Origin of the sequence: Kribbella sp. NPDC050124 (assembly GCF_044460355.1) — a bacterium.
Taxonomy (GTDB): Bacteria; Actinomycetota; Actinomycetes; order Propionibacteriales; family Kribbellaceae; genus Kribbella.
Genome location: NZ_JBITJU010000001.1, coordinates 1169363 through 1225424 on the forward strand (window position 1 = coordinate 1169363; position 56062 = coordinate 1225424).

Below are 56062 nucleotides of genomic sequence, written 5' to 3' on the forward strand. Positions count from 1 at the left end.
GCCTCGGCGTTCGGGCAGAGGCCGCGACGGTAGCCCTGCTGCGCGAAGACCGGGTGCCAGTAGACAGGAATGTAGTTCACCTGGACACCGATTCCGGCTGCGCGCATGCCCTCGAACACCTCGCGCCGGCGACCGTCGAGGACGCGGACCGGGTAGAGGTGCCACGCGGGGTCCACGCCCTCGCGCTGGACCGGCGTGCGCAACCCGTCCACGTCGCGCAGCGCCTCGTTGTACCGCGCGGTGATCTCGGCGCGTCGCCGTGTGAAATCCGCCAGGCGCCGGAGCTGCGACAGGCCGAGGGCGCTCGCGATGTCGGTGAGCCGGTAGTTCACGCCGTACTCGTGGACCTCCTGGTGCCAAGGTCCTTCGTCGGTGATCTGGAACCGGTCCGGATCACGGACCAGCCCGATGAAGTGGAACTCATGGGCCCGTTGGCCGACCGCCGCGTCTTTGCAGACCACCGCGCCGCCTTCGCCGGTGGTCAGGTTCTTGGTCGGGAAGAAGGACACCGTGGTCACGTCGGCCAGGTCGCCGATCGGACGGCCGTCGGCGGTGCCGCCGATCGAGTGGGCCGCGTCCGCCAGCGTGCGGGCGCCGACGCGATCGGCGATCGACTGCAGGGTCGGGTAGTCCGCGGCCTGACCGGCGTAGTCGACGGCGGCGATCACCTTCGTGCGCTCGGTCACCGCCGCCTCGGTCGCCACAGGGTCGATCAGCGCGGTGTCCGGGTCAACGTCGGCGAAGACGATCGTGGCCCCGAGCATCGCGGCGGTCGATGCTGTCGCCACGAACGTCATCGGCGTCGTGACCACCTCGTCGCCCGGCCCGACGCCCAAGGCGGCGTACGCGATGTGCAGAGCTGCGGTGCCCGACGTACAACTGACGACGCGGTGCCCGCCGGTCAGCTCGGAGACCGCGTTCTCGAACGCGGTGACCGTGGGCCCGGTGGTCAGCCAGTCACCGCGCAGTACGGCGGTGACCGCCGCGATGTCCTCCTCGGAGATGGACTGGCGTCCGTAGGGCAGCATCAGTCACTCTCGAGGATCTTCTGGATCTCGTCGATCGAGTACCACTGGTCGTTGGTGTCGGAGGCGTAGTGGAATCCGTCCGGCACCGGGATCCCGTCCGCCGGCGGCAGGTAGCCCCAGGTGGCCAGGTCGGGCTGCAGCACGAACCGGTTGCCGATCGCGAGCGCGCGCCGGCCCTCCTCCGGGCTGATCATCTCCTCGTGCAACTTCTCGCCCGGGCGCAGCCCGACGTCGTGCATCTTGGCGCCGGGGGCGATCGCCTCGGCCAGGTCGGTGACCTTCATCGACGGGATCCGCGGCACGTACAGCTCGCCGCCGGTCATCAGCTCGAACGAGTCGACCACGAACTCGACCGCCTGCGGCAGCGTGATCAGGAACCGGGTGCAGCGCAGGTCGGTGATCGGCAACGACTCGCCGTCCGCGTGCAGCGCCCTGAACTTCGGGATGATCGAGCCCCGGCTGCCCATCACGTTGCCGTACCGGACCACGCTGAACCGGGTGTCGTACGCCGCCGCGTAGTGGTTGCCGTTGATGAACAGCTTGTCCGCGGTCAGCTTGGTCGCGCCGTACAGGTTGATCGGGCTGGACGCCTTGTCGGTGGACAGCGCGACGACCCGCTTCACCCCGGAGTCGATGGCCGCCTCGATGACGTTCTGCGAGCCGATCACGTTGGTCTGGACGAACTCCCACGGGTTGTACTCACCGCTGTCGACCTGCTTCAGCGCGGCTGCGTGGACGACGTAGTCGACCCGGTGCATGGCCCGCAGCAGGCGGGACCGGTCCCGGACGTCACCGAGGAAGAACCGCAGCCGCGGGTCGTCGCCGAACAGCTGCCGGACCTCCCACTGCTTCAGCTCGTCGCGGCTGAACACGATGATCCGGCGCGGGTTCAGCCGGTCCAGCGCGTGCCCGACGAAGGCCCGGCCGAAGGACCCGGTGCCGCCGGTGACAAGAATGTCGGAGCCGGTGAGGATTGACACGTCGGCGGACCCTTCTGACGGACAGTTCTTACTGCAGCACGCGCAGTGCAGACACGAACAATAGCTGCCCGGTTCCAGCCCTCCTCAATCCCGCGTCTCACCGCGAGGTCAAGAGATCGCTTGATTCGGAGTGATCAAACCGACCCTCGGGAAGTACGTCGTGAACCGCCTGGTGTCGCGGGTGATCAGGCGGTACCGCTGCACTGCCGCGTGCGCGCCGATGTAGAAGTCGGGCAGCGGCGAGATCTTGGCGCCACCCCGCCGCCGGTACGTCACGAAGGCGTGCGCGGCGAGGAAACCGGCGTGGTACGGCAACGGCTCGCGGCGGAAGTCCAGCACCGGGAGCGCGGCGTCGACGTCCTCGATCCGGTCGAACCCGGCGCACACCTCGGCGTAGATGATCGGGTTGATCACCAGCTCGCCTTCGTCGCGCGCCCGGGCGACCGCGGTCGCGGACCAGTCACCCCACTCCCGGTCGTCGGTCAGGATGTCGAGCAGCACGCACGTGTCGACGAGCACGACTCGCTCGGGCTCACTCGCCACGCAGGAGCTCCATCAGCTCCTCGGTGCTCATCTCGGTCGTCGCCCGCCCGCGCATCTCCCGCACCAGCCGCTGACCGCGGGTCTCCGCGTCGGCCACCCGGACGATCCGCAGCCCGTCGTCCGCCTCGATCACTGCCACTTCGTCCCCCTCGTGGAGATGGTGCTTGCGCCGGAGCTCGGCCGGGATGGTCACCTGGCCCTTGCTGTTCAGTCGCATCGTAGCCTCCCACGTAATACGCATCCTACGTATCACAGGATATCCACAAGTGCGGATAGTCACCTGGGGCCGCGTCCGGAAACCGGGTATGCAGCCGATACGGTCGGGGCGTGGAGCGCGTCGGGGTTCGGTGTGATGTGGGGCCGGGGCGGGGGATCGGGCACGTGATGCGCTGCCTGGCGCTGGCGGAGGAGCTCCTGCGGCGCGGGCTCGAGGTGGTGTTCGTCTGCGACGCGCACACCGTGCCGTGGGCCGAGGCGCAGATCGCGGCCCGGGGGATCGCGGTGCAGCCGGCGGCCTGGACGCCGGCGGAGCACACCGAGCTGATCGCGCGACTTCGGCTGGACGCGGTCGTCTTCGACTCCTATGACCTGGACGCGGCCGTGTACTCGGCCGTCCGGGCGACCGGGGTTCCCACCCTCGCCATCGTCGACGGCGACTTCAGGGGCGCCGACGCGGACGTGCTGGTGGACCAGAACCTCGCCGCCGAGCTGGATCGCCCGCGGTTGCCCGCCAACAGCACCCGGCTGGCCGGACTGACCTACGTGATGATCCGCGACGAGATCCTTGCCCTCCGCCCGCTCGAACCACCCGCTCCGCGGCCGGTCGCCGTACCGAAGGTGTTCGCGTTCTTCGGTGGGACGGACGCGTTCGGCGCCGGTCCGTACGTCGTCCAGGCGCTGGCGGCGACCGGCGTACCGTTCGAGGCCACCGTGGTCGCACCGCGGCCGGAGCTGGCGGACCAGATCGGAGCCGTCGAGCTCGGTCCGCAGCAGGGCGTCGACGTCATCGGTCCGACGGATCAGCTGGCTGCGACCGTGCGCGAGGCCGACCTGACCATCAGTGCGTCGGGTACGTCGACCTGGGAGCTCCTGTGTCTCGGTGCGACGGCCGGGCTCGTGTGTGTTGTGGACAACCAGGTGATGGGCTACGAACGTGCCGTCGCCACCGGTACGGCGGCCGGCGTCGGCGTGCTGTCCAACCTGAAGACGGACCCGTCCGCCGCGGCCGCCGTACTCAAGCGTCTCCTCACCGATCCGGCCGAGCGGGCCCGGCTGGCGGCGGCCGGCTGGGAGCTTGTCGACGGCAACGGTCGCATCCGGGTCGCGGACGCGCTGCTGGCGATCACCTGATCTCGTAGATGGTCGCGTCCAAGGTGGCGTGCCGGAGCCGGACGTAGTTGCGCAAGGCCGGGGACACCTTCCCAGCCCGGTTGTCGGCGTACAGCCAGCGGACTCCGACCTTGCGGAGCCGCTCGATCGCCGCCGGGTTGGGGGCGGTGAAGGCGGCGTCGTTGGCGGCGAGCCGCCCGTAGCTGCCGACCAGCCGCCACAGCGCGAACCCGGGCAACGCGATCCCGAGCCCGGTGAACAGCACGAACCGCCCGACCTCGGTGACCGTCGAGTGCTGGAACAGCAGCACGATCGCCAGCCCCAGGACGGCCAGGCCCGCGAGGAGGCCGGAAAGGGAAGGCCCCGCTGTCCGCGGCCCCCGCCGCCTCGCTCTCGCGCGCATGGCGCCACACTAATGTGAAACCTGTCGCGTCACGAATGCGGAGCGTTACCGGGAGTAATGTCCGAGGCATGCGACCCGATGACCCGGTGCTCTCCGTCGTCGTACCGATGTACGACGAGGAGGAGGTGCTGCCGATCTTCTTCGAGCGGATGCGTCCGCTGCTGGACGGCCTCGGGATCTCCTACGAACTGCTCGTCGTCGACGACGGCAGCCGCGACGGGACGGCGACTCTGTTGATGGCAGCGGCGGAAGACTGGCTGCAGCTCCGGGTCGTGCGGCTGCTCCGCAACAGCGGTCACCAGGCCGCGCAGTCCGCGGGGTTCCGCCGGGCGCGCGGCGAGTACGTGGTGACGATCGATGCCGACCTGCAGGACCCGCCGGAGGTGATCGCGGACTTCTTGAAGGCGGCTCGCGACGAGGACGTGGATGTGGTGTACGGCGTCCGGTCGGACCGGTCGAGCGACTCGTGGCCGAAGCGGACCACCGCCCGGCTCTACTACCGGCTGATGTGCCGGCTGGTCGGCAAGCAGATCCCGTTCGACGCCGGCGACTTCCGGTTGGTGTCGCGCCGGGTCGTCGACGCCGTCAACGCGCTGCCTGAGGACGGCCGGGTCTTCCGTCTGGTGATCCCGTGGCTCGGCTTCCCCAGCGCCGAAGTCCCCTACGTCCGGGCTGAGCGGGCCGCAGGGACGACGAAGTACAACCTGTCGAAGATGCTCCGGCTGGCGTTCGACAGCGTGACCGCGTTCTCGGCGGCGCCGCTGCGGCTGGCGACCTGGTTGGGGCTGCTGGGTGGCGCGATGTCGGCGTTGTTCGTGGTCGGTGCGTTGATCATCAAGCTGACCGGCCGCAGCATCCCGGGCTGGACGTCGACCGTGCTAGCGGTGAGCGTGATCGGCGCGATCCAGCTGCTGTGTCTCGGACTGTTGGGTGAGTACGTCGCTCGGCTGTTCCAGTCGAGTCAGCGCCGTCCACAGTTCCTCGTCGGCTACGACAGCCTCGACGACTCGGGTCACCACACCTTCACGGAGGGAAACGACTAAAGGGCATGTCTGCCGACCCCGTGCGTGCTGCGCGGCACTCGTGGGCGCATCTCGCTGCACCGGTGCAAAGGACACGATGCTCCGCATCGAGCCCTTCGCCCCGGCACACCGAGCTACACCCCCGAGCACCTGCTCGCGACTGCACGGGATCGGCAGACATGCCCTAAGCTCCGTGGCCTATGAGTTGGTACGACGCGCTCGAGGCCGGTGAGCTGACCGTACGGCCGTCCGTGGACGCGGCGAAGCGGTTCGGGGTCTCGATCGACCGGATGTCCGTGTCCGCCTCGGCCGGTACGCCGCTCGCCGAGGTGCTGGCTGCCGTCGAGAAGTCGACGGCCGACGTGGTCGTGCTGCGGTACCCGGCCCGGGAGAACACCTGGTTCGCCGCGCTCGCGAACGGGCCACGGCAGGCGCTGCTGGCCGACACCGTCACCTATTGGTCTCTCCCGGTCGGCAAGGGCCGGCGGCCCGCGCCGCTGGCCGGGTTCACGGCGCGGGTGGAGCCGTCGGCCGACGTCGAGCTGCTGGACGACCTGGTCGCGGACATCTTCGGTGACTCGGGCAACCACTACTGCGCCAACCCGGTGTTCGACCGAGGGCTCGCGCTGGCCGGCCGTCAGGAGTGGGCCCGAAGGCGGATCGCCGCGGTGGGTGGCGTCGTACTGCGCGGTCCGGATCGGCGGGTGCTCGCGCTGGGCGCGATCGACCAGCAGCGCTCGTGGACCGAGATCCAGTTGGCGGGCGTCGTACCGGCTGAGCAGGGACGTGGCCGGTACGGTCATCTGCTTGCCGCGGTCGAGGATGCGTGCACGACCCGGCGGCTGGTCGTGTGGACTCAGTCACACCACACCGGCATCCAGCGCGTCTGGGCCCGCTACGGATTCGAGCCCGTGCATAACCTTCTGACCGTTCACCTCGTTGCGGCTACGTAGAGAGTGCCTTGGGGGCACCTACGTAAGCGACCGCCGAGGGGAGTACTACCGGAGTGACGCCGCGGCTGAGCGTGGTGGTGCCCTTCTACAACGTCGGTGAGTATCTCGGCGACTGCCTGGACTCGATCTCCCGGCAGGCCTGGACCGACTTCGAGGCGATCCTGGTGGACGACGGATCCCCGGACGACAGCGCGGTGATCGCGAAGGAATTCTGCGCCCGCGACGCCCGGTTCCGGCTGGTCCAGCAGGAGAACGCCGGCCCGGGTCCGGCCCGGGACACCGGGATCCGGGAGGCGACGGGCGAGTACCTCGCCTTCGTCGACGGTGACGACCTGGTCGCCCGGTACGGGTTCGCGGCGCTGGTCCGGACCCTGGACCGGACCGGCTCGGACTTCGCCGGCGGCAACGCCCGGCGGTTCAGCAACAGCTTCGGCGTCCGGCCGTCCTGGCTGCACCGGCAGCCCTTCGCGCGCGTCCGGCACGCCACCCACGTGTCGGAGTTCTCCGACCTCGTCTTGGACCGGATGCTGTGGAACAAGGTCTACCGCCGCTCGTTCTGGACCGAGTACCGCTACCACTTCCCGGCGATCCGCTACGAGGACTACCCGGTTGCGCTCAAGGCGCACCTGGACGCGGTGACCGTGGACACCATCACCCAGTCGGTCTACTACTGGCGCGAGCGGGAGTCGGGTGAGTCGATCACCCAGCAGAAGTTCCAGCTCGGCAACATCCGCGACCGGGTCGTCTCGGCGGGGATGGTGATGGATCTGGTCGAGGACAGCGTGCCGGTGGTCCGCCGACGGGTGCACGCGCACCTGGCCCAGATCGACCTGCTGACCCTCATGTCCGCGTTCGGGACCGTGCCGGTCGAGGAGGAGCAGCACCTGATCGACCTGTCCCGTGAACTGCTCGACCGTATCGACGACTCTGTCCTGGCCGCCACTCACCGGTACGACCGGATCCAGCACGCGGCGCTCCGGACCGGCGACGTCGACCTGCTCCGGCAGCTCGCGCGCTTCCGCAACGGCGGCGGTCTGCGCGGCGGCGCCCGGGCAGTGGCCCGACCGCGTCGGCCGCGGCAGCTCGACTACAACTACCCGGGCCTGCGCACGGCCGCCGTACCGCAGGACTTGTATCGGGTGTCGGATCGGGACCTGACGCTCGCGACGAGTGTGCGCCAGGTGGCCTGGGTCGACGGCAAGTTGTCGGTGCAGGGTACGGCGGAGATCCGGCACCTGGAGACCGAACGCTCGTCGAGTCTGCAGATCTCGCTGGTCATCGAGGACGTCCCGCATCCGCTCGAGGTACGGCGGTACGACGCTCTGGACCTGCACGGCGACACCACGCTGGTCGGGTTCGAGGTGCTGCTGGACCGTGAGCTGCTCGCGGCTTGCACGGGTACGCCGGCGCACTTCGACGTCCGGATGCAGTCCGGGCGACGGTATCGGCGGGGCGTGCTCGGCGGGCAAGGACCGGGGAGTCCCGGCTGGTCGCCTGGTGCGTGGATCGACGAGACCAGCTGGATTCAGGCCGGACCGGGGAAGGGCGGCTGCTTCGCCGTACGGCGGTTGACGGATCCCTGCCGACTGACCTCGGTCGAGCGGACGCCGGATGCGCTGATCCTGCGCGGGCGATCGTCGTTCGACCAGCCGTCGTTGTTCGTGACCCGGCCGGTGGTCGGCGGCGAGGAAGAGGCGCCGCTGGAGATCGACGGCCGCGACTTCACCGCCCGGCTGTCGATCCCAGATCTGCTGGCGCAGGCGAATCCGGACGACCCGTTCGGGCAGCGGACGACGCGCGTGCTGCGGCTCCGCGGTCCTGACGGGGAGCAGCGGGTGTTGCTGTGGACGGCAGGTGAGTCCGCGGTCTCCCAGGCCACGAACGGCCGGGTGGTGACGCTGACCCGGTCCACCGGCGGCTACGTGAACCTGCACGAGTCGCCGATCCGGACGACCGCGACCCTTGCGGTTGCTGAAGGCAACAGGCTGGTGGTGCGGGGCGTCGACGGTGGCGAGGTCGACTTCGGCTGGCGGCGCTACCTGCCCGACTCCGACGACCACGTGGACGTGGCATGCCGCCGTACCTTGTCCGCCGAGGGATGGTCGGTGGCTGTCGAAGTCGATGCGTTGATCCCGGCCACGGCGGTCAAGGTCTCCGTCGACCCGCTGGCCTCGCTGGCGGACTGGATCCTGTTCGCGACCAGGCCGGACGGCCGGTCGCATGCCGTGCAGTGCGAGCCGTTCCTGTGCAGCCGCTTGCCGCTGACGATCGCGGCCGGCCGGCACACGCTCGCCATACGACCGCATGCCGGCACGCTGCACGTGGAGGTCCGCTGATGCATCACCACAACTACTACTACGGCCAGTCGCACATCCTGTCGCGCTACGCGGGCTTCGACTTCGACCACCCGCCCCGGCTGCGCGGCTACCTGCAGCACGGCTGGAACATCGGCTGCGGCTGGAACCCGGTGCACGAGTTCTACGACGGCGCCTGGCGGTTCACCTGGAGCGACGCGCCACGACGACGTGGCCATGCCCTCGGTCGCCGGAACTACCACAGCATCGGCGCGCCCTTCCTCTACCTGCTCGAGCTGGAGCGGGAGGAGGCCGAGCCGGTCGAGCGCGAGGGCACGCTGTGGTTCCTCTTCCACGGGTGGGAGGGCGGCAAGATCCAGGGCGACCACCAGCGGCTGATCGATGAGATCCGCGAGACCGAGCCCGGCCCGGTCACGTTCTCCTTGTACTACACGGAGTACGAGCGTCCAGAGGTACGGCGGTACTACGAAGACGCCGGCTTCCGGGTGGTGTCGTTCGGGCGGCGCGGGTTCTCCTACGAGGGTACGGACCGGCGCTTCCTGTTCAAGCAGCTGGACGAGCTGCGGCGGCACAAGCGGGTCGCCGCGAACCGATTGTCGACGGCAATCTTCTACGGCGTCGCGGCCGGCTGTGAGCCCGCTGTGTACGGCGATCCGATGGAGATGGAAGGCGAGAACCCGCTGTTCGGCGGGCAGCGCCGGATCGAGCGACTGTGGCCGGAGCTGCTCGGCAAGTCGATCGACCTCGAGGCCGCCCGCGCGACCACCGACCTGGAACTCGGCAAGCCCTGGATGGTCCCGGCCGCCGAGCTGCGAATGCTGTTCGATTGGAGAGAGCGTGTTTGAGAGGGCATCTGGAAACCCTGCGCCTACTGCGCAGCACTCGGCGGGCACCTCGCTGCACTGGAGCGAAGGTCACGATGCTCCGCATCGAGCCCTCCCCTCCAGCACACCGAGGCACTCCGCCGAGCACTTGCTCGCGACGGCGCAGGGTTCCCAGATGCCCTCTGAGGTCCAGGTGGTCCGCGGTGAAATGCAGCCGTGGACCGATCACACGACTGTCCGGCCGGCCCTTGCGGCGCTGCTGGCCGGCGTTCTGCCCGCGAACCGGCGGACCCTGATCCTCGGCCCGCACTCGCCGCTGCTGATCGAGTCGGTCCTGGCGCACTCCGCGGACGTCACGATCGTGGTCCGTTCGGTCTCCGACGCCCAGGAGTTGAGTGAGAGCTTCGGCCCTTGCTTGCAGGTCGTCGCGGGCGCCCTTGACGGCCTGCGGGCCGAGCCCTTCGACGCGATCGTCGCCGCCGACGGCCTCGACCGGGTGCTCGGGTACGACAGCGACGAGCTCAGCTGGACCGACCGCCTGGCCGCCGTCGCCAGCATCGCTTCCCCCTACGCAGTCGTCGTCCTGGGCCTGGAGAACGAGTTCGCTCTGCTCAACTTGCTCGACGGTCGTCCGGCAGATCAGCGCCACGGCGACGACGAGTGGCGCCCGCTGCACGACGACCCGACCCGCCCGGTATCGGTCGAGCAGCTCCAGTCCGCCTTGCCCTGGGATGCGCAGATCTATGCCGACTTCGGTGCCCGGGCGTTCGTGACCGCTGAGGTCGCCGCGGCTGCGCGCCCCGGCGAGCTACCGACTCGGCTTGCAGTCGAGGCGCTGGAAGCGGTCGACATTCCGCTGCTCTCGCCGATCGCCGAAGGTGTCGACTCCGCCGCCCGGGCCGGCCTGCTGGCATCCATGCCGAGCGGGTGGCTCGCGATCTGCGGAACGCGTGCCGCCCACGACCTCTACGTTCAGACCGGCTCGGGAGTGCTCACGGTCGACAAGGCTGAGCGCGGCTGGCAGACCACGGTCACTGGTGACGACAGCGCCGGCTTCGATGCGAGCGTCGTACCGACTGAGGTGCCGGCCGGCGTGACCGTCGAGTCCGTGCTGATCCGGCTGGCTGCGGCTGAGGACGTGCCGGCGTTCCGCAAGCTGGCTGCCCGGCTCGGCGAATGGGCCGGCGAGTCCCGGGTCGTGCTCCGGTGGGACGACGTCGTGATCGACGAGGACACCTTCGCGTACGGCGTTTCGCCCTGGGTGACCGAGGAGCCGACGGACACGGCCGACCTGCTGGCGGCCGCATGGTCCCGCTTCCATGACCGCCTGATCGGTCAGCACCGGCGCCACCCGTGGCCACCGTGGATGGTTGGCGACGACCTGGTCGCCGCGTGGCTGGGCATGTCCGGGATCGAACCGCCGGAGCAGCTCGCCGCGTCCTCGTCGGACACCCCGTCCGAGTCCGTCGACCACGTTGCCCGCGGCAAGGAAATCGCCGCCGCGCTCTCCGAGTCGCTCGAAACCCGTGAGCAGCCGGTGGTCGACGTACGGACCGCGATGGCCGACGCGGAGCGGGCGCGGCACGAGCTGGTCGAGCTGAAGGGGCACGTCTTCGGGCTCGAGCGCACGCTCGGGTTCCGCAACAAAGCGATGAAGACCCGGGAGAACCGGATCCGGGAGTTGCGGACCCAGCTGCAGAAGCTGACCGTGGACCACGACCGCATCCGCGGATCGCGCACGTACGCGGTCTCCCGGGTGATCTTCCACGCGGCTCAGATCCGCCGGCCGCACGTGGTCGCGCGCAAGCTGTCCCGTCGCTGGCGCAGGCGATGACGACGCCGCGGCTGAGTGTGGTGGTGCCGTTCTACAACGTCGGCGCGTACCTCGGCGACTGTCTCGACTCGATCCAGCGCCAGACCTGGACCGACTTCGAGGCGATCCTGGTCGACGACGGCTCACTGGACGACAGCGCGGTGATCGCGAAGGAGTACTGCGCCCGGGACTCCCGGTTCCGGCTGGTCCAGCAGGACAACGCCGGACTCGGACCGGCTCGCAACACCGGCGTCGACCACGCCGTCGGTGAGTACGTCGCCTTCGTCGACAGCGACGACCTGGTCACCCGGCATGGCCTCGGGCTGCTGGTCCGGACGCTCGACCGGACCGGGTCGGACTTCGCCGGCGGCAATGCGCGGCGGTTCAACAACAGCTACGGCGTCCGGCCGTCGTACTTGCACGGGCAGTGCTTCACCCGGGACCGGTTCGCCACGCACGTCTCGGAGACGTCCGAGCTCGTGCTGGACCGGATGGTGTGGAACAAGGTCTACCGGCGATCCTTCTGGACCGAGTACGGGTACCGCTTCCCGGCGATCCGGTACGAGGACTACCCGGTCACGCTCAAGGCGCACCTCGACGCGGTCACCGTCGACACCCTCGCGGCTCCGGTGTACTACTGGCGCGAGCGGGAGTCGGGCGACTCGATCACCCAGCAGAAGTTCCAGCTCGGCAACCTCCGCGACCGGGTCGTCTCGGCTGGCCTGGTGCTGGACATGGTCGCGGATGCGCTCCCGTCGATCCGTCGTGGAGTGCACGCGCACTTCACTCAGATCGACCTGCACGCACTGCTGGCCGCCTTCGCCACTGCGCCCGCGGAGGAAGAGCCGCAGCTCGCCGACCTCGCCCTGCAGATGCTCGATCGGCTGGACGAATCGGTGCTCGACGAAGCGCCGCCGCTCCACCGGATGCAGCACGCGGCGCTCCGGTCCGGCGACCTCGAACTGCTCCATGAACTCACCACGTCGGGCGAGGCGCCCCGGTCGTGGCGTCCGTCGAAGGACGACCTGACCCTGGCGACGAGTGTGCGCGAGGTGCGCTGGGTCGACGGCAAGTTGTCGATCAAGGGCACTGCCGAGATCCGGCACCTGGAGGATCGCGGCTCGTCGAGTCTCCGGATCGCCCTCGTCATCACCGACCGGCACTATCCCTTGCGGGTACGGCGATCTGGCGAGGACTTCGAGGTGGTCCTGGATCAGTCGTTGCTGGCCAAGTGCACGGCCGGTCCGGCGCATTTCGACGTACGTCTTCGAGTCGGCCGGATCCGGCGGCACGGCGTGCTGCGCGGGCAACGGGCCGGCAGCCCGGGGTGGCCGCCCGGTGCGTGGATCGACGAGACCAGCTGGATTCAGCCGGGTCCCGGGAAGGACGGGTGCTTCGCCGTACGGCGGCTGACGGATCCGTGCCGCGTGACCTCGGTCGAGCAGACCCCGGACGCGTTGGTGCTGCACGGGCGGTCGTCGTTCGACGAGCCGTCGTTGTTCGTCACCCGGCCGGTCGCGGGTGGCGAGGCGGAGGTGCCGCTGGAGGTCGACGGGCGCGACTTCACGGCGCGGCTGCCGATCGGGCCGATTCTCGAGGAGACGAATCCGGACGACCCGTTCACCCAGCGGACGACGCGGGCGTTCCGGCTCCGCGGTCCCGCCGGGCAGGACCAGGCGCTGTTGTGGACGGCCGGTGACCGATTGGCTTCCCATGCCGAGGGTGGTCGGGTCGTGATGCTGACCCGCTCGACCGGTGGGTACGTGAACCTGCACGAGTCGCCGATCCGGACCACGGCGACCGCTGCGGTTGCTGCTGGCAACATGTTGGTGGTGCGCGGTCCGGACTGGGGTGACGTTTCGTTCGCCTGGCGACGGTATCTGGCCGGCTCGGATGACCACGTGGATGTGGCCTGCCGGCGAACCTTCTCGAACGACGGCTGGGCGGCGGTTGTGGACGTCGAGGCGTTGACTGCTGTCAATGACGCGGAGTGGATCCTGTTTGCGACGATGCCGGACGGTTCGTCACACGCCGTACAGTGCGAGCCGTTCCTGTCCAGCCGGCTGCCGTTGACGGTCTCGCGGGGTGCTTACGAGCTCGCCGTACGCCCGCAGGCCGGGACGTTGCACATCCTCGTCAGCGACGCGCGACCAGCAGTTGGTGGGTATCCGGCCAGTCCAGCGGTTCGCCGTCGGGCGTCGTGATCGACGCGACGGGCGCGATGCGGTTGTCCACCACCCAGTCGTTGCGCCACGCCTTCGAGGCCGGGTCGATGGTGAAGCCCGCCTGCTCGGCGACCGTGGACCAGCCGGCGAAGTTCAGCCCGCAGAACTGTTCGTGCGTCTCGCTCAGCCAGTTGTCGACGTAGTCCTTCCGGGTGAGGAAGTCCATCGCATCGGCCAACCGGAGCACGAGCCCGTTGTCGCGTACGGCGTACTCGAAGGGGACCTGCGCGTTGCGCCGGAAGTCGTGGGCGAACTGGAAGAACCTTGCGCGGGTGGAGAGCTTGCCGACGTACGCCGCCGGGTCGTCGAGGGCCTCGAGCTCGGTGACGTCGTCCGGGTTGATACCGTCGCTGTCGTCGAGCCGCAGTACGACGGGACGGTCGGGCTCATCCGGTCCGCAGACGTCGGAGTTGACCCAGACGCCGCCGGGCGCGGTGTGCGCGAAGAGTGCGTCGGCGAACCGCTGGACCGTGTCGGGGCGGGACCCGTCGGCGTACGACCAGATCTCGTGAGTGAGGGCGAGCGTGAGCGTGCTGTGGATCGAGCGGGCCGGGAAGACGGCTGAGCCGAGCATGTTGCGCTGGTAGAAGTAGACGTTCGGGTTGGTGAACAGGCCCTGGTCCTTCTTGTGCACGCACTCGGCGTACAGGTGGCGGGCGACCTCGACGCCGATCAGGTCCGACTCGTGGAACCGCGGATCCGCGTCGACCAGCTGCAGCGTCGCGCCGGTCGCGCAGCCGATGTCGAGGATCCGGCCGGGCTGCACGAAGTCCTTGATCTGCCGCCACTTCCGGTCGGCGGCGGTCTCGAAGGCGTCGGCGTACGTCTTGTAGTCCCGCGTCGTGGTCAGCCCGCCGTCGTCGCCGACCACGGGGTCGTTCACGCAGCGGGCGATGTGCGCGTCCAGGCCGTACCGCTCGAACACGTTCACCGTCGCGGGGTGTGCGAGCTCCCGCCACTGGTCATTGCCGTCGGCAATCATCAGCAGCACGTCCCAGGGTCGCGCGACCCCGGGCGGCTCGACGCCGATCACGTCGTACCCGAGCTGTTCGTACAGCTTGCTCACCTCGGGCGTCGAACACGCAACCACGGTGTTCTCCGGCGTCAACCGCACCAGGTCGTCGGTCCCCGCCCCGATCGCCTTGACCGTCACCTCCGCAAACTCATCCGTCGGCCGCGTGTCCACCACCCCCACCACGACCGACCGAATCCCCTCCACCACACTGAACCGCTCGATCGCCGCCTCACGCCTGGTGAGCCCCACCGGATTCCGCTTCGTCGTGTGGTGATTGGCCGAGGTCACCGCCCAAACCACAGTCCGACCGCGGCCATGCTCCCTGAGAAACTCCCCCTGAAACCGAGTCAACACATGATGCCGCCCCGGAAACAACAAGTACTCGGTCATCTCAGAGGAGGTCCCAGGTGAGGGGGGTGCCGGCGGGGGTGTTGGTGCGGAAGGGGCGGCCGGTGACTTGGGGGAGGAGGTCGGGGGCGAGGCCGCCGGCGGGGCGGACGGAGCGGACGTTGTCGGGGGTGACGAGGTCGCCGGCCTGGACGTCTTTGGTGACGTAGAGGGAGCGGCGGAAGCGCAGGACGTTCTGTTCGGCTTGCTTGGGGCCGATGATCGGCTGGCCGAGGGCGAGTTGGGCGATGCGGGTGTTCTCGACCAGTGATTCGAGTTCGCCCGGCTCGAGGGAGAAGGCGGAGTCGACGCCGCCGTCGACGCGCTTCAGGGTGACGTGCTTCTCGATGACGGTCGCGCCCAGGGCGACGGCCGCGATGGCGGCGCCGATGCCCATGGTGTGGTCGGACAGGCCGACCTGGACGCCGAGCGCGTCGCGGAGGACCGGGATCGCGCGCAGGTTGGACTGCTCCGGTGGCGCCGGGTAGCTCGCCGTACAGGACAGCACGATGATCTGCTCGTTGCCGGTCGAGCGGGCGGCGCGGACCGCGGCGTCGATGTCGGTCAGCGTCGCCGAGCCGGTCGAGATGATGATCGGCTTGCCGGTCTCCGCCATCCCGCGGACCAGCGGCAGGTCGCCGATCTCGTTCGAGGCGACCTTGTATGCCGGGACGTTCAGCTTCTGCAGGAAGTCGATCGCGGTCTGGTCGAACGCCGACGAGAACGCCACCAGGCCGAGTGACGTGGCCAGGTCGAACAGCGGCTCATGCCACTCCCAGGGCGTGTGAGCTTCGGCGTACAGGTCGTACAGCCGGGCGTCGGCCCACAGTTCGTGCTCGGACGGCAGCCGGAAGGCCGGCAGGTCGACGTCGAGCGTCATGGTGTCCGCGGTGTACGTCTGCAGCTTCAGCGCCTGCGCCCCGGACTCGGCCACCGCCCGGACGATGTCCTTGGCCCGCTCGAGATCGCCGTTGTGGTTCCCCGACATCTCCGCGATGACGAACGGCTGGTGGTCCGGCCCGACCTGCACACCGCCGATGTCGATCGTGCTCATTTCGTCCCCTGTCTGCGGTCCTGCTTGCGCAGGCTGATCGGAATCACGGTGAGCTCGCGGCCGTCGGCGTACCGGATCTCCGGCGTTCCCTCGACGAACCGGAACCGGCGGTTCATCTGCCGGACCACGGTGTTGTGCTCCAGCACGTCGCCGGTGAGCAGGTCGACGCCGAGGACGTCGAACGCGTACGACGTCGCCTCGCGCATCAGCTCGATCCACGCAGGTAGCGTCTCGCCGCGCTCCGCCAGTCCGTCGGCGTCGAGGAAGAAGCCCCACGCCGCCGTGGATCCTTCGATGTCGAAGAAGTTCACCACCCCGGCGATCGCACCGGCGCGCTCATAGACCAGCACCCGGCGGCTCGGGTCGACGGAAGCCTTCGCCCACCACGCCGCGTGCTCGTCGGCACCGATCTCGTGCGAGGTGATGCTCACGTCGCGGTTGGCCTGCTGGTTCCGCAGCCGCCGGATCGTGTCGACATCGAATTCAGTGGCGCTGCGCAGCATGCACCTAACCTAGCGCCTCGTCGAGGTGCGTTCGGCACGCCTGGCGGCGCCCCAGACGCCCGCTGGCGGCGTTGTCGTCGTCGCGCAATGCTCCGCATTGCTCTCCTCCTCCGCCTTGCCAGCGACCGACTGGACCACCGCCAGTCGCACCAACGCACCTCGACGAGGCGCAGCGTCTTCTCTGCACGGCCCTTCGTGTGTAAACATCTTTCGAGTTCATCGGCGGAGATGGTCGGAGAGTGACATGAGAGTCTGGCGAGTCATGGGCGTCCTCGGCGTGACGGCAGGGCTGCTGCTGAGCGGTCTGACCGGTACGGCGTCCGCCGTACCCGCACCTGATAACCGGTGCGCGCCCAATGCGTCCACACCGCTCCGGCAGTTCCGGGCGAGCTGGGTGGCGTCGGTGGTGAACATCGACTGGCCGTCGAAGACCGGTCTGACCGCTGCCCAGCAGCAGGCCGAGCTGATCGGCTGGCTCGACGACGCGGTCCGGCAGCGCCACAACGCCGTGATCCTGCAGGTGCGCCCGACCGCGGACGCGTTCTGGCCGTCCACGGTCGAGCCCTGGTCGCAGTACCTGACCGGCAAGCAGGGCGGCAACCCCGGCTACGACCCGTTCGCCTTCGCTGTCGCCGAGGCGCACAAGCGCAACCTCGAGCTGCACGCCTGGTTCAATCCGTACCGGCTGTCGATGGGCACCGACCTCAACGCCCTCGTCCCGACGCACCCGGCGCGGCAGCATCCGGACTGGGTCGTCACGTACGGCGGGAAGCTCTACTACAACCCCGGCATCCCCGCGGCCCGCAAGCTGGTCGAGGATGCGATCATGGACGCGGTCGCGAACTACGACATCGACGGCGTGCACTTCGACGACTACTTCTACCCGTACCCGGTGGCCGGCCAGGTCTTCGACGACGCGGCGACGTACGCACAGTACGGCGCCGGCTTCCCGACGCGGGCCGAGTGGCGGCGGAACAACATCGACCTGCTCGTCCAGGAGATGCAGCAGCGGATCAAGGCCGCCAAGCCGTGGGTGAAGTTCGGCATCTCGCCGTTCGCGGTCTGGCGCAACAAGGGCACCGACCCGGAGGGCTCCGACACGACAGCCGGCGTCCAGACGTACGACGACCTGTCCGCGGACACCCGGCGTTGGGTACGCGAGGAGTGGATCGACTACATCGTCCCGCAGGTCTACTGGGCCGGTGGGTTCGCGCCTGCCGACTACAACAAGATCGTCCCGTGGTGGGCCGAGCAGGTGCGCGGCACCGACGTACACCTCTACATCGGCCACGCCACCTACAAGGTCGGTACGTCGACCCAGTCGCCGGACTGGTCCGACCCGGCCGAGCTGAGTGACCAGCTGGCCTTCAACACCGCGGTCCCCGAGGTCAAGGGCGACATCTACTTCTCCGCCAAGGACGTCCGCGCCGACCGCCTCGGCGCGACCACGCTGCTCAACAACACCTGGTACACCCGCCCGGCGCTCATCCCCACCATGCCCAGCCTGGACTCCCGCGCACCCCTCCCGGTCCACGCAGTCCGCGCCACCCGCACCGCCGACGGTGTCCAGCTCACCTGGCGCCCCACATCACCCGACACCACGTCGTACGCCATCTACCGCCGCGAACTCACCGGCGACCACTGCCCCGACACCGACGCCCGCAACCTGATCGCCACCACCCGCACCGTTGGCTACACAGACCTGAGGGCAACCCCGGGCAAGGCCTACATCTACACAGTCACGGCCCTAGACCGCCTCACCAACCAGAGCATCCCGATCCCAGCCGTGCTCCTCCGGTGACCTGCTAACGGTAGTGTTCAAAGTCGGCTAACGGTAGTGTTTGGGTCCGCCGGGCCAAGTCCGTGTTTGCGCTTGACGACGCGGACCCGGCTCGGCTCGAGCGGGCGGCGTCGCCGGTCCTGGTCGACGAGTGGCAGTTGCATGGCTGCTGGAGCCGGTCGACGCCTGGCTGCCGACTCGCAACAGGCTCAACCGACTGGCCTCGGCTCCCAAGCACCAGTTGGCTGATCCGGCGCTGGCGGCGGCACTGCTTGGTGCGGACGCGTCCGCCTTGCTTGACGGCGCGGTGACGGGGCGGCCCCGGATTCGGGACGGTGTGCTGCTCGGCCAACTGTTCGAGGCGCTGGTGACGCTTGACCTGCGGGTGTACGCGCAGGCTGCGGAGGCATCGGTACGGCACTTGCGAACCAAGAACGGCGATCACGAAGTGGACCTGATCGTCGAGCGGGCCGACCAGCGGGTGCTGGCGGTCGAGGTGAAGTTGGCGCCGTTTGTCAGCGATGCCGACGTGAAACACCTTCTGTGGCTGAGAAACCAGATCGGTGACGACCTGCTGGACGCAATGGTGATCTACACCGGGAGCGAGGCCTACCGGCGTCCGGACGGAATCGCGGTGGTCCCCGCAGCCCTGCTCGGACCCTGAGGTCAGGGGCTTTGGATGGCTGGGGTGGTGGGCTGCGTCGGGAGGGGGCCGGTGGGGAAGGTTGGGGTGGTGCCTGTTGTCGGGAAGGTTTGGCCGGGGAACGCCGGCGTTGGGAAGGTTTGAGTCGGGAAGGTGGGCGACGGGAAGGTCTGGCCCGGGGTGGACGGGGTCTGGGTCGGGAAACCGGTCGGTGTGCCCGTCGGGAAGCTCGGCGAGCCCGTCGGTGACGCGGTTGGCGTGGTCGACGGGAATGGGTTGGCCGACGGTGGTGGGTAGAGCTGGTAGACGCGGACTGTGCCGAGGTGGAAGCGGAGTTCGGTGAGGCGGTCGAGGTTCTTCGGGGGTGCGCCGACGCGGTCGTCCAGCAGGAGCCACTGGACGCCGTACCGGGTCCGCAGGGTCTCCAGTACTTCGCGCGTCGGGTTGGTGAACGCCTCGTCGTTCAGACGTAGCTTCTCCTCGTCCCAGTAGCTGCTCTGCACGCCGTCCGGGTACGTGTCGTCCACTCTGGTCTTATAGGCCCAGCCCTGCACGAGCACGCGGCGTTCGGCGTACCCGGCGATCCAGTACGAGCCGGTCAGGCAGTGTGACGCGCGGGCGCGGTGACAGTGCAGGTTGGTGGCGATCAGGTCGTCCGACCCCGAGTTGCGCCGGATGAACCGCGCCGCCTCGATCCCACCCGGCGCGATCGACTCGTACTCGGTCAACGGCGGCGTGGCGAACTCACGCAACGACACCGCCGTCGGCGACACCGTCGTACCCAGGAGGACCGCGACCGCGACGACAGACCACGTACGACGCGAGCCGCGCAAGATCAGCCCAAAGACGCCGATCCCGAGCACTGCGATCGCCAGAGCCACCGCAAGCCCCTGGCCGAAGCAGCTCTCCGACGTACACGACGACGGCGACCGGTAGCGACCCCAGTAGATCGCGGCGACCCCGATGAGCAGTGCGATCGCGGCAATCCAGTACTGGCGCCGCTCCAGCGACCCGAGCCCCCAGGTGGCGAGCAGCACGCCGTAGATGAACCCAGTGCGTACGAAGAACAGCTGGGCTTGTCCGTCGTCGTACAACAACGCTCCGGCCGCCAGCGCAGCCAGGAAGCCGACGAACAAGAACACCGGCATCGGATCACGCGGCAGCCGCCGTCGGATCAGCAGTGCACCGGCAGCTGGCATCAGCCACCCGATAGCGACCACCGCGGCAATCACAGCGACCGTGGACCCACTGCCGCCCATCCGCTCAGCCATGTAGTCGAACGTCGCACCCGGGTCGAACAACACGCTCGACGAGGCGCCCCGCAGTACGACGAAGAAGGCCAACGCATACGCAGCCGCAACGCCCACTCCAAGGACCAACGCACGCAGATTGAGCCGACCCGCCCGCACGGTCAGATAGACCCACGCTGCGGCGATCCCAGCGGCGTACACCGGCAGTGCGGTCGCCTTCGTCAGGGCAAGTGCAGCAACAAGGACTCCGGCCGCAACGAAGAGTCCAAAGAGCTGTCCACGCGTCTGGCCGGGCTTACGTCGCAGCAGCAACGCAGTGACCGCGATCAGCGGGAGCAACAGCACAGTGGAGAACGCCTGCGGCGGGTTGGTCAGCTGGCCAAGCGAGAACGGGCTCTCGGTGAACAGCCGATCCGAAACGGTCCACGGCCAAGCAGCAAGATCGCCGGCCAGCACAGTGAGCCCAGCCGCGATCGGTCCGGCAACAGCCCGTCCAGTGAGCAGCATGCCGACCGCACCGGCTCCCAGCACAGTCAGCAGGAGCAGCGCGAATGGCACCATGCGGTGCGTGAGTACGTCGAGCGGAACGCTCGTGATCCAGTGCGACGACGCAATGTGGTCGTACGCGGCCCAGTGGCTGGTCACCCACTTGCCGTCGGCGTACGGGACCTTCGGTGGGAAGTGGTGCGTCAGTTCGGCGGCCAGTGCGAGGTTGTGCGGCGCGTCTGAGTTCGGCCGCAACGCACTAGGCCCGTTCAGCGGGATGAGCTGCGACCCGACCCGCACGAACCACGCGGCCGCGACACCGACCGCCACCATGGCGCCCGCAGTCGCCCACCACGGCGTCGGACGCTCAGGCAGCTTCCGGCGAGGCAGCGCGCGAACCATGCCGAACGCCAGCGCAGGCATCAGCAACGCCGCGAACGGCATGCTGAACACCATCCCGAGCGGGTAGAACAAAGCCTCGACGGCGAGTCCGAACGCCGTACCGAGGACGACGTCGGTCGTGAACCACCCCGTACCCCCGGTGAGTCGTCGCCAGAACATCGTGCCGGGTACGACGATGACGAGCAGCAGGTAGCCGAGATAGGCGCCCGGCATCCACGGCGGATGCTCCTGCAACGCGACGAACCAGGCCAGCGGCAACACCGGCAGACTGACCATCGCGGCTACCCGGGCAGCACGCCCGCGCGCCACCCGCCGGCCTCGGACGGTGGGCATGCGCTTCCTCCGCCCGACTCTGATCACCCGCAGAAGTGTATGAGTCACCGGATTCTGGCTTGCAGGGCGGCGAGCCGTTTACCGCACGCAATTTCACCTTTACACTCGGTAATCTCCCAGCTCAGACGGGAGGTCCCATGATCGCCCTCCACATCGCCGGGCTGCCGGTCGAGGAGATCGTGCTCGCGGCGGTTGCCGCCGCGGCGCCGTTGATCGCCCTGATCGGCTGGGAGATCTCCAGCAGGGTCAAACGTTTCAAGGCCTTCGTACGGCGTCGCGCCGCCGATCAGCCGCCGTGAGCCGACAGGCACACCAGCTAGGCTTTGGCCTCATGAGTTCGGTAGCACGCGGCAGGGTCAGGGAGTTGATGGGCGAGGTGATGACGGCGCAGGGAAGGACGTTGCCGGGCGACGACACCGCCGATCTGCGCGAGATCGGCTTCCGGTCGCTGGACTTCTCCGAGCTCGCCCTCCGGGTGGAGGACGAGCTGGGTGACGAGCTGAACTTCGATGCCCCCGGGCTGCGCCGGATCGCCACCGTCGGCGATGTGCTGGACTTCATCGAGCACCTCCAGTCGGCGTGACGACGCGGCGCCGGACCACCGCCCTCATCGGTGACGACAACACGGTTGTCGTCGCCGGCAAGAGCCTGACCTGGCGGACCCTGCACAAGCTTCCGCAACTGCCGTCGCCGGCCGCCGTGCTGGTCGACAACGGTGCGGACGCGCTGGCCGCGCTGCGCCACCACGCCGTGCACGGCACCGAGCTGCTGGTGGCGACACGGTCCCGCGTCGACGAGCGCATGCGCGAGGAGCTGGGTGAGTCCGGTTTCGCCATCGTGCTGCCCGACGGCGACGTGACGCCGGCCAAGCTCAAGCGGATCGAGGAGTCCGGTCGCGCCTGGCTGCTCACCTCGGGCTCGACCGGCCGTCCCAAGCGCATCGGCCACACACTCGAGACCCTCACGACCGTCAACGGCGAGCAGCCGCCCCGCACGTGGCTCCTGCCGTACTCGCCCGGTACCTACGCGTGGTGGCAGGTCGTCACGCTCTCGCTGACCCACGCCGACCAGGGCCTGGTCGTGATCGAGCCCGACGAACTGGAGGACTGGCCGGCGATCGCCGCCGAGCACGGTGTCACCGCCGCTTCGGGTACGCCGACCTTCTGGCGGCAGGCGATCTACCGCGACGCCGATGCGCTGGCCGACGTACCGCTGGAGCAGATCACGCTCGGCGGCGAACCGGTGGACCAGGCGATCCTGGATCAGCTGCGTGAGCTCTTCCCGACGGCCCGGATCTCCTGGATCTACGCGTCCTCCGAGGTCGGGGCATCGATCGTCGTGCACGACGGGCAGGCCGGTTTCCCGCGCGAGTGGCTGGACCGCAAGCCGGATCCGGACCGCCCGATGCTGTCGCTGGACGGCGACGAGCTCGTGATCCGCTCGCCGCACCACGGCGCCGGTCTGGTCGGTGCGGTGCACACCGGGGACCGCGTCGAGTTCGAGGGCGACCGGGTGCTGATCACCGGCCGGATCGACACCGACGAGATCAACGTCGGCGGGTCGAAGGTCTCCGCCGGCATCGTCCGCAACGTGCTGATGAGGCACCCGGGCGTCTCGTGGGCGCGGGTGTTCGCGCGCAAGGCTCCGCTGGTCGGCCGGATGGTCGCCGCCGAAGTGGTGCCTAACCCCGCGCTCGGCCCGATCACCGACGCCGACCTGGTCCAGTGGTGCTCGAGCCGGCTGCCGGACTACGGCGTACCGCGGCGGATCCGGTTCCTCGACGAGATCCCGCAGAAAGAGACGCTCAAGAGTGAAGTCTGAACCCAGCGTGGTCCCGCCCGCGTCGGTCGTCCTGGTGTCCGGTGGTTCCCGCGGCCTCGGGCTGGCGATCGTCACCGACCTGCTCGCCGCCGGGCTGAAGGTGGCCGCGTTCGCCCGGACCGTGACCCCGGAGCTGACCGCGCTCGGCGAGAAGTACCCCGACCACCTGTACTACGGCTCCGTCGACGTCAATGACGCCGCGGCCGGGCAGGAGTTCGTGAAGGCGGTGGAGACGGCCCTCGGCCCGATCGACGGCCTGGTCAACAACGCCGCGATCGGCCAGGACTCGCTGCACGTCCACACCAAGGCCGACCACGTCGCCGAGATCATCCAGACCAACCTGACCTCGCCGCTGATCCTGACCCGCTTCGTGCTGCGCCGGATGCTCGCCAAGGGCCTGAAGGGCCGGATCGTCAACGTCACCTCGATCTGCGGGCAGCGCGGTTACCCCGGCCTCGTCGCGTACTCCGCCACCAAGGGCGGCCTGGACGCGGCGACGCGGTCGCTGGCCCGCGAGCTCGGTGGCCGGGTGCTCGCCAATGCGGTCGCGCCCGGGTTCTTCGCCTCCGAGATGTCCGCCGTGCTCGGCCAGACCCAGCTCGACCAGATCGTCCGCCGGACGCCGACCGGCCACCTGACCGAGCCGGACGACGTCGTACCCGTGGTCCGGATGCTGCTGCTCGACAACACCAACATCAACGGCCAGGTCCTGGTCGTCGACGGCGCCGCCTCGATCTGACGCCGCCGACGGACCAGGTCGTCCCAGGAGCTCTCAGGGCTTGATGTTCTGGTTCCGGTGGAACACGTTGCCCGGATCGTACTTCCGCTTGAGTTCGACCAGGCGCTCGTACTTGGCGTCGCCGTACGACGCCCGCAGCCGAGCCTCGTCGTAGTCCGCCATGCCGTTGATGTAGCTGCCGATGTTGACCGCGTGCGGCTGCAGGGCATCCCAGAATCCCCGCACCCAGGCGATCTCGGCCTCCTGCATCTCCGGCACCGGGGTCTGCGCGATCGCGAACACCGCATACCGGTCGGTCCGCGCGCCGCCGAACGCAGTCGCGTCGTCTGCGACCGCCGAGTACGCGTTGTCGAGCCGGTAGAACAACACGGCCGACAGCGGTGAGGTCTTCTTCGGCACGTGCTCGGTGATGACCTCGATGGCGCCGTCGGTCAGGTCCTCGAGGTAGGTGCCCTTCTCGTAGCAGTAGTGGCCCCAGTCGTTCGCCTCGTCCAGCGACTGCTGCAACGCGACGTACGGCATCGGCGTCGCGAACTCGAACAGCGGCGGCAAGGTGGTGCGGATCCGGTCCAGCACCGCCGCGTGCTCGTCCGGCGTGCCGAACTCGACCACCACCAGGCCGTAGCCGGGCTGGAAGTGGTGGTGCTCCGGCACGAACGGCGCCGGCGGCGCGTTCAGGCAGGCAGGTACGACGGTGAACGTCGGCGGCAGGCCCGGGATCAGCTCCCGCGCCAGCCGGAGCACGTCGGCGCCCTGGTCCAGACCCCAGAACAGCATGCCGTAGTTGACCATCGGCCCGGCCTCGTGCAGCCGGAACTCGAACTCGCTGACCACCCCGAAGTTGCCGCCACCACCCCGGACTGCCCAGAACAGGTCCGGGTTCTCGTCGTCGGCGGCGCGCAGGATGCTGCCGTCCGCGGTGACGATCCGGACCGACACCAGGTTGTCGATGCTGAGCCCGTGCTGCCGGCTCAGCCAGCCCATCCCGCCGCCGAGCGTGAGCCCACCGACCCCGGTGTGGCTGACCATCCCCGCCGGTACGGCGAGACCGTGCGGCTGCGTCGCCGCGTCGAGGTCACGCAGCAGCGCACCGCCGCCGACCCGGGCCCGGCGGGCCTCCACATCGACCGTGACCTGGTTCATCCCGCTCAGGTCGATCATCAGGCCGTCGTCGACCGACGACGCGCCGGACATGCTGTGCGAGCCGCCGCGAACCGCGATCTCCAGTCCCTGCGCGACCCCGAACCGGACGGCGGCCGCGACATCCTCGGCGGACCGCACCTGGGCGATCACCGCCGGGCGCCGGTCGTGCTGTGCGTTCCACAGCCGCCGGGCGTCGTCGTACCCGTCGTCGCCAGGTCCGAGCACGGTCCCTGCCAGGGTCGCGCGCAGTTCGTCGAAGCCGGCTTCCGCAAGCTGAGTCATTGATTCCCCTCCCCGATTGTGCTGCTGTCCGGCCAGGTGCCTGCCTCCCAGGTGACAGCGGCCTTGTGGGCAGATCTTCGCGCCCTGTCTTCAGACAGGCTTAAGAAGGCGCCGGTTTTCCACAAGCGCTGCGCATCGCGTTTGAGTGACAACTTCGTTGAGTGTCAGACTCGACCGCGTGAGTGATGAGGAGATCCTTCGGATGTTGCCGGTCGCGGCATCGATCGTTGCCGTGCGCGACGATCGGGCCGACCAGCAACTGGCCCGCCTGGGCGCGTACGACGAGCGCGACCAGGCGCAGGTGGACCGTTGCCTGCAAGGGTTTCTGACCGGTCTGCTCCGGGCCACCTGGCAGCGCGGCTGGGCTCCGGCCGACCTCGTCCAGCACGGTCGGCGCGAGCTGGACCCGGGCATCGAGCCGTTGCTACTGGCAGCGATCGCCGCGGAACACCAGGAGTATCGCGCCACCACCATCGACCCGCGCTGGCTCGATCAGCTGACGGACCTGAGAGTCTCGCAACCGTTCACCGAGCTGAGCCTTACCGCCTGGGCCGCGGCAGCCCGGGTCGGCCGCTACCTCACCCTCCACCACGCCCTGTCCCTGGCCGGTTTCCTGCAATCACTCCCGGTCCTGGCCCGCCTCTATCCCTTGCCAGGTACGGCGAACCAGAGTCAGAAGCCCGTGGTCCCGGCAAACGGGAAGGTGCTGGCGCGGATCCGGGGACTGCTCGCGAAGGCAGAGGCGACCGAGTTCCCCGACGAGGCCGAGGCGCTGTCCGGCAAGGCGCAGGAGCTGATGGCGAAGTTCTCCCTCGACCGTGCACTGGTCGAGGCGGACCCGGCGGTGGAGATCCCCGACGACTCCGCGGCCCGTCGGATCTGGGTCGAGACGCCGTACGTGTCGGCGAAGGCGCAACTGGTCGGTGCGGTCGCCGCGGCGAACCGATGCCGGACAGTGGTGATCGACGATCTGGCTGTGGTCACCATCGTCGGCGCCGAGCTGGACCTTCAGCTCACCGAGATTCTCAGCACCTCCCTGCTGGTCCAGGCGAATCGGGCAATGCTTGCTGCAGGCAAGCACATTGGCCGGCGTGGTGAGTCCCGGACCAGGTCGTTCCGGCAGTCGTTCCTGATGGCCTACGCGCAGCGGATCGGGGAGCGGTTGCAGGCGACCACGGCCGCGACCCAGGCCGCCGTACCGGAGGAGGATGCGGGCCGGTTGCTGCCAGTGCTGACGAAGCGGGAGGAGCAGGTGGACGCGTTGTTCACCAGGCTGTTCCCGAGGACCACGACCCGCCGGACCAGGATCACCAACGGCGCCGGCTGGGACGCGGGTCTGACCGCCGCCGACCAGGCGCAGCTCGAAGCCCGCCGCCAGGTGCGCCGATGACGATCCCTGGCGTGCTGCGGATCGATCTGGACGTGCAGCCCAACGACGACGGCTGGTTCAAGGAGAACTTCCACGCCGCCAAGCTGGAAGCCGCCGGGATGCCCCGCTTCGAGGCGCGGCAGCACAACGTGCTGTACCTGGCCGAGCCAGGCATCACCCGAGGGATTCACGCCGAGCCCTGGGACAAGTACCTGTCGCCCTCCGCGGGCCGGGTGTTCGCGGCGCTCGTCGACCTGCGCGCCGGCGAGACGTTCGGCCAGGTAGAGACGTTCGAGCTCGACGCCGGGCAGGCGCTCTACGTGCCGCGCGGTGTCGGCAACTCCTTCTGCACGCTGGAGCCGCACACTGTCTACAACTTCCTGGTGAACGAGTACTGGTCGCCGGAGCGGGTCACAGTCGATCTGTTCGACCCGGAGCTCGCGATCGACTGGCCGTTCCCGCGGGAGCGGCTCAGCTACACCGAGCGCGACGCCGCCAACCCGGCGCTGGCCGAGGTCAGGGGGACCCGGGCCTGAGACCACAGAGGACGATGTCCAGCAGCCGGTTGGCCTGCTCGGGTTCCATGTCGCGGCCCATGTTGATCCCGCCGACCAGTCGCATGATGTCCATCAGCTCGAGCTCCGGCCGGACCTCGCCGGCCGCTTTCGCCTTGTCCAGCAGGAGTTGGCCGGCCTCCTGGACGTTCACCTTGCAGGACTGGAAGAACGGCGAGTCCTTGCCCAGCGCAACTGTCAGCTCACTGGCCAGGGACTTCTTGGACAGGCCGTACCCGACGAAGCTGCGCAGCCACGCGGCCAGCGCCTCGAACGGCTCGAGCTCCCGGTCGAAGTCGTACGCCCGGTCGCAGACCGACTGGATCTCGTCGACGTAGACCGCCTCGAGCAGCGCGACCCGGTTCGGGAACCGGCGGTAGAGCGTGCCGATCCCGACACCGGCCCGGCGGGCGATCTCCTCCAGCGAGGTGTCCGTGCCGTGCTCGGCGAACGCCTCCCGGGCGGCGGTCACGAGCAGGTCGTAGTTGCGCGCCGCGTCGGCGCGGGTCGGCCGTGTCGACGGCAACGGTGTCGGCGCCATCCGGCCTCCTCACTGTCCGTAGCGGGCGATCCGCACAAAGTTCACCGAGAATATCGCTTGCGAAAACGGAGGCAGCCTCCGTATTGTATCCGGAGGAGCGCTCCGCTTTCCTCCCTCAACTGTAACCCCTCCGGGGTAAGGAGCAATATGTCGGCAACAACCTCGAGCCCCGCCGGTACCGGCTCGCCCGCGCGGCGGCCGGGGGTGGTCCTCGCAGTCATCCTGATCACCCAGCTGATGGTGATCCTGGACGGCACCGTGGTGAACATCGCGATGCCGAAGATCCAGCAAGCCCTCGACTTCAGTCCGTCCAGCCTGTCCTGGGTGCAGAACGCCTACGCACTCGCGTTCGGCGGTCTGCTCCTGCTCGGCGCCCGCGCCGGCGACCTGCTCGGCCGCCGCCGCGTGTTCGTCACCGGCGTGAGTGTCTTCACACTCGCCTCCCTGCTCGGCGGCCTCGCCCCGAACGCCGAGCTCCTCCTCGCCGCTCGTGTCCTCCAGGGCATCGGTGGTGCGATCGCGGCGCCTGCCGCCCTGACCTTGCTCATGCTCACCTACCGCGAAGGTCCGGAGCGGATGAAGGCGCTCGGCTACTACAGCCTGGTGTCGTCCGGTGGCGGCAGCGTCGGCCTGGTGCTCGGGGGCATGCTGACGGACTGGGTGTCCTGGCGCTGGGGTCTGTTCATCAACGTCCCGATCGGGATCGGCCTCGTCATCGCGGCCCGGCAGGTGCTGACCGAGACCGAGCCGGAGACCGGCCGGTTCGATGTGGCCGGCGCGCTCACCTCGACGCTCGGCATCACCTCGCTCGTCTACGGCTTCATCCGGGTCGCCGAGGTCGGCTGGACGTCGGCCGAGGTGCTGGCCGCCTTCACGGTCGGTGTGGTGCTGCTGGTCGCGTTCGTGCTGATCGAGCGCCGGGTCAGCCACCCGATCGTCCCGCTGCGGCTGTTCCGGTCGGCTGACCGCTCGGCGTCGTACCTGACCATGTTGCTGGTGGTCGGGACGATGTTCGGGATGTTCTTCTTCCTCACGCAGTACCTGCAGGGGGTGCTCGAGCTCAGCCCGCTGGCGGCCGGTCTCGCGTTCCTGCCGCTGACCGGTCTGCTGTTCGCCTCGTCGCGCATCGTGCCGAAGCTGGTCGCCCGGATCGACGGCGGCAAGCTGATGCTGACCGGGTCGGTGCTGGTCACGCTGGGCACGGTGTGGCTGACCCAGCTCGACGCCCGCAGCACCTACCTGGCCGACGTGGTCGGGCCGATGCTGCTGTTCGGTCTGGGCGCCGGGATGATCTTCATCCCGCTGGTCGGCCGGGCCATCTCGGGCGTCGCGCCGGAGGACTCGGGGGCCGCGTCAGGCATGCTGAACGTGGTCCAGCAAGTCGGTGGCGCGCTCGGCCTCGGCATCCTGGTCACCATCTTCGGTACGGCGAGCCGCAACTCGACGTCAGCCGCACCGCGGGAGGTGCTGACCGACGGCGTGCACGCGGCCTTCGTCGGCTCCCTGGTGTACGCCGCGCTGAGCCTGACGGTGATCATCCTCAGCGTTCGCCCGTGGACCTGGTTCCGGCGCGGCCCGGTCGAGCCCGCGCCCGAGCCGGTGATGGTCGACTCGCACATGTGAAAACCCCAGGGGGTACGCCGGATGTCGGCGTACCCCCTGCTCTTGCTCAGATCGGCAGGCCGTAGCTCGTCCACTTGGACGACACCGAGTACCCGAGCCGTTCGTACAGGCCGAGGGCGCCGGTCGGGTTGTCCGCGTCCACGCCGAGGCCGGAGCGCTGGTAGCCGGCCTCGGCCGCCGCGGTCAGCACCTTGGCCAGCGCAGCGCCCGCCAGACCGCGGCCGCGGTAGGCCTTCACCGTCCCGACCTGGCCGATGTACAGCTCCCGGATCCCGGTCGCCTCCGTGTCCGCCTCGTACTCGTACCCGAGCACGTAGGCGGCGATCGTGTCGCCGTCCAGGACGACGTACGACGACTCGCCGCGGAACGCCCGGTTGCCGGTGAACCAGGTCTTCCAGGTTTCCGCGTCGCGCGGCGTCGAGCCCCAGTGGTCCGCGAACACGTCGTTGTGAACCACCCGCAGCGCCTCGTTCATCGCCAGGTCGAACGGCACGATCCGCAGCCCGTCCGCGAGCGCGACCTCGGGCACCGGCTGGTCCAGCGGGCGCTTCATGTCGCAGAAGTACCGGCGCTCCTCGAAGCCGAACTTCTGGAACAGCCGCTCCGCGCCGACGTTCGTGCTGATCCGGCTGCCGGTCACCTCACCCGGCGCCTGCGGGTGCCTGGCCGTATGCAGCTCACCGGCTCGCTTGATCAGCCACGGCATCAGCGCCGAACCGACGCCGCGCCGGCGCCACTCCGGATGGACCGTCCCCTCGGTCCTGACCCGGTCGATCTCGACCAGTCCCTCGGGGGCGTGCAGCTTGCCGTACCCGATCATCCGGCCGCCGGCCCACAATCCGATGGTGTCCAGCGCCGGATCCAGGTGCGGGTCCTCCAGTTCGTCGATCAGGTCCTGGGCGTCGTAGTTCTCCCCCTCCTGGTCGACCGTCTCCTTGGCGGCCAGCAACTCCGCCCACGCGTCGGCGTCACCCTTGTCGATCGGGCGCGTCTCGATCCCCTCCGGCCAGCTCATGGTTCGAAGGTACGGCGCGCCTCGCGATCAGGGCACCCGAATTACCCCAGCCGGTCGGCCAGCCAGCCGATCGCGAGCGGGTAGCGGTACTCGATCCCGCCGTGCGTGCCTTCGAACAGCTCGAAGTGCAGCCGATCGTCCGGGTAACCTGCCCTTCCGGCGGCCCGACGGAACGCGGTCGCGCCGAGGTCGAGGTAGAACTCGTCCTGCCGTCCGGCGTCGATCCACACCGCCCGCAGTGAGCGCAGCGCGTCGGCGTACTGCGGTTCGCGGACCATCTCGACCGGGTCGCGGGACAGCCAGCGCGCCCAGATCTCCGGGATCACCACGCCCAGCTCGTCGAACGGCAGCAGCACCTTGCCATCCGGTTCGGCGGAGTACGCCGACGCGTAGCCGTAGACCTCCATCAGGTGCAGGTCCTCGTCCGTGGTCCGCCCGGTCCGGGTCGCCACGGACTCGAAGAACTTGTCGTAGCTGCCGTCGTACTTGTCCCGCAGCGTGCGTGCGAGCCCGGGGAACTCGGGCTGGTAGCACAGCTCGAACGCCGCGTCGCCGGCATGAGTGGCGAGTGCGCCGAAGACGTCCGGCCGCAGCAAGGGCGTCACCATGGCCACGTACCCGCCGCTGGATTTGCCGGTGATCGCCCGGTGGTCCCGGTCGGCGATGGTCCGGTACGTCGCGTCGACCCAGGGGACGATCTCCTCGCACAGGTACGAGTGGTACTGCCCGGTGCCGGGGGAGTCGAGGCACTGGCTGCCGCCGTACTTCGTCCAGGTGTCGACGAACACGACGATCGCCGGTGGTACGTCGCCGGTCGCGAACAGCGCGTCGAGCAACTCCGGCCAGGGCTGCCGGAACGGCATCCGGTTGAACAGCATCCCGAGGTGACCTGTGTACCCCATCGTCACGTAGATCGACGGGTAGCGCCGGTCGGAGTCGTCGTACCCAGGCGGCAGGTAGACGAGCACCGGCCGCTCATGCGGGTCACCGAGCGGGTTCCCACGCAGCAGCTCGCTCGTGTACGTCGTCTTCTCGAACCGGCCGGCCAGATCCGCGGACCACGGCAGCATGGGCAACCTCCTGAAAGAGTCACATGAGAATCACATGGCGTCCGGGGCCGCTATGCCGAGCAGGCCCAGTCCATCGTGCAACACCTTCCGGGTCGCCGTGCAGAGCGCGATCCGGCTGGCCTTGGTCTCGCCGTCGCTGGTGAGCACCGGGCACAGCTCGTAGAACGCCGACAATGCGGTCGCGACGTCGTACAGATAGGTGCACAGCTGATGCGGCTGCAGCGTCTGGGCCACCTGTACGACGACATCCGCAAAGCCGGTCAGCAGCAGGGCCAGCCGCTCCTCGGCCGGGTCCTTGAGCTCGGTGACCTGGTCGTGGCTCGCGCCGGCCTTGGACAGGAGTCTGGTCAACCGCGCGTGCGCGTACTGCAGGTACGGGCCGGTGTTGCCGGTCATCGCGACCATCCGGTCCAGGTCGAACACGTAGTCGTTGCCCCGGTCGCTGGACAGGTCGGCGTACTTGACCGCTCCGATGCCGACCGCCGTCGCCGTGGCCTGCCGGTCGATGCCCTCCCGGCCCTCGAGCAGGGAGTCCGCCCGCGCCACCGCTTCGTCGAGCAGCGTGGTCAGCTTGACCGTGCCGCCTGCTCTGGTCTTGAAGGGTTTCCCGTTCGGGCCGAGCACGGTGCCGAAGCCGACGTGCTCCGCGGTCGTTGTCGGCGGCAACCAGTCTGCGGTCCGGGCGAGGGTGAAGATCTGCTCGAAGTGCAGGGCTTGCCGGTGGTCGACGACGTACACGATCCGGTCGGCGTGCAGGGTCGAGACCCGGTGCCGGACGGCGGCGAGGTCGGTCGCGCTGTAGCCGAAACCGCCGTCGGACTTCCGCACGATCACGGGCAGCGGCTGCCCGTCCCGGCCCTTGAATCCCGGCAGGAACGCACACAACGCACCGTCGGACTCGGTCAGCAGGCCCTTCTCCAGCAGCTCCTCGACGATCCGCGGCAGGTCGTCGTTGTAGGCGCTCTCGCCGACGACGTCGTCCCGCGCCAGCTCGGAGCCGAGCAGTGCGTAGACCTGGTCGAAGTCGTCCAGCGAGACGTCGACCATCCGCCGCCAGATCGCCCGCGTCTCCGGATCGCCGGACTGCAGCAGGACGACCCGCGCCCGGGACAAGTCCGCGAAGGCGCCGTCGGCATCGAAGTGCTTCCGGCTCCGCTCGTACAGCAGCTGCAAACCCTCCAGATCAAGGGATTCCGCGGCGAGGTCCTCGCTGAGCAGCTGCTCGATCATCATCCCGTACTGCGTGCCCCAGTCGCCGACGTGGTTCTGCCGGATCAGGTCGTAGCCGACGTACTGCAGGACGTTGCAGAGCGCGTCGCCGATCACGGTCGACCGGAGGTGGCCGACGTGCATCTGCTTGGCGACGTTCGGCTGCGAGTAGTCCACGACCACCCGCTGGTTCCTGCGCGCGAAGGTTTGCGGCTCGTTGACCGCCGCGGCGAGTGTGGACTGCTTGAGCGTCAGGTTGATGAAGCCGGGCCCTGCGATGGAAGGCGTTTCGCACAGGTCCGCGACGTCGAGCGCCTCGACCAGGCGTGCGGCGACCTCCCGCGGCGGTTGGCCGAGGGCATTGCCGAGCCGGAGCGCTAGGTTGCTCTGGTAGTGGCCGAACTCGGGCTTGGTCGCCGACCGGAGCTCAGGGTCGAGGTCGCCGTACGACGAGCCGAAGGCAGCCGCGGCGGCGGTGGACAGTCTGGTGGCCAGGACAGGCAGAACAGCGGACATCACAGGTCCTTTGGAGTAGACGCACTGGAACGACGGATGAGGTGTTCAGACAGTGCGTCGTCGTCGCAGGCTGAAGCGCAGGCGCAAGGCGCTCGCGGACTCCAGGCTGATCGACATGTCAGCCATTATGCATGAAAGTGCGCCGACGGCGCCGGGGTGCGCTCCGCGAGCGGCGTGATCGGCGGCACTTCGGTCTCGCCGAGGAACACCCGCCGTACGACGCGCTCCGCCGCGCGACCGTCGTCGTACTCGCAGAACTTCTCCCGGTACAGCTGCCGGTGCTTGGCCGCCTCCGGCGACGCGAACGCGCCGGTCTGCAGGCCGGCCAGCAGCTCCTCGGGCGACCGGGCGACCAGCCCGGGCGGGAACTCGGTGATGTCGAAGTAGGTGCCGCGACGGCCGTCGTAGAAGTTCTTGTCCTCGACCAGCAACACGATCGGCCGGTCCAGGTTCGCGTAGTCGAAGGTGATGGAGGAGTAGTCCGAGATCAGTACGTCGGCCGCCAGCATCAGATCCTCGACCCGCGGATGCCGGGACACGTCGATCACCTTGCCCGAGTGCGCGTCGGGCGCCGCCGACAGCGAGTAGTGCGTCCGCACCAGCACCCGGCCGTGCTCGCCGACCGAGGAGGCCAGCCGGTCCAGGTCGAGGTGGATGCCGGTCCCGCCCAGGTCGACCAGACCGGTCGGCAGCCGCACGGAGTCGACCCCGTCGCGGAACGTCGGCGCGTACAGCACCACGAGGTGCGAGTCGTCGAAGCCGAAGCCGGCCCGGATCGCCCGGACCTCGTCCAGGGTCGCGTTGATCAGCCGGTCGTTCCGCGGGAAGCCGTACTCGAGCTCCTCGAAGTACGCCGGGTAGGTGCGCTCCCAGATCTCCGAGGAGTACCGGTTCGAGGAGATGTTGAAGTCCCAGCGGTCGGTCTGCCGCATCAGCTCGTCGAGGTCGAGGTCCTTGCCGGCCAGCGGGAAGTGCCGCAGGTCGGACCCCATCGTCTTGAGCGGCGTCCCGTGCTGGGTCTGCAGGTGGATCTGCCCCTCCCGCTTCTCCAGCTCCTTCGGCCAGTTCATGTTGCTGACGAAGTACGTCGCCTTGTCGAGCAGCTTCTGGTACGCCGGCGAGCCCGCGACGACGTACTCGACACCCTCCGGGACGACGTGCACGTGGTCGGCGTCGACCACCCAGACGCCTCGCAGTTGTGGCGCCAGCTCGGCTGCCTTCTCGTAGATCGCCCGCGGGTTGCAGGCGTACTGCTTGAACCAGTAGGAGCAGTACGCGGCCAGGTTCGGGTCGAGCTTGCCGCGGTGCCGGAGCTTGGTGACGGTCTTGCGGGGGCTCGGGACCTGCAGCACCTTGGAGCTCAGCTTGAGCGTGGAATAGGTCGCGTAGTCGTCGTGGATGAGCAGCCAGCGCTTGAACCCGCGGCGGGTGCGGTCAGTGCCGTAGCCCTCCGGCTTCCAGCGCTTGGCGAAGGCATGCGCCGCGTGGAAGAAGTCGGCCCGGTCGTCCGGGGCGACCCGCTCCGGCTTCGCGAGTACGGCGAGGATGTGGTCCAGCGACCGGTCGAACGCGAACCGCCGCCAGCCGGCCAGGTCCGGGTCGGACTGGATGAACGCGTGCACCCGGTCGTACTGGTCGAAGATGTCCCATTGCCGGCGGCCGCCGGTGGCGTGGATGTTGCCGCCGGTCCGGTGCTGACGGTAGTGCACGACCACCCGGTCAAGGGTGGCGATCCGCTCGGCGGTCAGCATGGTCGAGTACGTCCACGGTGCGTCCTCGTAGAACCCGGCCGTGAACGCGAACCCGTGCCGGGTCAGGAAGTCCCGCCGGCAGGCCTTGTTCCAGACCACCTCGAGGAAGGTCAGGAAGATCGGCCGCTCGGCCGCGGTGAACACCCCGGCGCCGTGCCCGGCGAAGGCGTCGTGCCGCTGGTTGCGCACGACTCGGCCGTCCCAGAAGATCCGCTCGTAGTCGAACAGCAGGATGTCCGGCCGGTCGGTGGCGTCGATCCGGGCCGCGATCGCCTCCAGCGAGCCCGGCAGGTACAGGTCGTCGGCGTCGAGGAACAGCACGTAGTCCCCGCGGCACTCCTTCAGCCCGGCGTTCCGGGCCAGGCCCAAACCGACGTTCTCGTCCAGGTGCAGCACCCGCACCCGCGGATCGGCCGCCGCGTACTCGTCCAGGATCCGGCCGGAGCCGTCCAGGTCGGCATCGTCCACCCCGATGATCTCGAAGTCGGTGAACGACTGCCGGAGCACCGAGTCCAGGCACGACCGCAACCACGCCCGGGAGGCGTGACAGGGAACCACGATGCTGAACTTGGGGACGGTGCCGAGCGCCATGCCACGTCATCCTAGGGTGCAGTCATGAGTACAGATGTGTTCGAGCCACTGGCTGGTCTGGAAGGGGTCGGCTCCGCGTCGCGGGCGGCCCGGGACGCGGTCGACGTACTGCTCCGGGACCGTGGCCTGCGCAAGGTCGGCTCGGACGTCACCGCCGAGGCGCTGCTGCGCGGCGCCCACGCCTCGGCCGCCCTGGCCGGCAGCCCCGCGACCCTCGACGAGGTACGGCGCGGCGCCGGCGACGGACTGGCGACCGGCGCGGTCCGGATCACCGGCGAGCTGATGCGGCTCGCTCCCCAGCTGGACACCGCGCCGGTGCAGGTCTGGACCAGACTGCACCAGTTGGCCGCCGCCGATCTGGGCCCGGAAGACCAGTTGGGTCATCTGCGGACCAGTCGCGAGCCGGTGCCGGACGACATCCCGGGGCTGCCGCCGGCTCCGGGCGCCGACGAGATGTGGGAGCGGCTGAGCGCCCTGGCCCAGAACCTGACCCGCCCGACCAAGGCGCCCGGTCTCGTGGTCGCGGCGATCGTGCATGCCGAGCTCGCCATCCTGCGCCCCTTCCCGACCGCCAACGGACTGGTTGCACGGGCCGCCGAACGCTGCCTCTTGGTTGCCCGGGGCATCGACCCGGTCGCGGTCACGGTACCCGAGGCCGGTCACTATGAGTTGGCAGGCACCTATCCGTCCGGCCTCGGCGACTACGCAGCGCGAGGGCTGACCGGAGTTCGTGACTGGTTGCTGCGGTCCTGTGAGGTGGTGTCACTCGGTGCCGAGCGCTCGCCGCTGGCCCGGATCGGCTGAGCGCTGCGGACATGCGAACGGCGTTCTCTGATGAGAACGCCGTCGCTGGCACGTCATCCTGGTTACCATGCGTGCACCTGTCTGCCGCCACAGGACGTGGCCTGGGTCGCGCTGCCCGGTTGGGATGGGCTGGTCGCCGCGTGGGTGCCTGGGTTCCGTGCAATCTCTACCGGACCCGAAGGTCCTTTGTGCTTCCTTTGTACTCCTGAAAACCCTTCCTGTGAAGGGCTTACCTGACCTTCATGGAGTTGAGAACAATGAAGCATCCTTCAGCTTCGGGTCCCGGCTCCGGGGGCCTTTCGGCCTCAGCTTTCCGGGGTCCGGGTGCGGCGTCTGGTGGCCAGGAAGAACGCCCAGGCGGCCAGTCCGGCGACCGCCGCGGTGGCCAGGGCGGGTCGCCGTACGTCGCGAAAACGGTTCCGCTCGGCGAGCCCGACCGGCTCGTTGAAGTCGAGCACGGGCCAGCCGCGGGCGGCCGCGATCCGGCGTAGACCCTTGTCCGGGTTGACCGCGAAGGGGTGACCGACCGCAGCCAGCATCGGTTCGTCGGTGACGGAATCCGAATACGCATAGGAGTCTGCCAGGTCGTAGCCCTCGGCCTCGGCCAGCGCCAGGATCGCGGTCGCCTTGTGCGGACCGTACGCGTAGTCCTCGATCTCGCCCGTGTACTTGCCATCGGCAACTACCATCCGGGTGGCGATCACCTTGTCGGCGCCGAGCATCTCGCCGATCGGCTCGACCACCTCGGCGCCGGACGACGACACGATCACCACGTCCCGGCCGGCCGCGTGGTGCTGCTCGATGAGCTCGACCGCCTCCTCGTGGATCATCGGCGTGACGATGTGGTGCAGAGTGTCGGCGACGATCGCCTTCACGGTCTGCACGTCCCAGCCGGTGCACATCGCGGACAGGTACTCGCGCATCCGCTCCATCTGGTCGTGGTCCGCGCCGCCGAGCAGGTACACGAACTGGGCGTAGGCGCTGCGCAGGACGGTGCGGCGGTTGATCAGCCCGCCGGCGTAGAACGGCCGGGAGAAGGCCAGGGTGCTGGATCGGGCGATTATGGTCTTGTCCAGATCGAAGAAGGCGGCCGTTCGGCCCGTCCCGGGGTGCGCCATGGGGTCGAGCATAGGCATCGGGCGAAACGCCGAGGGACCCGGGCTTTTGTGTGGGCCGGTCTCCCGTTAGACTGTTTGACAGTGTGACAGTGACACTGGCCGGAAACGCCTGATCGGGCGGTTTCAGCGCCTGGGAGACACGATCTCAGTTGCAATCGAACTGAGATGTGTGGAACCCGGCCTTGGGGGGTACATACCCCCTGACAGTGGCAGACTGTCGCCTCCTGAACGGCCCCCGGCTCCTCCCCCCGAGCCCGTGGCCGAAGACGGCCCCCGGTCACCCCCCCGCCGGGGGCCGTCGCCTTTCCTCCTCCGGGTTCCGGATGTAAAAGGTTCCTCACTTTTCTGGGCGTGGGAGCGCTTTCACTTTATGTAGGCTCTTGACAATGTAGTTACGCAGTCACAGTTTGTAAGTCATGAAAACGCGTGCACTCCGCCCCCAGGCCGCGATCATCCCCGCCCTGATCACCCTTCTCGCCGCCCTCACGGGCCTGCTTCTGGTCCCGGCGACCGGATCCGCCGCCACCAACCTCGTCACCAACGGAACCTTCGAAACCGGCAACCTGTCCGGCTGGACCTGTGCCGCCGGCGCCACCACGACCTCGGCCCGCACCGGTAGCTACGCGCTCCAGGCCACCCCGACGTCCTCGGACAACGCCCGCTGCAGCCAGTCGATCCCGGTGAAGCCCAGTACGGCGTACACGTTGTCCGCCTGGGTCAAGGGGTCGAACGTCTACCTCGGCTTCGAGGGAGGTACGTCGACCTGGAGCACCAGCACCACGTGGAACCAGTTGACGACCACCTTCACCACCGGCGCCTCCACGACCCGGGTGACGATCTACCTGCACGGTTGGTACGGACTGCCGCCGTACCAGGCCGACGATGTCGTGCTGGACGGTCCGGGTGGTACGCCGGACCCGACCACTCCACCCACTACTCCGCCGACGACACCACCGACGACCCCGCCCACCACGCCGCCCCCGACCAACGGCACCTTGCCCAAGCACGTACTGACCGGCTACTGGCAGAACTTCAACAACGGCGCCACCGTCCAGCGCATCAGCGACGTCAACGCGGCGTACGACCTGATCGCGGTGGCCTTCGCCGACGCCGCGGCCCAGCCCGGCGCCATCACCTTCAACCTGGACTCCGCCGGGCTCGGTGGATACACGGTCGCCCAGTTCAAGGCCGACATCGCCGCCAAGCAAGCGGCCGGGAAGCGGGTCATCCTGTCGGTCGGTGGCCAGAACGGCACCATCTCGGTCGGCAGCGCCGAGGCCGCGACCAACTTCGCCAACAGCGCGCTGACGGTGCTGCGCGAGTACGGCTTCGACGGGATCGACATCGACCTGGAGAACGGGGTCAACGCGCAGTACATGGGCCAGGCGTTGCGCAGCCTGCGCAACTCGTTCGGCAGCGGGCTGATCATCGCGATGGCTCCGCAGACGATCGACATGCAGAGCACGTCGTTCGAGTACTTCAAGCTGGCGCTGGCGATCAAGGACATCCTGACCGTGGTCAACGTCCAGTACTACAACTCCGGCTCGATGAACGGCTGCGACGGGCAGGTGTACTCGCAGGGCACGGTCGACTTCATCACCGCCCAGGCGTGCATCATGCTGCAGAACGGACTCCGGCCCGACCAGGTCGGTCTCGGCCTGCCCGCCTCGTCTCGTGCGGCCGGTAGTGGCTACGTCTCGCCGCAGGTCGTCAACAACGCCCTGGACTGCCTGACCCGGGGCACGAACTGCGGCAACTTCAAGCCGAGCACCACGTGGCCGTCCCTGCGCGGTGCGATGACCTGGTCGACCAACTGGGACGCGCTGAACGGCAGCGCGTTCGCGAACCAGGTCGGCGCACACGTCCACGCGCTGCCCTGACATGCACAGTTATCGACCGGCTCCGGTGCTGGAAGTGCTCGGTGTCTGCTCGGAGGACGAGCAGCTCTACCGGGCGCTTCTGGCCCGGCCGGAGTCCACGACTGTCGACCTCGCCCGTCATACCGGCTGGCCTGCGACGCGCGTCGGCAGGCATCTGCGATCACTGCTGTCCCTCGGCCTGGCCTCGCGCACCCCAGGCCGACCTGCTCGCTACCTGCCGGCTGTGCCGGAGGCCGCGGTCGAGCTGTTGGCACTCAGGAAACAGGCGGCGATCGTCGAGGCTCGGCTTGGGGCCTCGGTGCTCAGTGCGGAGTTCCGGGCGCGGCATGGCGCGTTCACGGTGATCCGCGGGTCCGAGGCGATTGCTCAGCGGTTCTACCAGGCGCAGGCATGTGCGCAGGACGAGGTGCTCGTCCTCAATCGGCCGCCGTACGTCGTCACGCCCGGCCGCGGTGTTTCGTGCCGGGTGATCTACGACATGGCGTCGGTGTCGGAGCCCACCGATCTGGCGGCTGCCCGGTCGGTGGGTTGCCGGATCCTGCGCGACGTACCGCTTGAGTTGGTCCTGGTGGATCGCCGTACCGGGTTGCTGCCGACCAGCGCAGAGGTGGTCGTGGAGGTGGGGCCGTCGAGTCTGCTTGACGGGCTGCTGCGGTTGTTCGAGCTGTTGTGGCAGCAGGCGAGCCCGTTGTCGCCGCCCGCCTCGGAGGGTCCGCTGAGTGGCGAGGACCGGCAGTTGCTGGCGCTCGCTGCGGCTGGGTTGACCGACCAGGCGATCGCCCGGCGTCTTGGAGTGGCGCAGCGGACGGTCGAGCGCCGGATGCAGCGGATCCTCAGGACGCTGGACGCGACCACCCGCTTCCAGGCCGGCCTCCGCGCCGGCCAACGCGGCCTACTCGCCTAATCGGTGACGTCTCTTCCTTCAGTCCGTTACATCGGCGACGGTGGCCTTGAGTGCTTTGACCAAGTCGTCTGCGTTCACGGTGATGCCGACGCCGTGGTCGCCGCCGCCGATGGAGATCGTGCCGGTGATGCGTTCGTCGGCGATCACCGGCCAGGCGTGCGTGCTGCCGAGCGGGGTGATGGTGCCGCGGACGTACCCGGTCACGTCGAACGCTGTGTCCTTGTCGGGCATCGAGATCCGGTTGACCCCGAGCAGCGTGCGAAGCTTCGGCCAGGCGATCCCCCGGTCGCCGGGGACCAGCACGAACCGGTAGTCGTCGTCGGACAGCCGGACCACGATCGTCTTGATCAGGCTGGCCGGCTCGATGCCCCGCGCCGCCGCGGCTTCCTCGAGCGAGTTGACCCGCCCATGTCTGGTCACCTCGTAGCTCAGGCCCAACTGGTCGGCTGCCTCGATCGCTCTGGTCACCCGGCTAGTTTCGCATCTTGCTCGGAATGCTCTTGAGGAGTACGGCCAGCAGGAGCGTGATGAGGAAAAGCACGCCCGCCTCCAGCGCCACGCCACTCCAGCCCCCATGCGTCCACGCAGCCCCGGCCAGACCGCCGAACACCGACGAGCCCAGGTAGAAGGAGAACAGGTAGAGGCTGGCCGCCTGCCCGGTGCCACCGCCACCAGCATGCGCCCGGACCGCCACCCACCCGCTGGCCACACCGTGTACGGCGAAGAAGCCGGCCGTCATCAGTGCGAGCCCGACAACGATCAGCGGCAGCGGTGCGGCTAGAGTGACGGCCACCCCGGCCAACGTGACCAGACAGCCCGCTGGCACGACCGCCCGGCGCCCGTACCGGTCAGCGAGCCACCCCGCCGTCGCCGAACCAGCTGACCCGAGCAGATACACGGTGAACACCAGCCCAGCCGCTCCCGCGCTCAGCTCGTACGGCGCTCCGGAGAGCCGGAACACGGCTCCGTTGTAGACGGCGACGAAGGCGCCGACCGCGGTGGCGGCGATCCCGTAGAGCGCCAGCAATGCCGGATCACGCAGTACTCGGCCTGTCTGGGTCAGCAGCTGCCGCGGGCTGGCCGGGGCCGGCTGGAAGTTCTGGGAGGCGGGCAGCAGCAGCCAGACCACTGCGGCACACAGGACACCGATGACTGCGATGCCACCAGCCGCGAACCGCCAGCCGCCGAGGTCGGCCAACCCGCCTGCGATCAGGCGGCCGGCCATGCCGCCAACCGCCGTACCTGCGATGTAGAGACCGCTGGCGCGGGCGTGGCTGTCTTGGTGCACCTCCTCACGCAGGTAGGCCATGGCGACGGCGGGCAGGCCGGCCATCGCGATGCCCTGGAGACCGCGGAGCGCGAGCAGCGTGTGCCAGGTCGGTGCGACTGCGCAGAGCAGGGCGATGACGGAGGTGGCCGCGACCGACCAACGCATCAGAGTGGTGCGTCCGATCACCTCGGAGGCCGGACCTGCGATCAGCAGCGCGATGCCGAGCCCGAGCGTGGCTAGCGACACCGTGAACGCGCTCTGGCTCGGCGAGACCTTGAAGGCATCGACGAGCTCAGGCAGCAGCGGCTGGGTGCTGTAGAGCAGAGCGAACGTCGCCAGGCCCGCCGCGAACAGGGCGATCGACAGCCGACGGTAGCCGGCCTCGCCTGGTCGATAGCCGGGCTGCGCGGCGACGGAAGTGTGCATGCCTTCGACCGTGCCACGCATTGTGCGATACGTAAAATGTCAATCTCGGCAGTAATCGATACGCTTCTGGTATGCATGTCGAAGACCTTCGCTGGTTCGCCGTCCTGGCGGAGACCGAGCACCTGACCGAGGCAGCCGCCGTACTGGGGACGAGCCAACCCAACCTCTCCCGCTCGCTGCGCCGGGTCGAGAGCGCGTTCGGCGTACAACTCTTCGAGCGTGAACACCGAGGCGTGCGGTTGAACCCATACGGGCGGGTCGTCCTGGAAGCAGCCCAAGCCGGTACGGCGGCGGTCGACAGCGCGCGCCAGCGCATCGACGCGCTGCTCGACCCGGAGTCTGGGACGGTGCGGCTCGGGTTCCTGCACTCGGTCGCGACCAGTCTGGTGCCGGACCTGCTGAAGGCGTTCCGCTCGCAGGCGCCGAGCGTCCGGTTCGCGTTGCGGCAGGAGCCGGCGCACGACATCGTCCAGGACCTGGAGAGTGGTGAGGCGGAGATCGGCATCATCGCGCCGCGGCCGGATCCGGAGCTGTTCGGGTGGCACCTGCTCGAGCAGCAGCGGCTGTGCCTGCACGTCCCGCCCGGTCATCCGCTGGCGTCGCGGCGCCGGGTCGAGTTGGCTGCAGCTGCGGATGAGCAGTTCGTCGGGCTGCGGCCTGGGTTCGGGTTCCGGCGGATCAGTGAGGAGCTGTGCCGGGCGGCCGGCTTCACGCCGCAGTTGGCGTTCGAGGCGACCGACCTCGCGACCATCGACAGTCTGGTCGGTGCCGGACTCGGGGTAGCGGTGTTGCCGTCCGGTGCGGTCCGTGGGAACGAGAGCGGGGCGGTGTCGATCCCGCTCGCCGGGGTGCGGGCGCGCCGGGAGATCGGGATGGCTTGGCGGCTGCGGGCGCAGCTCACGCCGGCTTCCGAGCGGTTCCGCGACTTCGTCCGGTCTCAGCCGGTGCGGTCGACCTGAGCCTCCGGCCGTGACTTTCGTAGCGTTGGTCCAATTTTCCCGGTGTCGACTTGCAGTGAGAGGGCTTTCCACCGCACAGTTTCCTCCGTGAGGAAGCGTCTCAGTTCGATCCGCCCGAGCCGACGCCTGCTGTTCGCAGCCGGCACGGCTGCCGCGGCGTCGACGGTTGCGTCGGCTGCAACGGCATCGGCCGGCGAGCTCGCCTCCACCGGCGCCTACGGGTCGGGGGTGCTGGGCGCGTGGGAGCGGCAGGCCCGCGCCGTCTCCAGCGAGTCGCAGGTCCGCAAGACGCGGGAGACCGACGGCGTCTTCATGTTCGGCGACAGCATCGGGGTCCAGGACGGTCCGTCCCTGGCCAAGCAGCTGGCCGGGCACGGCATTCACATGGCCGTGCACAACTGGGCCGGCCGTCCGGTCACACCGGCTGTCGACGCGCTCGACACCTGGGCCCAGGACTACGGCTTGCCGCATCGCATCCTGATGTCGGTCGGGTCCAACGACATCTTCACCCCGCCCGCGGTGGCCGCTCAGGTGGAGCGGACGATGCAGATCGTCGGTGGCGAGCGGATGGTCTTCTGGGTGAACATCCAGGCCGCCCGGACCGGACACGGTCCCGGCGTCCAGCTCTCCGACCAGCGGAACAGCGCCTGGATCAACCTCCAGCTCGCCGAGGCGCAGCGCCGGCACGAGAACCTCCGCGTGATCCGCTGGGCCGAGCACCTGGCGGCCAAGCCGAACCGCCTCGCCAAGTACCTCCGCGACGGTCTGCACCCGTCGATCCCGCTGGGCCAGAACGCCCGCAACGCCCTGATCGTCGAGGCGCTGAAGTCCGGCTGAGTACGGCGACGTACGGGTGCTCCCCGCACGTCGCCGTACCGCTGTCAGAATCCGGCCGTGATCCGGGTGAACTCCCACTCCGGCTGAGAGATGCCGGAGCAGTTGGAGACCACGCCGCCGCCGGGGCAGGGGCGGTCGCGGTTGACCGACCAGAACGCCAGCCGGCCCAGCCCATTCGACTTGGCCCAGTTGGTGATGTTCTGCCAGGTCGCCGTGGTGGTCATCTCCTGCTGGTCGGACAGGCCGTTCATGCCCGAGATGCCCTGGTGCGCGTAGGCCTGGGCGGTTGTCCAGCCGAAGGCGGCCTTCAGCTTGTTGTTGAGGCCGACCGACGCGTTGACGGTGTCCTGGTAGATGTTCGAGCTGCCGAAGTCGAACGGCATCAGCGTGAAGATGTCGATGTTCGCGCCGAGTGCCGCGGACCGCTCGATCAGCCGGTTGCCCCAGTAGTTCGGGCCGCTGGTCGAGGTGCCGAAGGTGAGGATCGTCTGGATCCCCGGGTTGTTCTGCTTGACGATCTTGAGCGCGTTCAGGATGCGGTCCTGGACCACCTCGCTCTCGAACTCGTCGCTGTTCTCGATGTCGACGTCGATCGCCTTCAGGTTGTAGGCGTTGATCACCTGCTGGTACGCCCCGGCCAGCGCCTCCGGCGTACTGCAGTTCGGGCCGAGCTTGTTACCGCTCCAGCCGCCGATCGACGGCACGATGTCGCCGCCGGCGGCCCGGATCTGCGCGATCGCGTTGGCGTCCGCGCTGCCCTGCAGCGGCCTGCTGCCGTCCCACGCCGGGTTGCAGCCACCGGACGACAGAATGAACGCCATGGTGAACCACCTGATGCCGGTCGCGTTCATGACGGTCGCCGGGCTCGGCGGGTCGCCCCAGCCCATGTAGAGGTACGGCGCCGCCCGCCGGGTGCCGGGGTTGCCGCCACCGGTGGTCGTCGTCACCGAGATGCTGCCGCTCTTCGGCCCCTCGCCCGCACTGTTGGACGCGCTGACCTGGTAGCTGTACGTCGTGTTCGCGGTGAGCCCGGAGTCCGTGTACGAAGTACCGGTCGGCGAACCCACCTTCGTGCCGTTGCGGTACACGTTGTAGCTCGTTGCCCCGCTTGCTGCGGACCAACTGAGGCTGACCGACGACGAGGTCGCCGTACCGGAGAGACCTGACGGTGCTCCGGGTGGCGTGCCGCCACCGCCGCCCGTGCAGGAGCCGCCGTTCAGCCGGCAGGCTGCGAGCCCTGGGAAGTTGCCCGGGCTGCCGTTGAAGCCGAAGGTGACGCTGGCGCCGGGCGCGAGCGGCCCGGCCCAGCTCGGCGGGGTGAAGGTGTGTGTCTGACCGCTGCTGCTCCTGGTCGCGTCCCACGAGCTGGTGATGGTGTAGCCGGACGGGAAGTCGAGTGCGACCGACCAGGTGCTCACTGAGCTCGTGGTGCCGTTGGTGACAGTCACCTTGCCTTCGAAGCCGCTGCCCCAGTCGGACACCTTCGTGAAGGCTGCGGTGACACCTGCCGCATTGGCAGCCGGCGCGGTCAGGAGTGCGAGTACTACTGCAGTGATGGCCGCTAATGCCATCGAGATGCGTTTCATGATGCTCCGATCAGTGGGCGGTACGTGATCAGACCCGGCCCCAGAGTGCGGGGACGTTCGGTGGCTCCCAGCCGGTCAGGGAAGTGTGTCCCTGGATGCACTTGTAGGTGAGGCCGTTGTAGCTCACCAGCGCACCGGTCGCGTACGTCGTGTTCGGCGCCCACGGGGTGGCCGTCGGAGGCGTCGGGGTCGGCGTCGGGGTGGGAGTCGGAGTGGGGGTCGGCGTGGGAGTGGGGGTCGGCGTTGGCGTCGGAGTGGGCGTCGGCGTCGGCGTCGGGGTGGGACCGCTGCAGCCGGGTGTCTCCGCGTTGACGGCGTTCACCACGTGGTTGAAGAGAGTGACGCTCGGGTCGAGGGCCTCGAGGGAGTACATCATCGCGCCGGCCAAGCCCTTGCAGTGCTGGTAGTCCGCCTTGGCCTTGATCGACTGGGCGTTGTCCCCGGTCCAGAAGGTGCCGTTGCGGTAGAACCACGACGCCTTGGTGGTCTCGTCGAAGTACGTCGCCGACGGGTCGTCCACGAACCCGACGAGCTCCTTGTAGAACGAGACACCGGGAACGTTGCCGCTCATCGCGTGACCGTCGGCCGGTCCGGTCGCCGGCTGGTACTTGCCGTTCGCCGTACTCGGAACGCCCTTCCAGCCCCGGTAGTAGAAGGGATATCCGATCGTCAGCTTGTTCGCCGGGAAGCCGCCGGGGATGCCGTACGCCGGGTCGCCGGTGGTCCACGCCTTGATCGCGCCGTCGACCGAGTACTTGGCCGAGCCCGGCGGGATCGGGGTGCTCGGGTCGTCCGGGGCCTGGTAGAGCGGGTCCTGGAAGTTCGTCGGCCCGGTGGCGTCCCAGCCGCCGTGCATGTCGTACGTCATCACGTTGTTGTAGTCGAGGTACTGACCGATCTTGTCGGTCTCGATGGTTGCGATCTTGTCCTGCCCGGCGGGGGTGGCGGCGGTCAGGTAGTAGCGCTTGCCGGTCTGGTTGCCGTAGGCGTTCAGCTGGGACCGGAACTCGGCCAGCAGCAGGGTGAAGTTCTGCTTGTCGGCGGGGCCCCAGTGGTTGCCGACGTGGCCGTTCGGCGAGCCCGGGTACTCCCAGTCGAGGTCGATCCCGTCGAAGATGCCGGCCGCCGAGCCGGGACCGCCGAAGCCGTCGATCACCGGCAGGTCGCCCTTGAGGAACATGTTCACGCAGGAGCTGACGAAGGTCTTGCGCTTGGCGTCGGTCGAGGCGGCGTCGGAGTAGTACTTCGAGTACGTCCAGCCGCCGATCGAGATCAGGATCTTCAGGTTCGGGAAGCGCGCCTTGAGCTTCTTCAGCTGGTTGAAGTTGCCCTGGATCGGCTGGTTCCAGACGTCGCCGACCCCGTCGACGCTGATGTCCGCGCCGTACGACTTGCCGTAGTCGGCGAACGCGTCGCCGGCGCCGTCGCCGGCGTTCGGGTTGTTCTCGTCCTGCGACGCGGCCTTGTTCGCCATGAAGCAGGTGTGGTCGGTCGGGTGGATGTTGGCGAACGCGTAGTTCAGGAAGTCCAGCTTGCCGGCGGCGCCGGTGGTGATCAGGTTCTTCGGGTAGAACGCGTTGGCGTAGATACCCCATTGGGTGAAGTACGCCGTCTTCACCCCACCGCTCGTGGCGGCCGGGGCTTGGGCGGTCTCCGGGCTGGCGAGGGAGACGCCGGCGGCGGTGATCAGGGCGGTGGCGGCGACGGTTGCGGTCGCCGCGAGCATGCGTAGTCGACTCATGGGCGGTCCTCCGGAGCTGGGACGGAAGCGGTCCGGTGAAATTTAGTTAAAGACGCTTCGAAAGGAACCGTAACCGTTCCCGCCGGGTTGGTCGCGGGCTGGCGATGGCGGATTCCCGCTGCTGACGGAAACCCGACAGGCCTTTGTCCACAGGGATCCAGTGCGTTGGCTCGGGGATGCCGCGACGACGGCATCTTCTAGGCATGGACACTTCTTCGATTTCGGTGCTCTTGGCAACTACTGACGAACTGCTGCTCGACGACCTGCTCCGGCTGGCCGCGGCGGCCTCGATCACTCCACTGGTAGAGCACGACCTGCTCGGCCTCCGCCGCAGGTGGCAGACCACCTCGCTGGTGGTGGTCGGCCACGACCTGGCCGAGCCACTCGCCCGAACCCAACCGGTACGGCGATCCGGTGTCGTCGTCGCCGGATTCGCGGGCGGTGACGACGTGTTCCGCTGTGCCTTCGACATCGGCGCGGAGTCGGTGTTCCGGCTACCCACGGACGAGTCCGCCTTGGGCGACAAGCTGGCCGATGCCTTGGATGGCGAGGTCCGCACGGCATTGACGCTTGCGTTCGTGGGCGGTTGCGGGGGAGCAGGGGCGACCACGCTCGCTTCGGCGGTGGCCGTGTTCGGGAACCGGCGCGGCTTCCGGACGATGCTGATCGACGGCGATCCACTCGGTGGCGGCATCGAGCTGGCACTGGGGATCGAGCAGGATGTCGGCGATCGCTGGCCGAAGCTGCTCAACGCGTCCGGCCGGGTCAGTGCTGCTGCGCTGCGATCGGCCTTGCCGTCGGTGAACGGTCTGGCGGTGCTGTCGTGGGATCGGTCCGACGTGACCGTCCTGCCGCCGGAGACGATGAGCTCGGTGCTGAGCGCCGCCCAACGCAGTAGCGATCTGGTGGTCGTCGACCTGCCTCGGCGGGCGGATCCGGCGGTGGAGGAAGGTTTCGTCCGGGCCGGCGCGACGCTGCTCGTCGTACCGTGCGATGTCCGGTCGGTCGCCGCGGCCAACCGACTCGTCGGTCCAATGCGCGATGTTGCTGGTGACCTCCGCGTGGTGGCGCGGGATCCGCGCGTGAACGGGCTGTCTGCTGCCGATGTCGCGGCACACCTGTCATTGCCATTGGCAACGAAGGTTGGCTACGAGCGAGATCTGCCGGCGGCGATGGACCAGGGACGCTTCGATCCGCGTCCGCGTGGACCTCTCGGCCGTGCCGCCGCCGAGATCCTGGATTTGTTCGGCCTCTACGCGACGGCTGCGGCATGAATGCCTCAGCTGTGCTGATCGATCGGGTCCGGGCGACCTTGGCTGTCACCGGCGCGGAGCCGACGCCTGCTCGGGTCGCTGCTGCCCTCCGGGCGGATGGCGGCGTCTACGGCGACGCGATCGTGCTCGCCGTGGTCGCGGCGCTCCGCCGGGAGGCCTTGGGCGCGGGTCCACTCGACGGCCTGCTCTCCGAGCCGGGCATCACCGACATCTTGGTGAACGGTCCCGACGAGGTCTATGCCGACCGCGGCTCCGGCCTCGAACGCGTGCTGATCCGCACTGGCGACGAGCCCGCGATCCGCCGTCTCGCGACCCGGTTGGCTGCGGCTGCGGGACGCCGGCTCGACGACGCCACGCCGTACGTCGACGTACGCCTCTCCGACGGCACTCGCTTCCACGCCGTACTTGCCCCCGTGGCCGCGCCCGGCACCTGCCTGTCCTTGCGAGTCCCGTCCCGGAAGGTGTTCACGCTGGAGGACTTGATCGCCGCGGGTGCGTTGCCGCCGGCGGGCGCGGCCGTTCTGCGTGACTTGGTCGACGCGCGGCTGGCGTTCCTGATCAGCGGTGGCACAGGCACCGGGAAGACGACGCTGCTGAATTCCTTACTGTCGTTGGTGGATCCGTCGGAGCGGCTGGTCCTCGTCGAGGATGCGGGCGAGCTGAGGCCGAACCATCCGCATGTCGTCCGCTTGGAGGCGCGACGGCCGAACGTCGAGGGCAGCGGCGAGATCTCGCTTCGCGACCTGGTCCGTCAGGCGCTACGGATGCGGCCCGATCGTCTCGTGGTCGGCGAGGTCCGCGGAGCCGAGGTGGTCGACCTGTTGAGTGCGTTGAACACAGGTCACGAGGGCGGCTGTGGCACGGTGCACGCCAACTCGGCCACCGACGTACCAGCCCGCCTGGAAGCCCTCGGCGCGCTAGCCGGCCTGTCCCGGGAAGCCATCCACAGCCAGGTCGCGTCCGCCCTGCACGCCATCATCCATCTGACCCGGCCCGCCAACGGCACCCGCCGCATCTCCGAGATCCAAGTCTTCGACCGCCTCCCCACTGGCGAAGTAGTCACCCGTCCAGCCGTCACCTTCCACCCCGACAACACCCTCACCCTCCACCCACCCGCCCACCGCTTCACCACCCTCCAGGCGGCCGCCGCATGACCCCCGCCCTGCTCTCCAGCCTCCTGGTCCTCCTCGCCCTCCACCTGCTCCTTCCGGCCCGTCACCGAGCTTTGCACCGCCTAGCCCCACGCCAACGTCACTCCGCAGCCTCACCACCTGAGCCCACCACCCCAACATCAGCGCCGCCCCCGCAACGCGTGCCCACCTTCGCCACTGCGCGCTCGCGATTGCCCCGCCCATGGCTTCTGGCTCCACTGGCCGCGCTCACCGGCTTGGTCGTCGGCATGCAGTTCCTGGTCTCCGTGGCCGCCTTGGCAGCCGTCACCTGGCTCGTCCACAACCAACGAGCCCAGCACCGCCAACGCACAACCACCGCGACCCGCCGCGCCAACATCATCGAAGCCCTCGACGTACTCGCCGCCGACCTGACCGCCGGTCGCCCACCCATCGACGCCTTGGAAGGGGCCGCAGCCATCTGCCCCGACTTCCAGATCGCCTACGCCGCTGCCAAACTGGGCGGCGACATCCCCGGCGCTCTCGAGCTCGTCGCAGAATCCCCCGGCGCCGAAGGCCTACGCGCCCTCGCTGCCTCCTGGCGAGTCGCCGACGAATCCGGCGCCGCGTTCGCTGCCCTCACCGACCGCCTGGCCCAATCGCTCCGCGCGGACGAGTCGATCCATCGCCAAACCGCCGCCAGCCTCGCCGGTGCCCGCTCCACCGCCCGCATCCTGGCCCTGCTCCCGATCTTCGGCATAGCCCTCGGCTACTCCCTCGGCGCCAACCCCCTCACCTTCCTCACCACCACCCCCACCGGCTGGCTCTGCCTAGTGGCCGGCCTGGCCCTGACCGCCGCCGGCCTCCACTGGACCACCCGCTTAGCCAAACCACCATCCACCTAGCGAGCCCTGACCCCATGAGCACTGTCCTAGCCGCCACAGCCGCAGCCTTCGCGTCCTACCTCCTGCTACCCGCCCAACCAAACCTCCGCCGCCTCACCAATCCACCTCGCCACCCTCGACCCCGCCCACCCCGGCTACACCAACTCGCAGCCGTCCTCGCCGCCGTCGGCCTCCTCTTTCTGTTCGGCTTCCCCTGGGGCATCCCACTCGCCGGTGCCGCCGTCTACCTCGTCCCCAAAGGCCTCGCCCGCCTCGAACCAGCCGCCGCCAAGCAACGCACCGCCCGACTCACCCGCGACCTTCCCTTGGCCGTGGACCTCCTGGCCGCCTGCCTGCGGGCCGGCCGCCCACCCCAGCAAGCCCTCATCACAGTCGCCGCCGCCATCCACGGCCCCCTCGCTGAGCTCCTCACCGAGGTCGCCCACCACCTGGCCCTGGGCGCCGACCCGACAGACGCCTGGTCCCACCTACGCTCCGAACCAGCCTGCGCCCCCTTCGCCCGAGCCATCGACCGCTCACTCCGCTCCGGCGCTCCACTCTCGAAGACCCTCGAACACCTGGCCGACGACACTCGCCAAGCCCACCATCACGCCGCCGATCAACAGGCCCGCGCCATCGAGTCCCGCACTGCCCTACCACTCGGCCTCTGCTTCCTGCCCGCCTTCATCCTGCTCTCCATCGTCCCCACCATCGCCGACGCCTTGGTTCCCTACCTCACGCATCGATAGGGGCACTAGGCAACTAGTTGTCCCCAGGCTGGAAACTCCTGCAAAAAAAGGCCTCCGACAACGGCACCTTGTCAGTGAGTGATCCGGACCAGCCGGACCGCAGACCCGGAGGTACCCAATGTCCAACCCACTGCCGCCGACCACCCACCGTCTCCCCAACGACGTCGAGCACAAGGCTCTCCGCCTTCCCGCAGCGCGCGGCGCGGCGTGCACCGACTCCTCGTCGTCTAGCCGGGCCCTCCGTCGCCGTTCCGAACGTGGAGCAGCCACCGCCGAGTACGCCGTCAGCGTCGTCGCGGTCTGCGGTCTCGGCGGAATCCTCGTCGCCCTGCTGAAGTCCGACGCCATGATGAACGCCCTCAAGGCCCTCATCAACTACGCCCTTCAGTTGGCCGGCGTAGAAGGCGTCCAACTCTGACCAGCGGGTCGGTCGCGGACCCCTCTCCGCGACCGACCCCCCAACCCGAGGACCCCAGATGCCGCCCCAAGAATCCCGCCATCCCAGCCCGATTGGTCACCACACCCGCAGCTGTGCCGAACGCGGTGCAGTGACCGCCGAGGTGGCCATCACCCTTCCCGTCCTGCTCACCGTGCTGATCCTGGGCATCTGGCTGATCGGCACCTCAGGCTCGACATCCAATGCACCGACGCCGCCCGAGACGTAGCGCGGGCAGTAGCGCGCGGCGAATCCGCCGAATCGGCTCAGGAACTGGGGCGCCGCTCAGCACCCAAGAACGCAACCATCACCATCACCCGAACCGCCACAGACATCCACGTCACAGTCACCGCCGGCCCGACCCACGACGGCCCCCTCCTGGCCGCCTTCCCGACGACCCAGGTAACAGCCGAAGCCACCGTTCAATCCGAACCGACCACCGAGGAGTCACCACAATGAGCCCACACCCCAAGCGGGCGATGAGCGACATCCGCCGGATCCTCGACCCAAGGCGACGAGTGAAGTCTGAGCGTGGCAGCGGCAGCCTGCTGACCCTCTTCACCTGCCTGACGCTCGCGACCACCGTGGCGATGGCAATTCTCTGGTCGGCCATCTCCACGGCACGCCATCAACTCGCAGCCGCCGCCGACCTGACCGCACTCAGCGCTGCCCACGCCCTGCCCTCCGGCGCCACTGACCCCTGCGTCGCCGCCCGCCGCATCGCCGCCACCCACGAAGTAGCGCTGGCAGACTGCCGGACATCCGCCGACAGCGTCACGATCCGGGTCACCAAGCCTCTGAACCTGCCGGCCGTCGGCACACCTACGCTCACCGCCCAAGCCCGCGCCGGGCCCGACTGACTCATCGGCCCGGCCGGCTCGCGGCCAAGGCTTCGTGAGGTGGGTTCCAGGCGGTCGCGATCTGGTCGCAATCTGGTAGAGATGGAGCGTTGATCTGGACGAGGTGCGTCGGCCGACTCCATGATCTGGAATCGAAGTCCTGCCCATCCTCCCGGACGCACTTCCCCGGCGCCCGGACGGTCACCCCGGAGGCTCGTTTGCCCGACCGCATCCGGCTGTTGCTGGTCGACGACCAGATCCTCAGTCGAGGCGTACTCAGAACCGGCCTGGAGCGCGAGCGCGACCTCGAGATCGTTGCCGAGCTCAACCGTTCGGACGACGTCGTGGCCGCCGCGAAGCGGCACCGGGCGAACGTCGCGCTGCTCGACACCGCGGGACCGGGGAACGACAGCATCAAGGTCACCACGAAGCTGCGGACGTCGATGCCGGAGTGCCGGGTCGTGATGCTGACGACGTACGGGCGGCCGATCCACTTTCGTCGTGGGCTCGAGGCAGGTGCGAAGGGGATCGCGCTGAAGGGCAGCCCGGCGCCGCAGTTGGCCGATGCGGTACGGCGGGTGCACCTCGGCCTCCGCGTGGTCGACGCCAACCTGGCGGCCGAGAACCTCAGGTACTCCGAGACGCCGCTGAACGACGACGAGACCGACACCCTGCGCGCGGCCCGCGAGGGCGGCTCGGTCGCGTTGATGGCTCGCAAGCTCGAGGTCTCCGAACGCGTCGTCCGGACCCGCCTCTGGTCCGCCATCGGCAAGACCGGCGCCCGCACCCGCTCCGACGCCGTCCAAATAGCCGAACGCAACGGCTGGCTCCTCGACTGACCCCGCTGGTCGCGGCGCCACGTCGAGCTAGAGGAGTTGGTTCAGGAGCCAGGTGGGGCCTTCGGTGATTGCGCCGGTGGGGGCTATCCGGTGGCGGAGGCCTCGGTCGGCGGTGACGACGGTGACCTCGGGGTTGGTGTCGGCGGCGGCTGTCTCGGTGGTGATGGCGACGATGGTGTCGTCGCCGGAGCCTTCGGCCAGGACCACTCGGAGGGTGCCTACGTCGGGAGCGTCGGGGTCGGAGGTGGCTGCGCGGGCGGCGCCTTCGAGGATGACGATGATGTCCGTGGTGTCGTGGAGGCGGTCCTGCAGTGCGGCGAGTTTCACCAGGAGACGGCGGGCGGCGCCGGCGCGGTCGCGCCACCAACCGTCCGGGCGGGAGCCGACCACGTTGGCTGCGTCGACCACGATCACCTGGCGCCGTTGATCGGTCATGCGATCAGTCTGGCAGGAGCACAGCCGGTCAGGAGCGCAGTCTGTCAGGAGCGCAGCCGGTCGGGAAGGCGGCCGGTCGGGAGCACGGTCTGTCAGGAGCACAGCGAGATGAAGCGGCCTTCGTGGGTGACGAGGTAGTGCGGGCCGGGAGTTGCCGGCAGGGATTCGTACTCCGTGCGGACCGGGCGGCGGGTGCCATCCGGGGAGACGAGGACCGTGTTGGGGGCGTCGATGGCAACGAACGAGTCTTCGACGCGGAGGAGGACGGGAGCGGTGTAGGAGGCGGAGATGGCGGTGCGGCCGGCGGACAGGCCGTCGAGGACGGCGCGGGCGAGTTCGTCCGGGCCGGAGGCGGAGGCGTCGACGGCGATCCAGGTGGTGGGGGTGCCGGGCAGGGTGATGGAGGTCGGGTCGTGCCAGTCGCTGCCGCCGATGGGCGTCGTACTGGTCAGGCCCCAGGCTTGCCACCAGGCGATCGGGCCGCCCCAGGTGCGGTCGAGCCAGGTCGAGTGCCAGACCTCGGCGAGCGGTGGATGTTCCGGTAGCGGTTGACGCCAGGAGCAGTCGCCGCCGAGCGGGTGGTTGATCGACAACAGTCCACCGCGCGCGGCGACCTCGGAGACCCACGTCGCGGCGGGACGGCGGAAGTCGATCACGCCGATGTCGCCGAACGCGTTTGCGTGCCCGGACTCGGTGGTCACCTCCTGCCCGGGGATCAACCCGATGCCGAACCGCTTCCCGACCGCAGGCAGTTCGAGGTGATGCGCGACCGTGTTGTGGTCGGTCACCGCCAGCACGTCCAGACCGGCCGCTACGCCGAGCGCGGCCAGATTGGCGACCGGCGTAGACCCGTCGGAGTGCAGTGAATGCGCATGAAAGTCACCGGCCACCCACTTCAACCCAGGGGCCGCCGGCAACGTCCGGCGCGCAGGCCGAGGTGGTACGGCGACAGCAGCCGACGCGTCGGCGTACTCCGCCAAACCAGGCACCGCATCGACCGGACCAGTGACCGCCTCGACGATGAGCTCGGCGCCGTCGACCGGCAGCCGGTGCAGGCCGATGACGACCCACCACGTGCCCGGCTCGAGGTCACCGGCGAGGTATCCGGGGGTCGCCGCGGTCGGCGTGATGGCAAACGTACGGCGTGCGCCGCCGGACCACCCGCGCCAGCCCGCAGTACCCTCGCAACCGAGGTCGATGACGACCCCCTCCAGCGCAGGGACCGTCAACGTGACCAGCAGACCAGGGCAGTCGGCCGGGATGTCGACCGGCAGCGAATGCCACACGGACTCGGCGCGGTCGTCGAGTGTCCAGCGCCGGCGGTACGACGTGACTGCCATCAGCCGACCGTAGCCGGTTGGCGCGCCAACAGATCGCCGGACTCCCGGTCGTACAAGAGCACTCGTGATGCGGAGGCACTGATGACAACCCTGGTGCCAGGCTCGGGCTCGGCTTCCTCCGGGACGGTGACACCGATGAGCGTGCCGTCGCAGTCGACGCTGACCAGGGACTGCGTACCCAGGTTCTCGGCCACGACGACTTCGCCGCGCAAGGACGGACCGCTGACATCGCCAGTGGCGAGAGTGAGGTACTCCGGTCGTACGCCGACAGTCACTTCCGCACCCGATGGTGCGGAGTACGCCGTCGCGGGCAACGATCCGCCCGCCACCAAGACCACGCCGAGTTCGTCGGCTGAGGTGGTCGATGCGACCGTACCCGGGAGCAGGTTCATCGGGGTCGAGCCGATGAAGTTCGCGACGAAGGTGTTGGCCGGGCGGGCGAACACCTCGCGGGGTGAGCCGAGCTGGCGGAGCTTGCCAGACTCCATGACGGCGATGCGGTCGGCCAGGGCCAGTGCTTCGGCTTGGTCGTGGGTGACGAAAACCGTGGTGATGCCGAGGTCGCGCTGAAGCTTCTTCAGGAAGGTACGAGCCTCCAACCGCAGCCGGGCGTCCAGGTTGGACAGCGGCTCGTCCAGCAGCAGCACCTTGCCTTCGGACGCGATCGCGCGAGCTAGTGCGACCCGCTGCTGCTGACCACCCGAGAGTTGGCCCGGCTTGCGTTCCAGGAGCCCTTGCAGCGACAACTCGGCTGCTGTCCGCTCGGCTGTCGCCGTTCGGGTCGACAAAGCAACACGCCGTACCTTCAGCGGGTAGGTGATGTTCTCGGACACGTTCATGTGCGGGAACAGGGCGTAGTCCTGGAAGACCATCGCGACGCCACGCTTGCCGGGCTCGGCGCGGGTCACGTCCGCGGCGTCGATCCGGACCGTGCCCTCGGTCGCATGTTCCAGGCCGGCGATCGTCCGCAGCAGCGTGGTCTTGCCGCACCCGGACGGGCCGAGCAGGGCGAAGAACTCGCCGTCCACCACGTGCAGGTCCAGCCCGTCGACGGCGCGTACGCCGTTCGGGTAGACGGTCGCGAGGCCTTCGATGTCGATGCCCGCCATCAGCTCTTGAT

At 68.9% G+C, this 56062-nt stretch carries 53 protein-coding genes (2 of these 53 cut by a window edge); 29 read left to right on the forward strand and 24 right to left on the reverse strand.

The genetic code is table 11. The features are described from left to right. From ACIBL3_RS05955 to ACIBL3_RS05970, 4 genes are all read right to left on the reverse strand, one after another. Positions 1-1028, reverse strand: partial view of a DegT/DnrJ/EryC1/StrS family aminotransferase gene (locus ACIBL3_RS05955; protein ID WP_396352047.1) — the 5' portion only. 97 nt of this gene lie to the left of the window's left edge; only the first 1028 of its 1125 coding nucleotides appear in the window; its start codon is at positions 1026-1028; its stop codon lies off the left edge, out of view. Next, entirely contained in the window at positions 1028-2008 is a 981-nt protein-coding gene (gene pseB, locus ACIBL3_RS05960) for a UDP-N-acetylglucosamine 4,6-dehydratase (inverting) (RefSeq protein ID WP_396352048.1), read from the reverse strand. The genes ACIBL3_RS05955 and pseB overlap by 1 nt, the downstream gene beginning before the upstream one ends. Positions 2009-2116: 108 nt before the next feature. Further along, positions 2117-2551, reverse strand: a complete 435-nt coding sequence (locus tag ACIBL3_RS05965) for a type II toxin-antitoxin system VapC family toxin (protein ID WP_396352049.1) — start codon at positions 2549-2551, stop codon at positions 2117-2119. Further along, entirely contained in the window at positions 2541-2768 is a 228-nt protein-coding gene (locus tag ACIBL3_RS05970) for an AbrB/MazE/SpoVT family DNA-binding domain-containing protein (protein WP_396352051.1), read from the reverse strand. Before ACIBL3_RS05970 ends, ACIBL3_RS05965 begins: the two co-directional genes overlap by 11 nt. 110 nt (positions 2769-2878) lie before the next feature. Here ACIBL3_RS05970 and ACIBL3_RS05975 point away from each other — a divergent pair, with 110 nt between their 5' ends. Further along, positions 2879-3901: a PseG/SpsG family protein gene (locus tag ACIBL3_RS05975; protein ID WP_396352053.1), complete on the forward strand. Its 1023-nt coding sequence runs from the start codon at positions 2879-2881 to the stop codon at positions 3899-3901. On the opposite strand, the gene ACIBL3_RS05980 is transcribed toward ACIBL3_RS05975, so the two are convergent. After that, on the reverse strand, positions 3894-4283 hold the full coding sequence (locus tag ACIBL3_RS05980; RefSeq protein WP_396352055.1) for a hypothetical protein: 390 nt from the start codon (positions 4281-4283) through the stop codon (positions 3894-3896). The genes ACIBL3_RS05975 and ACIBL3_RS05980 overlap by 8 nt on opposite strands. 68 nt (positions 4284-4351) lie before the next feature. Between ACIBL3_RS05980 and ACIBL3_RS05985 the strand changes: the two genes are divergently transcribed. From ACIBL3_RS05985 to ACIBL3_RS06010, 6 genes are all read left to right on the forward strand, one after another. Further along, positions 4352-5326 (forward strand): glycosyltransferase family 2 protein, encoded by a 975-nt coding sequence (locus tag ACIBL3_RS05985; RefSeq protein ID WP_396352056.1) that lies wholly within the window; start codon positions 4352-4354, stop codon positions 5324-5326. 179 nt (positions 5327-5505) lie between these two features. Continuing rightward, a complete protein-coding gene (locus ACIBL3_RS05990; RefSeq protein WP_396352057.1) occupies positions 5506-6258 on the forward strand; it encodes an N-acetyltransferase in 753 nt (250 codons plus the stop codon). A gap of 53 nt (positions 6259-6311) precedes the next feature. Next, positions 6312-8594 carry a glycosyltransferase family 2 protein gene (locus tag ACIBL3_RS05995; protein ID WP_396352059.1) on the forward strand — a complete coding sequence of 761 codons (2283 nt, stop codon included), beginning with the start codon at positions 6312-6314 and terminating at the stop codon, positions 8592-8594. After that, positions 8594-9418 carry a hypothetical protein gene (locus ACIBL3_RS06000; protein ID WP_396352060.1) on the forward strand — a complete coding sequence of 275 codons (825 nt, stop codon included), beginning with the start codon at positions 8594-8596 and terminating at the stop codon, positions 9416-9418. The genes ACIBL3_RS05995 and ACIBL3_RS06000 overlap by 1 nt, the downstream gene beginning before the upstream one ends. 154 nt (positions 9419-9572) lie before the next feature. Continuing rightward, the gene (locus ACIBL3_RS06005; RefSeq protein ID WP_396352062.1) at positions 9573-11231 is read left to right on the forward strand and encodes a hypothetical protein; all 1659 of its coding nucleotides are present in this window, start codon (positions 9573-9575) and stop codon (positions 11229-11231) included. Further along, a complete protein-coding gene (locus ACIBL3_RS06010; RefSeq protein ID WP_396352063.1) occupies positions 11228-13414 on the forward strand; it encodes a glycosyltransferase family 2 protein in 2187 nt (728 codons plus the stop codon). The genes ACIBL3_RS06005 and ACIBL3_RS06010 overlap by 4 nt, the downstream gene beginning before the upstream one ends. Here the strand turns inward: ACIBL3_RS06010 and ACIBL3_RS06015 are convergent. From ACIBL3_RS06015 to ACIBL3_RS06025, 3 genes are all read right to left on the reverse strand, one after another. After that, the gene (locus ACIBL3_RS06015) at positions 13347-14738 is read right to left on the reverse strand and encodes a class I SAM-dependent methyltransferase (RefSeq protein WP_396352064.1); all 1392 of its coding nucleotides are present in this window, start codon (positions 14736-14738) and stop codon (positions 13347-13349) included. The genes ACIBL3_RS06010 and ACIBL3_RS06015 overlap by 68 nt on opposite strands. Positions 14739-14841: 103 nt before the next feature. Continuing rightward, positions 14842-15891: a pseudaminic acid synthase gene (gene pseI / locus ACIBL3_RS06020; RefSeq protein WP_396352065.1), complete on the reverse strand. Its 1050-nt coding sequence runs from the start codon at positions 15889-15891 to the stop codon at positions 14842-14844. Further along, complete coding sequence (locus ACIBL3_RS06025) at positions 15888-16394, reverse strand: GNAT family N-acetyltransferase (protein WP_396352066.1); 507 nt, start codon at positions 16392-16394, stop codon at positions 15888-15890. Before ACIBL3_RS06025 ends, pseI begins: the two co-directional genes overlap by 4 nt. 244 nt (positions 16395-16638) lie before the next feature. Here ACIBL3_RS06025 and ACIBL3_RS06030 point away from each other — a divergent pair, with 244 nt between their 5' ends. Both ACIBL3_RS06030 and ACIBL3_RS06035 read left to right on the forward strand, forming a co-directional pair. Next, positions 16639-18195: a glycoside hydrolase family 10 protein gene (locus tag ACIBL3_RS06030; protein WP_396352067.1), complete on the forward strand. Its 1557-nt coding sequence runs from the start codon at positions 16639-16641 to the stop codon at positions 18193-18195. 130 nt (positions 18196-18325) lie between these two features. Next, the gene (locus ACIBL3_RS06035) at positions 18326-18838 is read left to right on the forward strand and encodes a DUF4143 domain-containing protein (protein WP_396352068.1); all 513 of its coding nucleotides are present in this window, start codon (positions 18326-18328) and stop codon (positions 18836-18838) included. Between the two features lie 2 nt (positions 18839-18840). On the opposite strand, the gene ACIBL3_RS06040 is transcribed toward ACIBL3_RS06035, so the two are convergent. Beyond that, complete coding sequence (locus tag ACIBL3_RS06040) at positions 18841-21288, reverse strand: hypothetical protein (protein WP_396352070.1); 2448 nt, start codon at positions 21286-21288, stop codon at positions 18841-18843. Positions 21289-21425: 137 nt separating this feature from the next. Between ACIBL3_RS06040 and ACIBL3_RS06045 the strand changes: the two genes are divergently transcribed. Genes ACIBL3_RS06045 through ACIBL3_RS06060 form a run of 4 tightly spaced genes read left to right on the forward strand, consistent with a single transcriptional unit; the run spans position 21426 to position 23848 of the window. Beyond that, positions 21426-21587 carry a hypothetical protein gene (locus tag ACIBL3_RS06045; protein ID WP_396352071.1) on the forward strand — a complete coding sequence of 54 codons (162 nt, stop codon included), beginning with the start codon at positions 21426-21428 and terminating at the stop codon, positions 21585-21587. A 32-nt stretch (positions 21588-21619) separates the two neighbouring features. Next, positions 21620-21871: a phosphopantetheine-binding protein gene (locus ACIBL3_RS06050; protein WP_396352072.1), complete on the forward strand. Its 252-nt coding sequence runs from the start codon at positions 21620-21622 to the stop codon at positions 21869-21871. After that, positions 21868-23109, forward strand: coding sequence for an AMP-binding protein (locus ACIBL3_RS06055; protein ID WP_396352073.1), 1242 nt, complete (start codon positions 21868-21870; stop codon positions 23107-23109). The genes ACIBL3_RS06050 and ACIBL3_RS06055 overlap by 4 nt, the downstream gene beginning before the upstream one ends. Then, positions 23099-23848 (forward strand): SDR family NAD(P)-dependent oxidoreductase, encoded by a 750-nt coding sequence (locus tag ACIBL3_RS06060; protein WP_396352074.1) that lies wholly within the window; start codon positions 23099-23101, stop codon positions 23846-23848. Before ACIBL3_RS06055 ends, ACIBL3_RS06060 begins: the two co-directional genes overlap by 11 nt. Before the next feature lie 33 nt (positions 23849-23881). Here the strand turns inward: ACIBL3_RS06060 and ACIBL3_RS06065 are convergent, their stop codons facing one another. Continuing rightward, complete coding sequence (locus tag ACIBL3_RS06065; protein WP_396352075.1) at positions 23882-25273, reverse strand: FAD-binding oxidoreductase; 1392 nt, start codon at positions 25271-25273, stop codon at positions 23882-23884. Between the two features lie 178 nt (positions 25274-25451). Between ACIBL3_RS06065 and ACIBL3_RS06070 the strand changes: the two genes are divergently transcribed. Both ACIBL3_RS06070 and ACIBL3_RS06075 read left to right on the forward strand, forming a co-directional pair. Then, entirely contained in the window at positions 25452-26663 is a 1212-nt protein-coding gene (locus tag ACIBL3_RS06070) for a DUF2786 domain-containing protein (RefSeq protein ID WP_396352076.1), read from the forward strand. Further along, positions 26660-27178: a dTDP-4-dehydrorhamnose 3,5-epimerase family protein gene (locus ACIBL3_RS06075; RefSeq protein ID WP_396352077.1), complete on the forward strand. Its 519-nt coding sequence runs from the start codon at positions 26660-26662 to the stop codon at positions 27176-27178. The genes ACIBL3_RS06070 and ACIBL3_RS06075 overlap by 4 nt, the downstream gene beginning before the upstream one ends. On the opposite strand, the gene ACIBL3_RS06080 is transcribed toward ACIBL3_RS06075, so the two are convergent. Beyond that, entirely contained in the window at positions 27159-27737 is a 579-nt protein-coding gene (locus ACIBL3_RS06080; RefSeq protein ID WP_396352078.1) for a TetR/AcrR family transcriptional regulator, read from the reverse strand. The genes ACIBL3_RS06075 and ACIBL3_RS06080 overlap by 20 nt on opposite strands. Before the next feature lie 147 nt (positions 27738-27884). Here ACIBL3_RS06080 and ACIBL3_RS06085 point away from each other — a divergent pair, with 147 nt between their 5' ends. Further along, complete coding sequence (locus ACIBL3_RS06085; RefSeq protein WP_396352079.1) at positions 27885-29360, forward strand: MFS transporter; 1476 nt, start codon at positions 27885-27887, stop codon at positions 29358-29360. Positions 29361-29406: 46 nt separating this feature from the next. Here the strand turns inward: ACIBL3_RS06085 and ACIBL3_RS06090 are convergent, their stop codons facing one another. From ACIBL3_RS06090 to ACIBL3_RS06105, 4 genes are all read right to left on the reverse strand, one after another. After that, on the reverse strand, positions 29407-30375 hold the full coding sequence (locus tag ACIBL3_RS06090) for a GNAT family N-acetyltransferase (RefSeq protein WP_396352080.1): 969 nt from the start codon (positions 30373-30375) through the stop codon (positions 29407-29409). Between the two features lie 41 nt (positions 30376-30416). After that, positions 30417-31445: an alpha/beta hydrolase gene (locus ACIBL3_RS06095; RefSeq protein WP_396352081.1), complete on the reverse strand. Its 1029-nt coding sequence runs from the start codon at positions 31443-31445 to the stop codon at positions 30417-30419. 30 nt (positions 31446-31475) lie between these two features. Then, positions 31476-33158: an arginine--tRNA ligase gene (argS, locus tag ACIBL3_RS06100; RefSeq protein WP_396352309.1), complete on the reverse strand. Its 1683-nt coding sequence runs from the start codon at positions 33156-33158 to the stop codon at positions 31476-31478. 137 nt (positions 33159-33295) lie between these two features. Next, positions 33296-35512, reverse strand: a complete 2217-nt coding sequence (locus ACIBL3_RS06105; RefSeq protein WP_396352082.1) for a CDP-glycerol glycerophosphotransferase family protein — start codon at positions 35510-35512, stop codon at positions 33296-33298. Positions 35513-35536: 24 nt separating this feature from the next. Between ACIBL3_RS06105 and ACIBL3_RS06110 the strand changes: the two genes are divergently transcribed. After that, on the forward strand, positions 35537-36316 hold the full coding sequence (locus tag ACIBL3_RS06110) for a cell filamentation protein Fic (protein WP_396352083.1): 780 nt from the start codon (positions 35537-35539) through the stop codon (positions 36314-36316). A 305-nt stretch (positions 36317-36621) separates the two neighbouring features. Here ACIBL3_RS06110 and ACIBL3_RS06115 read toward each other — a convergent pair whose 3' ends face one another. Next, complete coding sequence (locus tag ACIBL3_RS06115; protein WP_396352310.1) at positions 36622-37446, reverse strand: HAD family hydrolase; 825 nt, start codon at positions 37444-37446, stop codon at positions 36622-36624. 404 nt (positions 37447-37850) lie between these two features. Between ACIBL3_RS06115 and ACIBL3_RS06120 the strand changes: the two genes are divergently transcribed. Further along, the gene (locus tag ACIBL3_RS06120) at positions 37851-39314 is read left to right on the forward strand and encodes a chitinase (RefSeq protein WP_396352084.1); all 1464 of its coding nucleotides are present in this window, start codon (positions 37851-37853) and stop codon (positions 39312-39314) included. A gap of 1 nt (position 39315) precedes the next feature. Beyond that, positions 39316-40218: a helix-turn-helix domain-containing protein gene (locus tag ACIBL3_RS06125; protein WP_396352085.1), complete on the forward strand. Its 903-nt coding sequence runs from the start codon at positions 39316-39318 to the stop codon at positions 40216-40218. Positions 40219-40236: 18 nt separating this feature from the next. Here the strand turns inward: ACIBL3_RS06125 and ACIBL3_RS06130 are convergent, their stop codons facing one another. Next, positions 40237-40686, reverse strand: a complete 450-nt coding sequence (locus ACIBL3_RS06130) for an aminoacyl-tRNA deacylase (protein WP_396352086.1) — start codon at positions 40684-40686, stop codon at positions 40237-40239. A 4-nt stretch (positions 40687-40690) separates the two neighbouring features. Then, positions 40691-41914: an MFS transporter gene (locus ACIBL3_RS06135; protein WP_396352087.1), complete on the reverse strand. Its 1224-nt coding sequence runs from the start codon at positions 41912-41914 to the stop codon at positions 40691-40693. Positions 41915-41985: 71 nt separating this feature from the next. Here ACIBL3_RS06135 and ACIBL3_RS06140 point away from each other — a divergent pair, with 71 nt between their 5' ends. Both ACIBL3_RS06140 and ACIBL3_RS06145 read left to right on the forward strand, forming a co-directional pair. Further along, on the forward strand, positions 41986-42873 hold the full coding sequence (locus tag ACIBL3_RS06140) for a LysR family transcriptional regulator (protein WP_396352088.1): 888 nt from the start codon (positions 41986-41988) through the stop codon (positions 42871-42873). An 87-nt stretch (positions 42874-42960) separates the two neighbouring features. Further along, positions 42961-43710: a hypothetical protein gene (locus ACIBL3_RS06145; RefSeq protein ID WP_396352089.1), complete on the forward strand. Its 750-nt coding sequence runs from the start codon at positions 42961-42963 to the stop codon at positions 43708-43710. Between the two features lie 44 nt (positions 43711-43754). On the opposite strand, the gene ACIBL3_RS06150 is transcribed toward ACIBL3_RS06145, so the two are convergent. Then, positions 43755-45296 carry a cellulose binding domain-containing protein gene (locus ACIBL3_RS06150; protein WP_396352090.1) on the reverse strand — a complete coding sequence of 514 codons (1542 nt, stop codon included), beginning with the start codon at positions 45294-45296 and terminating at the stop codon, positions 43755-43757. A 28-nt stretch (positions 45297-45324) separates the two neighbouring features. Then, positions 45325-47037, reverse strand: coding sequence for a glycosyl hydrolase family 18 protein (locus ACIBL3_RS06155; protein WP_396352091.1), 1713 nt, complete (start codon positions 47035-47037; stop codon positions 45325-45327). A 203-nt stretch (positions 47038-47240) separates the two neighbouring features. On the opposite strand from ACIBL3_RS06155, the gene ssd reads away from it, so the two are divergent. The 8 genes from ssd (at position 47241) to ACIBL3_RS06195 (ending at position 53167) form a co-directional block, all read left to right on the forward strand. Further along, the gene (gene ssd / locus ACIBL3_RS06160) at positions 47241-48311 is read left to right on the forward strand and encodes a septum site-determining protein Ssd (RefSeq protein ID WP_396352092.1); all 1071 of its coding nucleotides are present in this window, start codon (positions 47241-47243) and stop codon (positions 48309-48311) included. Continuing rightward, positions 48308-49465 carry a TadA family conjugal transfer-associated ATPase gene (locus tag ACIBL3_RS06165; RefSeq protein WP_396352093.1) on the forward strand — a complete coding sequence of 386 codons (1158 nt, stop codon included), beginning with the start codon at positions 48308-48310 and terminating at the stop codon, positions 49463-49465. The genes ssd and ACIBL3_RS06165 overlap by 4 nt, the downstream gene beginning before the upstream one ends. Positions 49466-49710: 245 nt before the next feature. Beyond that, on the forward strand, positions 49711-50325 hold the full coding sequence (locus ACIBL3_RS06170; RefSeq protein WP_396352094.1) for a type II secretion system F family protein: 615 nt from the start codon (positions 49711-49713) through the stop codon (positions 50323-50325). A 14-nt stretch (positions 50326-50339) separates the two neighbouring features. After that, positions 50340-51053 (forward strand): type II secretion system F family protein, encoded by a 714-nt coding sequence (locus ACIBL3_RS06175; RefSeq protein WP_396352096.1) that lies wholly within the window; start codon positions 50340-50342, stop codon positions 51051-51053. Positions 51054-51171: 118 nt separating this feature from the next. Further along, positions 51172-51471 carry a DUF4244 domain-containing protein gene (locus tag ACIBL3_RS06180; RefSeq protein WP_396352097.1) on the forward strand — a complete coding sequence of 100 codons (300 nt, stop codon included), beginning with the start codon at positions 51172-51174 and terminating at the stop codon, positions 51469-51471. Between the two features lie 216 nt (positions 51472-51687). Next, positions 51688-51948, forward strand: coding sequence for a TadE family type IV pilus minor pilin (locus tag ACIBL3_RS06185; RefSeq protein WP_396352311.1), 261 nt, complete (start codon positions 51688-51690; stop codon positions 51946-51948). After that, positions 51945-52349 carry an Rv3654c family TadE-like protein gene (locus ACIBL3_RS06190; RefSeq protein ID WP_396352098.1) on the forward strand — a complete coding sequence of 135 codons (405 nt, stop codon included), beginning with the start codon at positions 51945-51947 and terminating at the stop codon, positions 52347-52349. Before ACIBL3_RS06185 ends, ACIBL3_RS06190 begins: the two co-directional genes overlap by 4 nt. Positions 52350-52546: 197 nt before the next feature. Continuing rightward, entirely contained in the window at positions 52547-53167 is a 621-nt protein-coding gene (locus ACIBL3_RS06195) for a response regulator (RefSeq protein ID WP_396352099.1), read from the forward strand. A gap of 27 nt (positions 53168-53194) precedes the next feature. Here the strand turns inward: ACIBL3_RS06195 and ACIBL3_RS06200 are convergent, their stop codons facing one another. From ACIBL3_RS06200 to ACIBL3_RS06215, 4 genes are all read right to left on the reverse strand, one after another. Beyond that, positions 53195-53602 (reverse strand): hypothetical protein, encoded by a 408-nt coding sequence (locus ACIBL3_RS06200; protein ID WP_396352101.1) that lies wholly within the window; start codon positions 53600-53602, stop codon positions 53195-53197. A gap of 92 nt (positions 53603-53694) precedes the next feature. Continuing rightward, positions 53695-54942: a CehA/McbA family metallohydrolase gene (locus tag ACIBL3_RS06205; protein ID WP_396352102.1), complete on the reverse strand. Its 1248-nt coding sequence runs from the start codon at positions 54940-54942 to the stop codon at positions 53695-53697. Next, a complete protein-coding gene (locus tag ACIBL3_RS06210) occupies positions 54942-56051 on the reverse strand; it encodes an ABC transporter ATP-binding protein (protein WP_396352103.1) in 1110 nt (369 codons plus the stop codon). Before ACIBL3_RS06210 ends, ACIBL3_RS06205 begins: the two co-directional genes overlap by 1 nt. Beyond that, positions 56051-56062, reverse strand: partial view of a carbohydrate ABC transporter permease gene (locus ACIBL3_RS06215; RefSeq protein WP_396352104.1) — the final stretch only. 813 nt of this gene lie beyond the right edge of the window; the window shows 12 of its 825 coding nt (coding positions 814-825); its start codon lies off the right edge, out of view — the gene reads right to left on this strand; it ends in the stop codon at positions 56051-56053. Before ACIBL3_RS06215 ends, ACIBL3_RS06210 begins: the two co-directional genes overlap by 1 nt.

Excerpts from the sequence above, each read along its gene's own strand:
- ACIBL3_RS05970 (WP_396352051.1), bottom strand. The coding sequence starts at position 2,768 with ATGCGACTGAACAGCAAGGGCCAGGTGACCATCCCGGCCGAGCTCCGG.
- ACIBL3_RS05980 (WP_396352055.1), bottom strand. The coding sequence starts at position 4,283 with ATGCGCGCGAGAGCGAGGCGGCGGGGGCCGCGGACAGCGGGGCCTTCC.
- ACIBL3_RS05985 (WP_396352056.1), top strand. The coding sequence starts at position 4,352 with ATGCGACCCGATGACCCGGTGCTCTCCGTCGTCGTACCGATGTACGAC.
- ACIBL3_RS05990 (WP_396352057.1), top strand. The coding sequence starts at position 5,506 with ATGAGTTGGTACGACGCGCTCGAGGCCGGTGAGCTGACCGTACGGCCG.
- ACIBL3_RS06000 (WP_396352060.1), top strand. The coding sequence starts at position 8,594 with ATGCATCACCACAACTACTACTACGGCCAGTCGCACATCCTGTCGCGC.
- ACIBL3_RS06005 (WP_396352062.1), top strand. The coding sequence starts at position 9,573 with ATGCCCTCTGAGGTCCAGGTGGTCCGCGGTGAAATGCAGCCGTGGACC.
- ACIBL3_RS06010 (WP_396352063.1), top strand. The coding sequence starts at position 11,228 with ATGACGACGCCGCGGCTGAGTGTGGTGGTGCCGTTCTACAACGTCGGC.
- pseI (WP_396352065.1), bottom strand. The coding sequence starts at position 15,891 with ATGAGCACGATCGACATCGGCGGTGTGCAGGTCGGGCCGGACCACCAG.
- ACIBL3_RS06025 (WP_396352066.1), bottom strand. The coding sequence starts at position 16,394 with ATGCTGCGCAGCGCCACTGAATTCGATGTCGACACGATCCGGCGGCTG.
- ACIBL3_RS06030 (WP_396352067.1), top strand. The coding sequence starts at position 16,639 with ATGAGAGTCTGGCGAGTCATGGGCGTCCTCGGCGTGACGGCAGGGCTG.
- ACIBL3_RS06040 (WP_396352070.1), bottom strand. The coding sequence starts at position 21,288 with ATGCCCACCGTCCGAGGCCGGCGGGTGGCGCGCGGGCGTGCTGCCCGG.
- ACIBL3_RS06045 (WP_396352071.1), top strand. The coding sequence starts at position 21,426 with ATGATCGCCCTCCACATCGCCGGGCTGCCGGTCGAGGAGATCGTGCTC.
- ACIBL3_RS06050 (WP_396352072.1), top strand. The coding sequence starts at position 21,620 with ATGAGTTCGGTAGCACGCGGCAGGGTCAGGGAGTTGATGGGCGAGGTG.
- ACIBL3_RS06065 (WP_396352075.1), bottom strand. The coding sequence starts at position 25,273 with ATGACTCAGCTTGCGGAAGCCGGCTTCGACGAACTGCGCGCGACCCTG.
- ACIBL3_RS06075 (WP_396352077.1), top strand. The coding sequence starts at position 26,660 with ATGACGATCCCTGGCGTGCTGCGGATCGATCTGGACGTGCAGCCCAAC.
- ACIBL3_RS06080 (WP_396352078.1), bottom strand. The coding sequence starts at position 27,737 with ATGGCGCCGACACCGTTGCCGTCGACACGGCCGACCCGCGCCGACGCG.
- ACIBL3_RS06085 (WP_396352079.1), top strand. The coding sequence starts at position 27,885 with ATGTCGGCAACAACCTCGAGCCCCGCCGGTACCGGCTCGCCCGCGCGG.
- ACIBL3_RS06090 (WP_396352080.1), bottom strand. The coding sequence starts at position 30,375 with ATGAGCTGGCCGGAGGGGATCGAGACGCGCCCGATCGACAAGGGTGAC.
- ACIBL3_RS06095 (WP_396352081.1), bottom strand. The coding sequence starts at position 31,445 with ATGCTGCCGTGGTCCGCGGATCTGGCCGGCCGGTTCGAGAAGACGACG.
- ACIBL3_RS06105 (WP_396352082.1), bottom strand. The coding sequence starts at position 35,512 with ATGGCGCTCGGCACCGTCCCCAAGTTCAGCATCGTGGTTCCCTGTCAC.
- ACIBL3_RS06110 (WP_396352083.1), top strand. The coding sequence starts at position 35,537 with ATGAGTACAGATGTGTTCGAGCCACTGGCTGGTCTGGAAGGGGTCGGC.
- ACIBL3_RS06115 (WP_396352310.1), bottom strand. The coding sequence starts at position 37,446 with ATGCTCGACCCCATGGCGCACCCCGGGACGGGCCGAACGGCCGCCTTC.
- ACIBL3_RS06120 (WP_396352084.1), top strand. The coding sequence starts at position 37,851 with ATGAAAACGCGTGCACTCCGCCCCCAGGCCGCGATCATCCCCGCCCTG.
- ACIBL3_RS06125 (WP_396352085.1), top strand. The coding sequence starts at position 39,316 with ATGCACAGTTATCGACCGGCTCCGGTGCTGGAAGTGCTCGGTGTCTGC.
- ACIBL3_RS06135 (WP_396352087.1), bottom strand. The coding sequence starts at position 41,914 with ATGCACACTTCCGTCGCCGCGCAGCCCGGCTATCGACCAGGCGAGGCC.
- ACIBL3_RS06140 (WP_396352088.1), top strand. The coding sequence starts at position 41,986 with ATGCATGTCGAAGACCTTCGCTGGTTCGCCGTCCTGGCGGAGACCGAG.
- ACIBL3_RS06150 (WP_396352090.1), bottom strand. The coding sequence starts at position 45,296 with ATGAAACGCATCTCGATGGCATTAGCGGCCATCACTGCAGTAGTACTC.
- ACIBL3_RS06155 (WP_396352091.1), bottom strand. The coding sequence starts at position 47,037 with ATGAGTCGACTACGCATGCTCGCGGCGACCGCAACCGTCGCCGCCACC.
- ssd (WP_396352092.1), top strand. The coding sequence starts at position 47,241 with ATGGACACTTCTTCGATTTCGGTGCTCTTGGCAACTACTGACGAACTG.
- ACIBL3_RS06165 (WP_396352093.1), top strand. The coding sequence starts at position 48,308 with ATGAATGCCTCAGCTGTGCTGATCGATCGGGTCCGGGCGACCTTGGCT.
- ACIBL3_RS06170 (WP_396352094.1), top strand. The coding sequence starts at position 49,711 with ATGCAGTTCCTGGTCTCCGTGGCCGCCTTGGCAGCCGTCACCTGGCTC.
- ACIBL3_RS06175 (WP_396352096.1), top strand. The coding sequence starts at position 50,340 with ATGAGCACTGTCCTAGCCGCCACAGCCGCAGCCTTCGCGTCCTACCTC.
- ACIBL3_RS06180 (WP_396352097.1), top strand. The coding sequence starts at position 51,172 with ATGTCCAACCCACTGCCGCCGACCACCCACCGTCTCCCCAACGACGTC.
- ACIBL3_RS06190 (WP_396352098.1), top strand. The coding sequence starts at position 51,945 with ATGAGCCCACACCCCAAGCGGGCGATGAGCGACATCCGCCGGATCCTC.
- ACIBL3_RS06200 (WP_396352101.1), bottom strand. The coding sequence starts at position 53,602 with ATGACCGATCAACGGCGCCAGGTGATCGTGGTCGACGCAGCCAACGTG.
- ACIBL3_RS06205 (WP_396352102.1), bottom strand. The coding sequence starts at position 54,942 with ATGGCAGTCACGTCGTACCGCCGGCGCTGGACACTCGACGACCGCGCC.
- ACIBL3_RS06210 (WP_396352103.1), bottom strand. The coding sequence starts at position 56,051 with ATGGCGGGCATCGACATCGAAGGCCTCGCGACCGTCTACCCGAACGGC.